The organism is Paenibacillus sp. JT22N7 (assembly GCF_059383875.1).
This window is the reverse complement of the sequence record NZ_JBXENY010000018.1, coordinates 1-54,938: the sequence shown is the minus strand read 5'-3', so window position 1 is coordinate 54,938 and position 54,938 is coordinate 1. Positions and strand designations below refer to the sequence as shown.

Sequence of the window (54,938 nt, the reverse complement as noted above, 5' to 3'; positions counted from 1 at the left end):
CTTCGGCTATCTGGGCGTGCGCATTGCTTGGAACAAGCGGGATGAGCTGACGGAAAAGCTGATTGAGCTGTGGAACCAGCGCAAAGCGGCCCCTGCTATCGATGAGACTAGCGGGTTCGAGGAGCATAAGATTTTGGATACGAGCGTTATTATTGATGGGCGGATCGCCGACATTTGCAAAACCGGCTTTATTGAGGGAACGCTGGTTATTCCTGAATTTGTGCTGGAGGAGCTGCAGCATATTGCCGATTCTTCGGACTTACTCAAGCGCAACCGCGGCCGCCGGGGGCTGGATATTTTGAACAAAATCCAGAAAGAGCTTGATGTGCGCGTGCTTATCTATGAAGGAGATTTCGAGGAAATCAGCGAGGTGGACAGCAAGCTGGTGAAGCTGGCCAAGGCGCTGCATGGCAAAGTGGTAACGAATGATTTTAACCTGAATAAGGTGTGCGAGCTGCAAGGCGTATCTGTACTCAACATTAACGATTTGGCGAATGCGGTGAAGCCAGTTGTGCTGCCGGGTGAAGAAATTATTGTGCAGGTCATTAAGGACGGCAAGGAGCATGGACAGGGTGTCGCTTATCTCGACGATGGCACGATGATCGTAGTAGAAGGCGGACGCGAATATATCGGCACAACGATGGAAGTGCTTGTAACGAGCGTGCTGCAAACATCTGCGGGACGGATGATTTTCGCCAAGCCGAAGCTGTTGGAAAAAGCACAGTAAAAAAGGTATGATAGAGGGGATACAATACCGGCACACAGATTTGAGGGGAATACGACATGGGGGCAAAATGGGGAGTTGTCGTCGTCGCGGCCGGACGCGGTTCGCGAATGGGGACAAAAGAAAGCAAGCAGTACCTGGAAATGCAGGGCAAGCCGATTGTTGTACATACGCTTGAGCTGTTTGCTTCGCTTGATAACCTTGCTGAAATTATCGTCGTTGTCGGCGCTGATGATGTGGGGCGCGTGGAAGAGCTGGTCAACCGCTTTGGCATTGCCAAGGTGAAGGCAGTTGTTGCAGGCGGCAGCGAAAGGCAGCATTCGGTGTATAGCGGCATTCAGGCGCTTTCACCTGCTATAGAGTGGGTCATGGTGCATGATGGCGTGCGGCCGCTTGTGACGGCAGCTGCGGTCGGCGCCTGCTGCTCTGTGGCGGAGCGTGAAGGCGCGGCTGTGCTGGCAGTACCAGTGAAGGATACGATTAAACAGGTGGGCGATAACGGCTTGATCGTATCGACGCCTGACCGCCGAAGCTTGTGGGCGATTCAAACGCCGCAGGCTTTTCGTCGTGAACTGCTTGTGCGTGCGCATGAGCAGGCCCATGCAGAGGGTTTTCTGGGGACGGACGACGCGATGGTTGTCGAGCGAATGGGCGCACCGGTTGCCGTTGCGGAAGGCGATTATACAAATATAAAAATTACGACGCCTGAGGACTTGCCATGGGCGGAGTTTTTGCTCGCAAAGCGGGAGAGAGGGGAACGCTGACTATGATTCGTGTAGGACAAGGCTTTGACGTTCATCAATTGGTAGAAGGAAGGCCGTGCATTATCGGCGGTGTAACCATTCCATATGAAAAAGGGCTGCTAGGGCATTCCGATGCCGACGTGCTGCTGCATGCGATTACCGATGCGATTTTGGGCGCATTGGCGCTGGGCGATATCGGGAAGCATTTTCCCGATACGGACCCTGAGTTCAAGGATGCGGACAGCTTGAAGCTGCTTGTACATATTTGGGGACTCGTCAAGGAGCGCGGCTATAAGCTGGGAAACATTGACTCGACCATTATTGCACAGCGTCCCAAGATGCTGCCCTTTATTCCGCAAATGGCGGAAATTATCGCAGGCGCCTTGGAGGCAGATGTGTCCCAGGTGAATGTGAAGGCAACGACGACGGAGCAGCTCGGCTTCACTGGACGTGGCGAAGGAATTGCGGCACAATCCGTTGTTTGCCTGATTAAAGATGTGATATAATCGCAATAATTTTTGAGCGCTGGGATGGGAAAAAGACTTCTTCACGCTATTGGTTTATCTAGGGTGTGTATGCAAACCAGAATCCGGATACTCATGCATAGGTAGCTTTGCCGCCAGAGGCTGGCGACAGCCGTTACGCTTGAAATATAGGAAAGTATATGATTTTGCCATACTTTCTCTCTATTTCTCGGAATGAAACGCGCCACGCCGCCAAATGACAGCGAAAGCCGTTTCACCTTGAGGACTGAGGTTGCGCTATTCTGGCTTTTGAGAGGATTTGAGGTCTTAAGCGGACAGGAAATCCGTTATGCCCTTGATTTTCCTGTCAAAATAACGATCGGGAGCACATTAGCGTCTTCTGAGTCCGCGTCCTGCCATAACCCGTGTTTCGGCTGTAATAGCGGCTGCTGTGTCCGCCTAATGCCTATGGCATGAAGCTGACTTTCGATACGCAGGCTCCTGTTCATGTTTGATGCTATAATCAATCAAGATTATTATGTGGCTTGCTTACGTTGGCATACATGTCCTAAAGTATTTTGCTAAAGATATAGCAAAAGCATTTTGTTCAAGGCAAGGCGAAGGTTATATTTAGGAAACGCAGCAGGTTTTTTTAAGGAAAGCTTAGTAATAGCTGATTTACTGCAAGGATGTAAGAAGTAGGGTGAAAAAGTCGTAGTGGAGAGAAAAGGGGTTGCTGGAGAAGCGATAGCGTTCGTTTAAAGCTTTCCGTAGGAAAGCAGCATCGTAAGCTTATGCTTTTACCCTTAAGTTTCAACGGCCTAGCCGGTTAATTCAAGGAAACTCAGGGGTAATGGCGATCGGAAGCAAGCTCTTTTCGCGCAGCGCAGACTCTTTTTCACCTTACTTATCTTACGAGTTTGGCAGTACTAAAAGCGCAAGGCTGCAAGCGACTAGGGAGGGGCGATTTACCAATGACACAAGAAATTCGCGTACGATACGCACCGTCGCCGACGGGGCATCTGCATATTGGCAATGCAAGAACGGCCTTATTTAATTATTTGTATGCCCGCAATTTGAGCGGAAAGTTTATTATCCGCATCGAGGATACGGATGTGAAGCGCAATATTGCCGGCGGAGAAGAAAGCCAGCTCACTTATTTGAGATGGCTCGGCATTGACTGGGATGAAAGCATCGACGTTGGCGGCGACTACGGTCCTTACCGTCAGACGGAGCGTCTTGATATTTACGAAAAATATTGGCAGGATTTGCTGGATCGCGGTCTGGCTTACCGCTGCTACTGCACCGAAGAGGAACTGGAGCGTGAGCGCGAGGAGCAGACAGCCCGGGGCGAAACGCCACGTTATTCCGGACTGCATCGCAATCTGACAGATGAGCAGCGCACGGCATTTGAGGCAGAAGGCCGCGTGCCAAGCATTCGTTTCCGCGTGCCGGAAGGCCGCACCTACAAATTTGACGATGTCGTAAAAGGTGAAATCAGCTTTGATACGGCGGAAACAGGCGATTTTGTCATTGTGAAAAAAGATGGCATCCCGACGTACAATTTTGCCGTTGCGCTGGATGACCACCTGATGAAAATTAGCCACGTGCTGCGGGGCGAAGACCATATTTCCAACACGCCGCGCCAATTGATGATTTATGAAGCATTTGGCTGGGAGCCGCCTCGCTTTGGTCATATGACGCTGATCGTTAACGAAACTCGCAAAAAGCTCAGCAAGCGCGATGAGTCGATTATCCAATTCATTGAGCAATACGATTCGCTAGGCTATTTGCCAGAGGCGATGTTCAACTTTATTACGCTGCTCGGCTGGTCGCCGGAAGGCGAGCAGGAGATTTTCACCCGTGAGCAATTGATTGAAGTATTCAATGCTGAGCGCCTCAGCAAAAGCCCGGCCGTATTCGATACGCAGAAGCTGAGCTGGATGAACAATGAATATTTGAAAAAAACAGATCTGGCGCGCGTCGTCGAGATGTGCCTGCCGCATTTGGTTAAAGCTGGCCGCGTATCTGAGCCATTGGATGAAGCTGGCCGCGCATGGGTGAGCAGTCTCGTGGCGTTGTACCAGGACAAGCTGCGTTATGCAGCGGAAATCGTACCGCATACCGAGATTTTCTTCCAAGAGGCTGCCCAAGATGAAGAAGAAGCGACAACTGTGCTTGCAGAAGAGCAGGTGCCTGTCGTGCTTGCGGCTTTCCTCGCACAAGTAGAAGCAACACCAGCCGAGGCATTTGATGAAGGTAGCGTGAAGGCTTCCATTAAAACAGTGCAAAAGGATACCGGCTTCAAAGGCAAACAGCTGTTTATGCCTATCCGTGCCGCGTTGACCGGACAGACGCATGGACCGGACTTGAACCAATCCATCGTGCTGCTTGGCCAAGCGAAAGTCATCGCGAGACTGAACGAGCGGTTGGGCCGCTAGGCTTGCTGCACGGGGAGAGGGCCGTGGCGCGAGTATTCGCGCTGGGCGTGCTCTTTTTCACCGTACGATTACGCCCGGACACAATGCCTCTTGTCACATAAGGGTGGATTGGGTATACTAGGGCTACTATTAGGAAGTTTACAATTAACAAGCTATGAACAGGAAAAGTACGTTTTGCTGGATTTGCAGAGAGGACAACCGTCATTGCATCCAGGCCGGGTTACCCGCGGCTATTGGACAATGTAGCTGCAAGTTGTCTAATTCGGCGGGCGGAAAATTGCACCTGGGAGCTTTGTTCCGAGCCAGAGGCCCGAACAGCTGTCATGGAACGAGAGAAGTTTCGTTCGCATGCTGCGTCGGCGGCGCTTGTGGGGTAGGCGGCAACGTAAGCCTGCGTTAAAGGCTTTGAGATGGATAGCAGCTGAGCTATCTGGCAGCCATAGGTTGAAGTGGGCGAAGGCAGACATGCCGAAGCTTGCTGCGAGCGGCGCAGATATGTTGTCAGGCTATTCAAGCAGAGTGGGACCGCGATTGAACACACGCCTCTGCAGCATGCAAATGCTGTGGGGGCTTTTTTATATGGATATGCGGCGGCCAGCTAGGCAGGACTAAGGAGCTGCGAGGAAATTAGCGGTACTTCATTTCGTCGCAGTCTCTAAGAGGGGCAGCGGCCTGCTGGCTTGAGAGGAGATAAGCTGATGTTTCGCCATATTCGTTCAGATATTGAAGCGGTATTTGAAAATGATCCGGCCGCCAGAAGTCGCTTTGAGGTCGTCTTCACTTATTCCGGCCTGCATGCGATTTGGGCGCATCGGGCGGCGCATTATTTTTTTCGTCACAAATGGTTTACGGTTGCGCGTATCATATCCCAATTCAGTCGTTTTATGACGGGCATTGAAATTCATCCAGGGGCCACGATCGGCGAGCGGCTGTTTATTGACCACGGTATGGGCATTGTCATCGGCGAAACATGCGAAATTGGCAATGATGTCGTCATTTATCAAGGGGTTACGCTTGGCGGTACGGGCAAGGAGAAGGGCAAGCGCCATCCGACCATCGGCAACAATGTCGTTATTGGCTCGGGCTCGAAGGTGCTGGGATCGTTCAAAATTGGCGATAATTCAAATGTAGGCTCGAATGCGGTTGTGCTGCGCGAGGTGCCGCCTAATTGTACCGTTGTAGGCAACCCCGGCAGAGTGGTGAAACGAAATGGCGAACGGGTGAAGGACAGACTGGAGCACAACCAGCTGCCTGACCCGGTTATCGAAATGCTGCGTGATATGCAAAAAGAAATTGATCGTTTGAAAACAGAGTTGAAAGAGCTCAGGGAGCCTGTAACTGGAGGGGATTTACGAAAATGACGCTACATCTGTATAATACATTGACCCGCACGAAGGAAGCTTTTGAATCGCAGGAGCCAGGGAAAGTTAAAATGTACGTATGCGGGCCGACGGTATACGATTATATTCACGTTGGAAATGCAAGGCCGTTTATTTTCTTCGATGTCGTTCGGCGGTATTTGGAGAGCACAGGCTATGAGGTGAATTATGTCGTCAACTTTACGGACGTGGATGATAAGATGATCCGCAAAGCGGAGGAGCTGGGATCTACGGTTCCAGAAGTGGCGGAGACATTTATCGCGGCATTCAATGCGGATCTCGAAGCGCTTGCCGTGCATAAGGCAACACTGAACCCACGCGTAACGGAGCATATTACGGAAATCGTCGATTTTATTCAAGGCCTGCTGGACAAGGACATTGCTTATGAGAGCGAAGGCGATATTTATTTCCGCACCGCGAGGTTCGAGGAATACGGCAAGCTGTCTCATCAAAATCTGGAGGAGCTGCAATTCGGCATCCGGATTGAAGTAGGCGATCGCAAGGAGAGTCCTAAGGATTTTGTGCTGTGGAAAGGCGCAAAGCCGGGCGAGATTTTCTGGGAAACGCCGTGGGGACCGGGCCGTCCAGGCTGGCATATCGAATGCTCGGCAATGGCGCGCAAGCATCTCGGGGACACGCTCGATATTCATGGCGGCGGACAGGACCTGCAGTTCCCGCATCATGAGTGCGAGGTCGCACAGTCGGAAGCATTGACGGGCAAACCGCTGGCGAATTATTGGATGCATAACGGCTATATTAACATTGATAATGTGAAAATTTCCAAATCGCTAGGCAATGGTATTGCGGTGCATGAGCTGGTGAAGCAGGTGAAGCCGCAAGCGATTCGTTATTTTATTTTGTCTGGACATTATCGCAGTCCGCTTAACTTCAACGAAGAAGCGCTAAAGCAAGCGGCAAACAGCGTGGAGCGCATCGCGAACAGCGTGTCCAATTTGCGCCATCGTCTGCAAGTGCTGGAGAGCGAGGGGCAGACGGGAGCTGCGGCGTTCGAGCTTGATGCTCGCTTGGCGGAAATTATGAGCGTGTTTGAGGCGAAAATGGAAGATGATTTCAATACGCCGGATGCGATTACCGCTGTCTTTGATCTGGTTGGCGAGGCGAATCAATATTTGAACCGCACAGATGTGGGCATCGAGGGCGTGCAGGCTTTCCTGGATGTGCTGGAGCAAATGGACGAGGTGCTTGGCCTAATCCCGCCACAATCTGCCGAAGCGGATCTGCTTGATGAGGAAATCGAACAGCTGATTGTCGAAAGAACGGAAGCGCGCCAGTCGAAAAATTGGGCTAGAGCGGACGAAATTCGCGATTTGCTGACAGAGAAAGGCATCGCTCTTGAGGATACGCCGCAAGGCATCCGTTGGCGCCGCCTATGAGTGAACCGCATAACAGCGAGGCGCTAGCGAACGATTTATTGTTTTACTCGCCTTCGAAAAAAACAAATCTGCTGAATCCCGTCGTGCTCGCCTATGTGGGCGACAGTGTGTTCGAGCTGCTGGTCCGCCAATACTTGGTGTCGCTCCCGAATCATAAGCCGCATCACCTGCACCGCGAAGCGACGGGCATCGTCTCGGCCAAGGCGCAGCGGCGGATTTTGCTGGAGCACTGGCAGCCGCTGCTGACGGAGGAAGAGGCAGATGTGGTGCGGCGCGGACGCAATACGAAGTCAGGTGCGCCGCCTAAAAATGCTGACCCCGCCGATTATCGTCAAGCAACCGCGCTTGAATGTCTCGTTGGGTATTTATATTATGAAGGCCGCATTCAGCGCTTGCATGAGTTATTCGCCTGTGCGATTGCAGCAAGAGAAGACGGAGAGGAACGGCTGGCACAGCCAGCCGCCCCTTCCACCGCAGCCAAGAAAACAAAGGAGGGCGAATAATGACTGAGACTACCCCGCAAGATGAAATTATTGCTGGCAAGCATCCCGTACTGGAGGCGCTTCGTTCCGGGCGTGAAATCAATAAAATTTGGATCGCCGAAGGCGCCCAGAAGAGCATGACACAGCCGATTACGGCAGAGGCGAAAAAAAGCGGAATTATCGTGCAATTTGTCGATAAAAGGAAGCTTGATGGCATGGCCGAGGGCGTTCAGCATCAAGGCGTTATTGCGCAGGCGGCTGCATTTCGCTACGCCGAGATTGAAGAAATATTAGAAGCAGCGCGCAGCCGCAATGAGACGCCTTTTATTTTGCTGCTGGATGAAATTGAGGACCCTCATAATTTGGGCTCAATTCTGCGGACCGCGGAATGCACCGGCGTTCATGGCGTTATTATTCCGAAGCGCCGCGCGGTTGGATTAACGGCTACCGTCTCCAAAACGTCGGCGGGAGCGGCGGAATATGTGCCGGTTGCCCGCGTGACAAACCTGGCGCAAACGATCGATCGGCTCAAGGAAGAAGGCATATGGATAGCAGGTACGGATGTCAGTGCCAAGCAGGAAATTTATTCGATGAAATTCGACATGCCGCTTGCTGTCGTCATCGGCAATGAAGGCAAAGGGATTGGCCGCCTCATCAAAGAAAAATGCGATTTTCTGGTGAAGCTTCCGATGCAGGGCCAGCTAAATTCGCTGAATGCCTCCGTTGCTGCGGGCGTGTTCATGTACGAAGTGGTTAGACAGCGCCGGAGCGTTTAAAGCATGAAACGGCGTGACGATATTTTGCTAGTGGATGGCTACAACATGATTGGGGCCTGGCCCGTGCTGGAAAAGCTGAAAGCCATCGATCTCGAGGAAGCAAGGGACAAGCTGCTTGATATGCTCGCGGATTATCAGGGGTTTACCGGCATGGCGGTCTATGTCATTTTCGATGCGCATCAGGTGCCTGGGCTTGGAGCGACCTTCAAGCACCACAAGCTGACAATTGTGTATACGAAGGAAAAGGAAACAGCGGATGAATGCATTGAGCGCATGGTAGTTGAGCTGTTTCAAAAAAGACGCCATTTGTATGTCGCTACTTCTGATCTCGTAGAACAGCATGTCGCTTTCGCCCATGGGGCGCTTCGCCTCTCGGCACGAGAGCTGTTAATTGAAATTGAGCAGAACCGCAAGCAAATTGAGCTTACGCTGAGGGAAGAAACGAAGAGCCGCCGCAATACGGTGGACAACAGTCTTAGCCTTGAAATTCGCATGCAGCTGGAAAGGCTTAGGCGAGGCAAGAAATAACAGTGCGCCCTAAGGCTGCGGTGAATTATTTCTGGATGTATCTGTAAAATTTTCGACACTTTGAATAGGTTTTGTTATCGATTCGGGGTCTAAATCGGTTGACGTTGTCAGGTTACATAATGTATACTGGCTCTATATTTGCTGGCTATGAATCTAGCGGCGTACGCCTTGCAGGCCGGAGGGATAGTTTGTGAGCATCGACCTCAAAGAATGGAGTACGCTCGAATATGACTGCAGTACGGACGAGGAAATCGTAGAAGCGGTTCGCAATGGCGACAGTCTGGCGCTCGAATATTTGATTAACAAATATAAGAATTTCGTTCGAGCTAAAGCACGCTCTTATTTTCTTATCGGTGCGGACCGGGAAGATATTGTGCAGGAAGGCATGATCGGACTGTATAAGTCTATTCGCGACTTTAAAGGGGACAAGCTCGCAAGCTTTAAAGCATTTGCAGAGCTGTGCATTACGCGGCAGATTATAACGGCGATTAAGACGGCCACCAGGCAGAAGCATATCCCGCTCAATTCCTATGTCTCGCTCGATAAGCCCATTTACGATGAAGACTCCGATCGTACTTTGCTTGATGTCATATGCGGGACCCGGGTATCAGATCCGGAAGAGTTGATCATTAACCAGGAAGAGTTTAGCGGTCTGGAAGACAAAATGTCCGAGATTTTGAGTGATCTTGAACGCAAGGTGCTCATGCTTTATTTGGATGGAAGGTCCTATCAGGAAATAGCAGTTGATCTGGATCGTCATGTGAAGTCTATTGATAATGCACTACAGCGCGTGAAGCGGAAGCTTGAACGTTATTTGGAAGTCCGGGACATAAGCGGGTAACAGTGTCATCATACTTATAGCTTAAGTGAGAATGCAGAAGCTGTCCTTTTCTCTGTAATTGTAGAAGAGGATGGCTTCATTTCCGTTTTAAATCGGAAAATGCTGCCTATACTTGTAGAAACAGGGCGGACCCGATGCCGCCTTGTTTCCAGCTTTTGTACAAGCTCGCATTCTATCTTTTACATTGACATCCAGTATGTCGTGTGATAAAGTGTTCGGGTAGGCCTAAATATGAGGTTTTTTTTCGTGTTGGCCTTCATTTCATCTTGAGGTACTGCATGTTTCAGGGTGAACAGGTATTTAGTAGCAGTTCGGGAGGTGTAATTCAATGCGGGTTATTATCACGTTGGCATGCACAAACTGCAAACAGAGAAACTATGCGAGCAGCAAGAACAAACGCAATCACCCCGACCGCATCGAGTTGAAGAAGTTTTGCAAGTTTTGTAACGAGCAGACTCCTCATCGCGAGACGAGATAGTCAAATGGAGGTGTGACCGTGGCATTTTTGGCTAAAGTGAAGCAAAGCTTCGGAACAACGTTTGGTTTCTTTGCTGACAGCTGGGCAGAACTGAAAAAGGTTCGTTGGCCAAACCGTAAAGAGTTGACAAGCTATTCTATCGTTGTCGTTTTGACGATTACGGCTGTGACGATTTACTTTTGGCTTCTTGACATCGGGATCTCGTCTCTAGTTGAACTGATTGTTTAAGAAGGGTCCAAAGGTGAATTGAAATGGAAAAAAGATGGTATGTCGTACACACTTACGCCGGTTATGAGAACAAAGTAAAAGCCAATTTGGAACGCCGTTTGGAATCGATGGGCATGGAAGACAAGATCTTCCGCGTACTAGTTCCGATGGAAGAAGAAGTGGTCGAGAAGGACGGCAAGAAAAAAACCGTTCAACGTAAAGTTTATCCAGGCTACGTTCTCGTAGAAATGGTTCAAACTGACGATTCTTGGTATGTTGTTCGCAATACGCCGGGTGTTACAGGATTCGTAGGATCGACAGGATCAGGCTCGAAGCCGATCGCTCTTATGCCAGACGAAGTCGAACAGATTTTGAAGCATATGGGTATGGAGGAACCGAAGCCGAAGATCGAATTCGATCTGAAGGAAACTGTACGGGTCAAGGAAGGTCCGTTCGCGGATTTCGTTGGTACAGTAGAAGAAATTTTGCTGGACAAAGCGAAGCTCAAGGTTCATGTCAACATGTTTGGCAGAGAAACGCCAGTTGAGTTGGATTATACTCAAGTGGAAAAGATCTAGTTCCGGTATTTCTGTAGAACGCCAGCTTGCTGGGGGGATGCAGAAGCACCAAACTCGTTAGTTGTATGTTGTGGATTACCAGGGTAAGGAGGTGTATAGTCATGGCTAAGAAAGTCATCAAGATGGTCAAACTGCAAGTTCCTGCAGGTAAAGCGAATCCAGCTCCACCTATCGGTCCGGCGCTCGGTCAAGCAGGCGTTAACATTATGGCGTTCTGTAAAGAGTTTAACGCTCGTACAGCAGATCAAGCAGGTTTGATTATTCCGGTTGTTATTTCCGTATTTGAGGATCGTTCATTCACATTCGAAACTAAAACTCCACCGGCAGCAGTATTGCTCCGCGTAGCAGCAGGTATCGAAAAAGGATCAGGCGAGCCGAACAAGAAGAAAGTAGCTACCGTTAATCGCGCTAAGGTCCGTGAAATCGCGGAACAAAAAATGCCCGACTTGAATGCAGCTTCCGTTGAAGCAGCAATGCTTATGATCGAAGGCACTGCACGCAGCATGGGCGTTACAATCGTTGACTAATTGCGTTTGATCCGTTAGGATAACAAACGAAGGGCTGACTGTTACAAGGATGCTCGGACTGTGAAGCTTAGGCTTCACTGTGGGAGGATTTTCCCTAGGAGGATTTTCCGCTATAACCACTTGAGGAGGATATTTACAATGGCTAAACATGGCAAGAAGTATGTAGAAGCTTCCAAGCTGATCGATAGCGAAGCGACTTACGAGTCGTTAGAAGCGATTGAGCTTGTGAAAAAAGCAGCAACAGCTAAATTCGACGAATCCGTTGAAGTTGCTGTACGTCTGGGTGTAGACCCTCGTAAACAAGACCAAGCAGTGCGCGGCGTCGTTGTACTTCCGCACGGTACTGGTAAAACTAAACGCGTCCTCGTATTCGCAAAAGGCGACAAAGCGAAGGAAGCAGAAGCTGCTGGCGCTGATTTTGTCGGCGACGCAGACATGATTAACAAAATCCAACAAGGCTGGTTCGATTTCGACGTTTGCGTAGCAACGCCGGATATGATGGCTGAAGTTGGTAAACTTGGTCGTATTCTCGGTGGTAAAGGCCTTATGCCTAACCCTAAAGCCGGCACAGTAACGTTTGACGTTTCTAAAGCCGTGCAAGAGATTAAAGCCGGTAAAATTGAATACCGTCTGGACAAAGCTGGTCAAATCCATGCTCCAATCGGTAAAGTATCCTTTGATGCTGATAAGCTTGATGCTAACCTTCGCGCTCTTGTAGAAGCTTTGGTTCGTGCTAAACCAGCTGCAGCTAAAGGTGTATACTTGAAAAACATCGCCGTTTCCTCGACAATGGGCCCTGGCGCTCGCGTCTCCGCTGCTAGCTACCGCTAATAGCAAGGAACGGAACTAAAATCGAACACGCATACCGTAGACAGTAGGTGCCGAAAGGCTTAATTTCCTACCGAGGTGTTATGATAAAGCGTTTGTGTGCGGCCTTGGGTCGTACTAACGAACCATCATGGCCTTCGCTACTTAATAGCGGAGGCTTTTCTCATGCATCGCGGCAAGAGATCTGACTCGTCAAATAACGGAATGTACAAATAATACAGGAGGTGTACAGTTTGGCAAACGCAAAAATCATCCAAGAGAAACAACAAGCGGTTGAAGTTATTACAGCAAAGCTTCGTGATAGCTCCAGCACTGTCGTTGCCGATTATCGCGGATTGAACGTTGCGCAAGTTACAGAACTTCGCAAACAACTGCGTGAGGCTGGCATCGAGTTTCAAGTTTTGAAAAACTCGCTAGTTCGCCGTGCTACTGAAGCAGCTGGTCTTTCTGAGTTGAATGAGATTCTAACTGGACCGACAGCTATTGCTTTCGGTAACGAAGATGCAGTTGCTCCAGCAAAAATTCTTAATGATTTCGCTAAAAAGAACGACGCTCTGAAACTTAAAGGCGGCGTTGTTGAAGGTAAAATCGTTGATATGGATCAAATCAAAGCGCTGGCGGAACTTCCGTCCCGCGATGGATTGCTTTCCATGCTCCTCAGCGTATTGCAAGCCCCAGTGCGCAACTTCGCGCTTGCGGTTAAAGCAGTTGGCGAGCAAAAAGAAGCTCAAGCTTAATTTTTTTCACACGTATCGAATCTGCTGCTCGTTTAAACTTGCAGCTTAAAAAAACTAAACCCACTTCTGGAGGTATAACCATGTCTAAAGATCAAATCTTGGAAGCCATTAAAGTTATGACCGTTCTTGAACTGAACGATCTTGTTAAAGCAATCGAAGAAGAATTCGGCGTTACTGCTGCTGCTCCTGTAGCTGCTGTTGGCGGCGGCGCAGCTGTTGAAGCTGAGCAAACTGAGTTCACTGTTATCCTTAACAACGCTGGTGCTTCCAAAATCAACGTTATCAAAGTCGTTCGCGAAATCACAGGTCTTGGCCTGAAAGAAGCGAAAGATCTGGTTGATAGCGCTCCTAAAGCAATCAAAGAAAACGTTGCTAAAGAAGAAGCAGAAGCAGTTAAAGCTAAGCTTGAAGAAGCTGGCGCAGCTGTAGAAGTTAAGTAATATCTCTTCTTTAGAAGATAGCGGGCCCCTTGAAACGCTACGTTTCAAGGGGTTCGTTCTATGTTTAAAATAAAAATATTTATAAGCTAGACATTTATAAATACTTTTATTTCACCCTCGAAACGGAAGCTTTGCCGCCAGAGGACGGCGACAGCCGTTTACGCTTGAATCTATGCAAGTATAAGGTTGGACCTTATCAGGTCAGGGGGGATTCGCATGTCAGACCATTACTATTCGCCAAGCCCTGGCGTGAAAAGTGACCGGCGCATTCACGAAGAAAAGCTGCGCGGTTTTGAATTGAAATTTATGACGGATGCTGGCGTTTTTTCAAAAACGGGTGTCGATTATGGCACGCGTGTGCTGCTGGATGCACTGGAGCTGAAGGGCGAACGCAGCGTATTGGATGTCGGGTGCGGATACGGGCCGATCGGTCTTACCATTGCTCGGCTTGCTCCGGAAAGCCATGTAACGATGATAGATGTAAATGAAAGAGCGGTAGAGCTATCCAAAGAAAACGCGCACAACAACGGCATAAAGAATATAACGGTTTATCAAAGCGACGTGTATGAAGCGGTTCGGCAGTCCACATTTGATATGATCGTCACTAATCCTCCTATACGGGCTGGGAAAGAGATTGTACATCGTATTTTTGAAGAAGGCTATGGGCTATTGGCTCCTGGCGGAACGATGTGGGTCGTCATTCAGAAAAAGCAGGGCGCCGCATCAGCGGAAGCGAAGCTTGAGACGTTGTTCAGTGAAGTAATCGAAGTGACGAAAGATAAGGGCTATCGAATTTACAAAGCTGTTAAATGAGTCATTTGATTCCTTGACTTGACTTTCTATATGTGGTAAGATTATAAAATGTCAGCATTAAATTGGGCTAAATCTCTTTAGTCAACTAAAATGTCAAGTGCGAATTTTTAGCGCAAAATGCATATAGAATGCGTAGTTGACGTATAATGTTTACATTTTGGGCAAAATTACTTGATATGGATTCTATACGCTTGCGCTGCGTATGGTTGGCTCGTGGAACATGCTCTTTTTTCGAACTATTCGATAAGGGCTTTTCTTTATTTGAATAAGTAAGCAGTTACGCAGTACGTTTCGTTGCTGTGAGACAGACATGAGGGGTGAGGTTAAGTTGGCAGGACAACTTGTTCAGTATGGTCGGCGCACGCGGAGAAGTTATGCCCGAATCAACGAGGTGCTGGAAGTCCCGAACCTGATTGAAATCCAACAAAAATCGTACGAAAAATTCTTGGAAACAGATTTAATTGAGTTATTCCAAGATATTTCGCCGATTCAGGACTTTACGGGCAATCTATCGCTTGAGTTTATCGACTACAGCTTGGGCGAACCGAAATATTCGGTCGATGAATCAAAAGAACGCGATGTGACGTATGCTGCTCCACTACGCGTGAAAGTGCGTCTCTTTAATAAAGAGACGGGCGAAGTGAAGGAACAGGAAGTTTTCATGGGTGACTTCCCGCTGATGACAGAGACCGGCACGTTTATCATTAACGGAGCGGAACGGGTTATTGTCAGCCAATTGGTGCGCTCCCCAAGTGTGTACTTCAGCACGAAGGTTGATAAAAACGGGAAGAAAAACTACACAGCGACCGTTATCCCGAATCGTGGAGCTTGGTTAGAGCTGGAGACGGATGCTAAAGATATTGTCTACGTTCGTATCGACCGCACTCGGAAAATTCCGGTTACGGTACTTTTGCGTTCGTTAGGCTTCGGCACTGACGCTGAAATATTGGAATTGCTCGGCCATGACGAGTATATTCGCAATACGCTTGATAAAGACAACACGGATTCTACCGAGAAAGCGCTGATCGAAATTTATGAGCGCCTTCGTCCAGGTGAGCCGCCTACGCTTGATAACGCGAAGAGCTTGCTCGTAGCACGCTTCTTTGATCCGAAACGCTATGATCTAGCAAATGTAGGACGTTACAAGATTAACAAAAAGCTTCATATCAAAAACCGTCTATTCAACCAGCGCTTGGCTGAAACGCTTGTTGATCCTTCGACAGGTGAAATCATTGCCGAAGCAGGTCAAATGATTGACCGCCGCTTGCTGGATGACATTTTGGAGAAGCTTGAAACGAATGTCGGCTTCAAAACGTATCACGTCGCCAATGGCGTACTTGATGCAGATAGTATTCCACTGCAAGCAATCAGTGTATTCTCGCCGCTTGACGAATCCAAAGTGATTAAGGTCATTGCGAACGGAATTATTGATAAAACAGTGAAGCACGTCACGCCGGCAGATATTATTGCTTCCATTAACTATTTCCTTAACCTGCTTCAAGGTGTAGGAAGCACGGATGACATTGACCACTTGGGCAACCGTCGTCTGCGTTCTGTAGGGGAGCTTCTGCAAAACCAATTCCGTATCGGTTTGTCCCGTATGGAAAGAGTTGTGCGTGAACGGATGTCGATTCAGGATGCTAACGCGATTACGCCGCAGGCGCTGATTAACATTCGTCCCGTTATAGCTTCGATTAAAGAGTTCTTTGGATCCTCACAGCTCTCGCAGTTTATGGACCAAACGAATCCGCTTGCTGAACTGACGCACAAACGTCGTCTGTCTGCACTCGGACCCGGCGGTTTGACGCGTGAGCGCGCGGGCTTTGAAGTCCGTGACGTCCATCACTCCCACTATGGGCGGATGTGTCCGATCGAGACGCCAGAGGGACCGAATATCGGTCTGATCAACTCCTTGTCCTCCTTTGCCCGCATTAACGAATATGGCTTCATTGAAGCTCCTTATCGTTGGGTAGATGCGAAGACAGGAATTGTAACGGAACAAATTTCGTATTTGACTGCAGATGAAGAAGACAACTATGTAATCGCGCAAGCGAATGCGAAGCTGACTCCAGAAGGAACATTCGAAGAGAGCAGCGTTATCGTTCGTTACAACAAGCAAGCTGACAACATCCTTACGATGCCAAGCGAGCGCGTTGACTACATGGACGTTTCTCCTAAACAGGTAGTATCGGTTGCGACGGCGCTTATTCCGTTCCTGGAAAACGATGACTCCAACCGTGCGCTAATGGGTTCCAACATGCAGCGGCAAGCCGTACCTCTCTTGATCCCGAAAGCACCGCTTGTCGGTACGGGTATGGAGCATAAGTCGGCTAAAGACTCCGGTGTATGTATTGTCTCCAAACATGATGGAATTATTGAACGAGTATCTGCCAATGAGATTTGGCTGCGCCGTGTAGAGCAAATTGACGGCAAGTCGGTAACTGGCGATCTCGTTAAGCATAAGCTTCATAAGTTTACGCGTTCCAACCAAGGAACATGCATTAACCAGCGTCCGCTTGTACACAAAGGCGACGTTATCCAAAAAGGCGATATTCTCGCTGATGGACCGTCAACTGAGCAAGGCGAATTGGCACTGGGCCGCAACGTGGTCGTTGCCTTTATGACATGGGAAGGCTACAACTATGAGGATGCTATCCTTCTTAGTGAGAAGCTTGTTAAAGAAGACGTATATACCTCGATCCACATTGAGGAATATGAGTCGGAAGCCCGTGATACGAAGCTTGGACCAGAAGAAATTACACGCGACATTCCGAATGTCGGCGAAGAAGCACTGAAAAATCTCGACGAGCGCGGTATTATCCGTGTTGGTGCAGAAATCAGTGCAGGCGATATTCTCGTTGGTAAAGTAACACCTAAAGGTGTAACAGAGCTGACAGCTGAAGAGCGTCTTCTTCATGCGATTTTCGGTGAAAAAGCTCGTGAAGTAAGAGACACTTCGCTTCGCGTACCGCATGGTACTGACGGAATCGTTGTGGACGTAAAAGTATTTACCCGCGAGAACGGCGATGAGCTGCCTCCTGGTGTAAATCAACTCGTTCGTGCTTATATCGCTCAAAAACGGAAAATTTCCGAGGGTGATAAAATGGCCGGACGTCACGGTAATAAAGGGGTTATTGCCCGCATTATGCCGGAAGAAGATATGCCGTTCCTGCCAGATGGCACACCAGTTGAAGTTGTTCTCAACCCACTGGGCGTACCTTCCCGTATGAACATCGGCCAAGCGCTGGAAGTTCACTTGGGTCTCGCTTGTAAACGTCTTGGCTTGCATGCTGCGACGCCTGTATTTGACGGCGCGCGGGAGAATGACGTTTTTGATGCCATGGAAGAAGCAGGCATGCAGCGTAATGGTAAGACTGTACTTTATGATGGTCGTACGGGTGAAAACTTCGAACGTGAAGTTACTGTTGGCGTCATGTACATGATCAAACTCGCGCACATGGTTGATGATAAAATCCATGCTCGTTCCACAGGTCCTTACTCGCTCGTTACGCAACAGCCATTGGGTGGTAAAGCTCAATTCGGCGGACAGCGTTTCGGTGAGATGGAAGTATGGGCGCTTGAAGCATATGGTGCTGCTTACACCTTGCAAGAAATTCTTACAGTCAAATCCGATGATGTTGTTGGTCGCGTGAAGACGTATGAGTCGATTGTTAAGGGCGAGAACGTACCAGAGCCGGGCGTACCAGAGTCATTCAAAGTATTGATCAAAGAACTTCAAAGTTTGGGTATGGACGTCAAAATCCTGACCGAAAATGAAGAAGAGATCGAGCTGAGAGAGTCGGATGACGATGATGACGCAGCAGGAGATAAGCTGAATCTTAATTTAGAAGGCGCTGAAGTAGGCGCTCTTGAATAAAAACCTAGCCCAGCTGCGTGTACGCTTCTAGCGAATACGCAGCCGCTAGTATGCATGAAATAGCCATACATGACGAAGGAGGGTTGCTCCTTGTTGGACGTGAACAACTTCGAGTATATGAAAATTGGGCTTGCCTCGCCTGAGAAAATTCGTTCCTGGTCCCGCGGAGAAGTTAAAAAGCCGGAAACGATCAACTATAGGACGTTAAAACCGGAGAAGGAAGGCCTCTTCTGCGAGAAAATATTTGGTCCTACCAAAGACTGGGAGTGTCACTGCGGCAAGTACAAACGCGTTCGCTATAAAGGCGTCGTCTGTGATCGCTGTGGCGTTGAAGTAACACGTGCGAAAGTTCGCCGTGAGCGTATGGGACATATTGAGCTTGCAGCTCCTGTATCCCATATCTGGTATTTCAAAGGGATTCCTAGCCGCATGGGCTTGGCATTGGATATGTCGCCTCGTTCGCTTGAGGAGATCATCTACTTTGCATCTTATGTTGTAACTGATCCTGGTGATACGCCGCTGGAGAAAAAGCAGCTGCTGTCCGAAAAGGAATACCGCAGCTACCGTGAGAAATATGGCTACGGCTTCCACGCTGGAATGGGTGCTGAAGCAGTCAAAAAACTGCTGCAGGACATTGAAGTGGAGAAAGAGCTGGAACAGCTTAAAGAAGAGCTTCGTACGGCTCAGGGCCAACGCCGTAACCGTGCCATCAAGCGTCTTGAAGTTATCGAAGCATTCCGCAATTCTGGCAATGAGCCGGAATGGATGATTCTCGATGTGCTTCCAGTTATCCCTCCTGAGCTTCGCCCGATGGTACAACTGGATGGCGGACGTTTTGCAACGTCTGACCTTAATGACCTGTACCGTCGTGTAATCAACCGTAACAACCGTCTAAAGCGCCTGCTTGATCTGGGTGCTCCTGACATTATCGTGCAAAATGAGAAACGTATGCTTCAAGAAGCAGTTGATGCGCTGATTGATAACGGCCGTCGTGGTCGTCCAGTGACTGGACCGGGTAACCGTCCGCTCAAATCGCTCAGCCATATGCTTAAAGGTAAGCAAGGACGTTTCCGTCAAAACTTGCTCGGTAAACGTGTCGATTACTCTGGTCGTTCCGTTATCGTAGTAGGACCGAACCTGAAGATGTTCCAATGCGGACTTCCGAAGGAAATGGCGCTTGAGCTGTTTAAGCCATTCGTTATGAAAGAACTCGTCAACAAAGGACTTGCGCACAACATTAAGAGCGCGAAGCGCAAAGTTGAGCGCGTAAGCCCTGAAGTATGGGATGTTCTTGAAGAAGTAATTAAGGAGCACCCGGTTCTTCTTAACCGTGCCCCGACCCTTCACAGACTCGGTATTCAAGCATTTGAGCCGATTTTGGTTGAAGGCCGCGCCATCAAGCTTCACCCGCTCGTATGTACCGCTTATAACGCGGATTTCGACGGTGACCAAATGGCTGTTCACGTACCTTTGTCTGCAGAAGCACAAGCGGAAGCTCGCTTGCTCATGCTTGCATCGGGCAACATTTTGAACCCTAAAGACGGCAAGCCAGTCGTTACGCCTTCCCAGGATATGGTTCTCGGCAGTTACTATCTGACGATGGACAACAAGGAAGCGCATGGTACGGGTTCGGTGTTTGCAACGGTGAATGAAGCGGTATCGGCGTACCAACGCGGTATTGTTTCGCTGCATGCACGGATCTTTATTCCGGTGAAAGTTTTGAAAAAGACTGTGTTCACCGAAAAACAACAGCAGTCGTTGATGTCAACGACGGTTGGTAAAGTTATTTTTAACGAAATTTTCCCGGAAGATTTCCCGTATATCAACGAGGCTACGAAAACGAACCTCTTGAACGGTACGCCGGATAAATATTTTGTATACGAAAAAGGCAGTGATTTGAAAAAAATCATTGAAGAATTGCCGATAGCAGGCGGTGTAGGTAAAGATTATCTCGGTAATATTATTGCTGAGTGCTTCAGAAACTACCATACGACGCTGACGGCTGTCATCCTTGACCGTATCAAGCAGCTCGGCTTCACTTACTCCACGCGTGCAGGTATTACGATCGCCGTATCGGACGTTATCGTGCCGCCGGAGAAAACAGAGCTTCTTAAAAAATCGGATGATCAGGTTGCTATCGTTATGAATCAGTACCGTCGTGGTCTGATTACGAACGAAGAGCGTTATGACCGGATTATTAGCATTTGGAGCAAATGTAAAGACGAGCTGACGGAAATTTTGATGAAGTCCATGGATCGTTACAACAACATTATGCTCATGGTTGATTCGAAGGCACGGGGTAACAAATCGCAAATCACCCAGCTGGGCGGTATGCGTGGTCTGATGGCCAACCCATCGGGCCGGATTATCGAGTTGCCAATCAAATCGAACTTCCGCGAAGGTCTGACGGTACTCGAGTACTTCATCTCGACGCATGGAGCGCGGAAAGGTCTCGCGGATACAGCTCTTCGTACAGCTGACTCCGGTTACCTGACTCGTAGGCTCGTTGACGTTGCACAAGACGTTATCGTTCGTGAAGAAGATTGCGGAACCGATAAAGGCTTCTCCGTGAGCAAAATTCAAGACGGTAAAGAGGTTATTGAGGATCTGTACGATCGTATTGAAGGCCGTTACGCTTTTGAGACGGTTCGTCATCCGAAGACTGGCGAAGTTATCGTCAGCCGCAATGATCTGATTGACTCGAACAGAGCCGATGCGATTATTGATGCGGGTATTGAAAAACTGCAAATCCGTTCCGTGCTTAGCTGCCGCGCTCGTCATGGCGTATGTAAAACTTGTTATGGCCGCAACCTGGCTACAGGCAAGCATGTTGAAATCGGTGAAGCAGTAGGTATCATTGCCGCTCAATCCATCGGTGAGCCAGGAACACAGCTCACGATGCGTACATTCCATACCGGCGGTGTTGCCGGGGACGATATTACGCAAGGTTTGCCGCGTATCCAGGAGCTTTTCGAGGCGCGTAATCCGAAAGGTCAAGCGATTATCACCGAGCTTGATGGTGTGGTCAAAGAAATTCGTGAAGCGAAGGATCGCCGTGAAATCGAAGTTCAAGGTGAAGCGGAATCCAAAACTTATGCGATCACTTACGGTTCGCGTATCCGTGTTGTAAAAGGGCAGCATCTGGAAGCCGGCGACGAGCTGACAGATGGTTCGATTGACCCTAAAGATATGCTTCGGATTAAAGGTATCCGCGGTGTTCAAAACTATATTTTGCAGGAAGTACAGCGCGTCTACCGGAACCAAGGGGTAGAAATCAATGACAAGCACATTGAAGTCATGGTTAAGCAAATGCTCCGCAAAATCCGTATCGTTGATGCGGGAGAAACGAAGCTTCTGCCAGGCGCATTCGTAGACATTCATGAATATGAATCTGCCAACCGCGAAGCAATCTTTGCTGATAAAGAGCCAGCAGTAGCCAAACCGGTATTGCTCGGTATTACGAAAGCATCTCTTGAGACGGATTCGTTCTTGTCGGCAGCTTCTTTCCAAGAAACGACTCGCGTCTTGACTGACGCTGCTATTAAAGGCAAAGTCGATCAATTGCTTGGTCTGAAGGAAAATGTTATTATCGGTAAGTTGATTCCAGCTGGTACGGGTATGCCGCGTTATCGCAATATCCGTCTGGTAGGACTTGAGGATGAGCAGGAAACTGTTGTAAACCAAGGCGAACTGGAATCAGAAGCAGTTACCGTTGACTAAAGCTTGAAGCATGCATGCGGCGGCGGCCTCCCCTAGTAATTGAGGGGAAGCTGTCTGCGTATGCGTACATCGAGGCTATAGCAGCTTTTCAGAAGAGGTAAAGACTAGCATTTGCGGTTTTTCTGATAAAGCTACTTGACACTCTAGGTGTACAGGTGATACTATATCGAAGTGTGCCTAATTGTGTGATCTTCTACCGCTAAAGGATAGGTGATTCCATGCAGTTTAAAGTTGGCGCGAAACAGACGACGAAGATGCTTGAGCAAGATAAAGCAGTCGAAGTCTACATTGCTCAAGATGCAGATCCGCGAATGAAAGAGAAAGTTATTCATTTGTGTGAGCGGTCGAGTATCCCGGTCAAATGGGTAGAAACGATGCAAGACCTTGGGAAAACCTGTGGAATTGATGTCGGAGCTGCTATGGCAGCGCTCGTAACCGATGATGAATAAAGGAAAAAAGCATTTTTGCTGGTGCAACTTCAACCTGATGATGGACTGGTAAGAATTTTTATTTGTTCTTTTATGAACCACCTGGATCTGTGGGCTTTAAAATTAGGTGTAATGTCTACCATATTAAATGACATGAATAACGGAAGGGGGTGGCAACATGCCAACAATTAACCAGCTAGTCCGTAAAGGACGCCAAGCTAAAGTCGTAAAATCGAAATCGCCAGCTTTGCAAAAAGGTTTCAACGCCTTGAAACGTGAAGCTACAAACATCAGTGCTCCGCAAAAACGCGGTGTGTGCACTCGTGTAGGTACAATGACTCCGAAAAAACCGAACTCTGCACTTCGTAAATACGCGCGTGTACGTTTGACTAACCGCGTAGAGGTTACAGCTTACATTCCGGGTATCGGACATAACCTTCAAGAGCACAGTGTCGTATTGATCCGTGGCGGACGGGTAAAAGACCTTCCGGGTGTACGTTATCATATCGTTCGCGGCGCTTTGGATACAGCGGGTGTTAACAACCGTAACCAAGCTCGTTCGAAATACGGTGCTAAACGTCCTAAAGTTAAGAAATAAAAATGGTTTTACCACTAATGAAATTATCATTCAAGAAAGGGGGACTTTCTCATGCCACGCAAAGGTCCTGTAACAAAACGCGATGTGCTTCCGGATCCGGTTTACAATAGCAAACTGGTAACGAGACTCATCAACCGCATTATGATCGACGGTAAACGCGGAACAGCTCAAACGCTGTTGTACGATGCCTTCAAACTGATCCAAGAACGCACGGGTAAAGATCCGATGGAAGTGTTCGAAGCAGCTTTGAAAAATATCATGCCAGTACTTGAGGTTAAAGCACGCCGTGTCGGCGGTGCCAACTATCAAGTGCCGATCGAAGTTAAACCTGAGCGCCGTACATCGCTTGGTCTCCGTTGGCTCGTGAACTACTCACGTAACCGCGGTGAGAAAACGATGGTAGAGCGTTTGGCTGCTGAAATTACTGATGCTTCCAATAACACTGGTGCATCCGTTAAGAAGCGCGAAGATACACACAAAATGGCAGAAGCAAACAGAGCGTTTGCTCACTACCGTTGGTAGGATTCGGCTAACGCTGAATCAACAAATAATCTCATTTAATGAGAGGAGATCAGTTCATGGCTAGAGAGTTCTCCTTGAAAAATACACGGAATATCGGGATTATGGCGCATATCGATGCGGGTAAAACCACTACAACTGAGCGTATCTTGTTCTACACAGGCCGTACTCACAAAATCGGAGAGGTGCATGAAGGCGCCGCTACGATGGACTGGATGGAACAAGAGCAAGAGCGCGGTATTACGATTACGTCTGCCGCGACGACTGCTCAATGGGATGGTCACCGCATCAATATCATCGATACCCCAGGACACGTTGACTTCACAGTAGAAGTTGAACGTTCCCTCCGCGTATTGGACGGGGCAGTTGGCGTTTTCAGTGCAAAAGAAGGCGTTGAGCCTCAGTCCGAAACCGTATGGCGTCAAGCAGACCGTTACGGTGTACCTCGGATCGCTTATATCAACAAAATGGACATTATCGGTGCAGACTTCTTGAACGTTATCAAGGATATGCGCGAGCGTCTACAAGCAAATGCTGTTGCGATTCAAATTCCGATTGGCGCTGAAAGTGATTTCGTAGGCGTTATCGATATCGTTGAACGCGTAGCTTACAAATACAAAGATGATCTCGGAAAAGACCCTGAGAAAATCGAAATTCCTGCTGAGTACGCCGACCAAGTCGAAGAACTCCGTACGGAATTGATCGAGAAAGTTGCCGAGCTGGACGAAGAATTAACAATGAAATATCTGGAAGGCGAAGAAATTACGATTCCAGAAATTAAAGCAGCGCTTCGTAAAGGCGTTTGTGAAGTTAAAATCTTCCCAGTTATCGTTGGCTCCTCGTACCGTAACAAAGGCGTTCAAATGATGTTGGATGCTGTTGTTGACTATCTTCCATCGCCACTTGATGTACCAGCTATTAAAGGTATGCTTGATGACGGTAGTGAGGAAATTCGTCAATCTTCGGATTCAGAACCGTTCTCGGCTCTGGCATTCAAAATCATGACGGATCCTTATGTAGGTAGATTGACGTTCTTCCGTGTGTATTCTGGCGTCCTGAAATCCGGTTCGTATGTTCTGAATGGTACAAAGAACAAACGTGAGCGTATTGGTCGGATTCTGCAAATGCATGCGAACAGCCGTCAAGAGATTTCCGAAGTTTACTCCGGAGATATCGCAGCTGCAGTTGGTTTGAAAGATACCATTACAGGTGACACGCTTTGTGATGAAAAACATCCGATTATTCTTGAGTCGATGAATTTCCCTGAGCCAGTTATCTCGGTTGCTATCGAACCAAAAACGAAAGCTGACCAAGACAAACTCGGTATCGCGATTTCCAAGCTTGCGGAAGAAGATCCTACATTCCGTGCGCATACGGATGAAGAAACAAACCAAACGATTATCTCTGGTATGGGTGAGCTTCACCTTGAGATTCTAGTTGACCGTATGCTTCGCGAATTTAAGGTTGAGACAAACGTTGGTAAGCCTCAAGTTGCTTATCGTGAGACGTTCCGTCAAGCTGCAAAAGTCGAAGGTAAATTCGTACGTCAATCCGGTGGTAAAGGTCAATATGGCCATTGCTGGGTTGAATTCGTTCCACAAGAGCCGGGTGAAGGCTTCGTGTTCGAAAACAAAGTTGTGGGTGGATCGATTCCTCGTGAATTTATCGCTCCAATCCAAGCTGGTATCGAAGAGTCGATGAAAAACGGCGTTATCGCTGGATTCCCGCTCGTTGATGTTAAAGCGATTGTTTTCGACGGATCTTATCATGATGTTGACTCCTCGGAGATGGCGTTTAAAATTGCAGGTTCGATGGCGCTTAAAGCTGCCAAAGAAAAATGTAAGCCAGTTCTGCTTGAGCCAATCATGAAAGTTGAAGTTACTGTTCCTGAAGAGTACATGGGCGATGTAATGGGTATGTTGAACTCCCGTCGTGGTCGCATTGAAGGTATGGATACTCGCGCAGGTGCGCAAATCATCCGTGCTAAGGTGCCTCTCTCCGAGATGTTCGGTTATTCCACAACACTTCGTTCTGGTACACAAGGACGCGGTGTATTCTCGATGGAGCTTTCTCACTATGAAGAAGTTCCTAAATCGATTGCTGAAGAGATTATTGCTAAAAACAAAGGCGAATAATATTTGCCTTTGTCTAGGTTAGTCTTTTTTACTCCGGTTGGCATTACAGCTTGCTAAGCAAGCAAGTGTTCAGCCACTATATAAAACCTTTTAAATATTGAGGAGGATTAAGTTCAATGGGAAAAGCTAAATTTGAACGTAACAAACCGCACGTTAATATCGGTACTATTGGTCACGTCGATCACGGTAAAACGACTCTGACTGCAGCAATCACTACTGTACTTTCCAAAAAATACGGCGGTGCTGCTATCGCTTTTGACCAAATCGATAAAGCTCCAGAAGAGCGCGAGCGTGGTATCACGATCTCGACAGCTCACGTTGAGTATGAGACGCCAGCTCGTCACTACGCTCACGTTGACTGCCCAGGTCACGCCGACTATGTAAAAAACATGATCACTGGTGCTGCACAAATGGACGGAGCAATCCTAGTAGTTTCCGCAGCTGATGGCCCTATGCCACAAACTCGTGAGCACATCTTGCTGTCCAAGCAAGTTGGCGTTCCTTACATCGTTGTATTCCTGAACAAATGCGACATGGTTGAAGACGAAGAGCTTCTTGAACTGGTTGAGATGGAAGTTCGCGACCTTCTTTCCGAGTATGAGTTCCCAGGCGACGACACTCCAATCATCCGTGGTGCAGCTCGTGAAGCTTTGCAAAACCCTGATGGTCCTTGGGCTGAAAAAATCATCGAGCTCTTCGAGCAAGTTGATACTTACATCCCAACTCCTGAGCGCGATGTTGCAAAACCTTTCCTTATGCCTGTCGAGGACGTATTCACAATCACTGGCCGTGGTACAGTAGCAACTGGCCGTGTTGAGCGTGGCGTTATCAAAGTAGGCGACGAGATCGAAATTATCGGTCTTGCTGAAGAGTCCCGCAAATCCGTAGTAACAGGCGTTGAAATGTTCCGTAAATTGCTTGACTCCGCTCAAGCAGGCGACAACGTTGGCGCATTGCTTCGTGGTGTAGACCGTAAAGATATTGAGCGTGGACAAGTATTGGCTAAACCGGGTTCGGTTAAACCACACACTAACTTCACTGCACAAATCTACGTTCTGACTAAAGAAGAGGGTGGCCGTCACAAGCCTTTCTTCACTGGATACCGTCCACAGTTCTACTTCCGTACAACTGACGTTACTGGTATCATCAACCTGCCAGAAGGTACTGAAATGGTTATGCCTGGCGACAACATCACAGTTACTGTTGAGCTTATCGCTCCAATCGCGGTTGAAGAGGGAACTCGTTTCTCCATCCGTGAAGGCGGCCGTACTGTAGGCGCTGGCGCTGTAGCAACTATCCAAAAATAATCGCGTGCGGCTTTAAGCCGCGCACGAATCAAACCTCTCACCTCGGTGAGAGGTTTTTTATTTTCCATGGACAAGTCATTGACGGGGCTGCTGCATCGCCTTTAATATGAGAGAAGATGTATACAGCTGCGATAGAGGGAAACCTTATGGGAACGTAAGACAGAAGCAGCTTATTATGTAGGGGAGGTTTTACAGAAGATGAGAAAAAATATGTGGGTAGGATTAATGCTGGTCCTCGTTTTGGTCATTTCGGCATGTGGGGGCAGCAAAGGAAACGGCAATACAGGGGAACAGGCTTCAACTGCACCAAGCAGTTCTGCTGAAGCAACGGACAGTGGGGCGAAAGAAAATTATAAAATTTCAATCTCGCAATATGTAGAGCATCCGTCGCTTGATGCAACAAGAGAAGGATTTATTGCTGCCTTGAAGGATGCGGGATTGGTTGAAGGACAGAATTTAACCATTGATTTTAATACAGCTCAAGCAGATCAAGCAAACAACCAAACGTTGGCTCAAAAGATCGCAGCTGATAAAAGTGATTTGGCGTTAGGTATTGCTACACCATCAGCACAAGCGCTTGTGAAAGAAGTGACTGATCGTCCTGTGCTGTTCGCAGCTGTTACTGATCCGATTGATTCGAAACTCGTTACAAATCTTGATGCGCCAGGTGGTCTTGTTTCAGGAGCGTCGGATACAAATCCAGCAGCAATTACAGAGCTTATGGACTTTGTAGCTGCTAATTTTTCGAAAGTGAAAAATGTTGGCCTTGTCATTAACGAAGGTGAGCCTAATGCAGTGGTTATGGCTAAAATTGCAGAAGAAGCGCTCGCTAAGCATGATATTAAGCTCGTTCGTGCAGCTGTGAGTAACACATCAGAAGTACAGCAGGCAGCTGCTTCCCTTGTGGGTAAAGTAGATGCACTGTATATTACATTGGATAATTCAGTAGTGAGCAGTCTGGATACATTGATTAAAGTAGCTAATGATAATGACCTTCCGTTTTTCGCAAGTGATCGTGATACGGTTGAGCGTGGTGCCTTTGCAACTATTGGCTTCAAATATTATGATCATGGATACCAAGTAGGCCAAATGGCTGTGGATATTTTGAAAAACGGCAAGAAGCCGGGCGAGATGAAAGTAACGGTGCCGGACAAGCTTGATCTTATTTTGAACATGAAGGCAGCTAAGGAACAAGGCATTACGGTAACCGATGAGATGAAAAATCAAGTCAAGGATGCTGCTTCCAACATTATTGAATAGTTCGCAACTTAACGGGATTTTTTAAAAAAAGTAACGTAACGGCTATTGTCGCCATTAGACGGCAGTAGCCGTTTACAATTGGCCCGTTTTTCATGAGGAGGTTTCCTATTGCTTAGTTTGTTGAAATCGATGCCTGGTGCAATTGAGCTTGGCTTAATTTATGCGTTGATGGCGCTGGGCGTCTACATTACGTATCGTATTTTAGATTTTCCCGATTTGACCGTGGAAGGCAGCTTCACTACAGGCGGCGGTATTGCAATGATTTTGATAACGAATGGCATGTCGCCTTGGGTGGCTACTATTGCTGCTTTTGGCGGTGGTGCGGCTGCGGGAGCCATTACCGGGCTTTTGCATACGAAAGGCAAAATAAATGGGCTTCTCTCCGGCATTATTATGATGATTGCCCTATATTCTATTAATCTGCGAATTATGGGCAAGCCGAATGTGTCGGTATATGGGATGGATACGATTTTTACGACTAGCAACGTACTTGTTATTGTCGTAATCGTGGTTATTGTGACCAAGCTGCTGCTGGATTTGTTTCTGCATACGGACTTAGGGCTAAGCTTGCGTGCAACAGGAGATAATGAGCGGATGATTCGGAGCTTTGGCTCCAACACGGATACGACTAAAATTATCGGTATCTCCCTCTCCAATGCACTTGTTGCTTTGTCTGGAGCCTTATTCGCACAGCAGTCAACTGCTGCTGATATTTCTATGGGGATCGGCGTTATCGTCGTCGGCTTGGCATCGGTTATTATTGGCGAGGCTATTTTCGGAGCCCGGAAGGTGTTTTGGGCCACGCTGGCGGTTGTTCTTGGTTCCATTGTGTATCGGATCATCATTACGATTGCCTATCGGGTTGAGTGGCTCAAAGCTTCCGATTTAAAGCTGATTACAGCGGTAATCGTTATTGTTGCCCTTGTCGTTCCGACCATTCAGAAATCGTTTAAGCAGAAAAAAATGGCACGCAAACGCTCGGCGGAGCTGCTGACTGATCCTGTACAACGCGGAGGTGGCCAGTAATGCTGAACATTTCAAAAGTGTCCAAGCTGTTTAATCCAGGAACTGTTGATGAAAAGACAGCTTTGATTAATATTAATCTGCATCTGATGCCGGGCGATTTTGTAACGGTCATTGGAAGCAATGGAGCAGGGAAATCTACTTTAATGAACATTATCTCGGGTGTCATGCGTCCAGATGCCGGCGATGTTGAAATAGCTGGGGATAAAATGACACTGCTGCCCGAATTTAAACGCAGCAAATGGATCGGGAGAGTCTTTCAAGATCCTATGGCGGGTACAGCGCCGCGCATGACGATCGAGGAAAACCTGGCTATGGCCTATAAAAGAGGCAAGCCGCGTACACTATTGATAGGTGTGACGCCGGCCAAGCGCGCTTTTTTCAAGGAGCAGCTTTCTAGGCTCGGCATTGGGCTTGAGAATCGCTTGGGCGCGAAGGTTGGTCTTTTGTCCGGTGGAGAGCGGCAAGCGCTTAGCCTGTTGATGGCGACCTTTACGAAGCCGCAGATATTGCTGCTTGATGAGCACACGGCGGCGCTTGATCCTTCGCGTGCAGAGCTGATTACAGCGCTCACGGATTCGCTTGTACACGAGATGAAGCTGACGACGCTGATGGTGACGCATAATATGGAGCAGGCGATCCGTCTGGGCAACCGTCTTATTATGATGGACAAGGGTCGGATCATTCTCGATGTTAATGAACACCGCAAAAAGGATCTCACGGTAGCGCAGCTGCTTAACGAGTTTGAGCAAATTAGCGGAAAGAAGCTAGCTGACGACCGGATTGTGCTAGGTTAATAAGTATAGAGTAAAGTGGATTGAGTAGAGTAGTAGTAACGCATTGTCCATAAAGCAAAGAAGATCGCTTTTCTGCCGGGTCATGGGTGAAAGCTTGCCGATGTACGGAGAGAAGAGCGATCTTCTGCTGTTTTAGCGGTTTGCAGCCGTTAGTTGAAGGTATTCAGGTGAGTTTCTTCTATTATATATAGAAGACACAGCAATCGTTTTGTTTATGAAGCGGGCAATGTGTCGAAGCTAATAACCTAAAAGGCGCTATATTCTTGCCTAAAAGGATGAAAGACCGCTAATTTAATTGAAAATAGCATGAAAGCAAAGTTCTGCTTGCATTTGCCTATTCATTTCGTTATAATAATGTCTGTTGGTCTGTGACGTTGCGATGATGTGAGAGGTTGCCGACACACCCGGCCCCTTTGCCATGGGGCATGTGCCGGGTTTTCTCATGGAGTATGTCCGATAATAAATTGGGCGATAGAAGGAGGGACTTATATGGCAAAGCAAAAGATTCGTATTCGCTTGAAAGCGTACGATCACAGGATTCTTGATCAATCCGCAGAGAAAATTGTGGAAACTGCAAAACGTTCCGGAGCGAGTGTTTCCGGGCCGATTCCGCTTCCAACGGAAAAGCAAATCATCACCATTCTCCGTGCGGTGCACAAGTACAAGGATTCGAGGGAGCAATTCGAAATGCGTACACATAAACGCTTGATCGACATTGTTAACCCTACGCCGCAAACGGTTGATGCGTTGATGCGCCTGGATTTACCATCCGGTGTAGATATCGAAATCAAACTGTAAAAGCAACACCAGTATATGTGATATAGAAGGGAAATGAGGTGTCAACATGAAAGGTATCTTAGGTAAAAAACTTGGAATGACTCAAGTGTTTACTGCTGAAGGTAATGTAATTCCGGTTACTGTTATCGAAGCTGGACCATGTGTCGTTTTGCAGAAGAAAGACCAGGAAACTGATGGTTACGAAGCTGTTCAACTCGGTTTTGCCGACAAGAAAGAAAGCAGAACTATTAAGCCGGAAATTGGCCACGCTAAAAAAGCGGGAGCTACTCCTAAGCGCTACGTTCGTGAAATTCGCGGCATCCAATTGGGTGACTACGAAGTTGGTCAAGTGGTTAAAGCTGACCTTTTCGCAGAAGGCGAATTCGTTGACGTAACAGGTATTTCTAAAGGTAAAGGCTTTGCCGGCGTTATTAAACGTTGGGGACAAAGCACGGGTCCTATGTCTCACGGTTCCCGTTACCACCGCGGTCCAGGTTCCATGGGTTCGATTCAAGCGAACCGCGTACCGAAAGGCAAACGCCTTCCAGGTCACATGGGTACTGACGCTATCACGATTCAAAAGCTTGAAGTTATTCGCGTAGACGCTGAGCGTAACGTGTTGCTAGTTAAAGGTTCTGTACCAGGCCCTAAAAACGGTTTTGTGAAAGTTAAACTTACCGTTAAGAAATAAATTCTTAGAAGAAAGGAGGAACAATAAATGCCTAAAGTATCATTATACAATGTGAGCGGTTCGCAAGTAGGCGAGGTTGAATTGGCAGATAGCGTTTTCGGTATCGAGCCTAACAAACACGTTCTACACAGCGCTGTTACGCTTCAGCAAGCTGCTGAGCGTGCAGGTACTCACAAAACTAAAGGACGCTCTGAAGTACGTGGTGGCGGTCGTAAACCTTGGAAACAAAAAGGAACTGGCCGTGCTCGTCAAGGTAGCATTCGCTCCCCGCAATGGGTTGGCGGCGGTACAGTATTTGGACCGACTCCACGCTCTTACGGTTTCAAGCTTCCTAAGAAAGTTCGCCGTTTGGCAATCAAATCGGCTCTATCTTCGAAGGTGATCGCTAACGAAATTATCGTTCTTGATCAATTGTCGTTCTCGACTCCTAAGACGAAAGAATTCGTAGCGATTCTGAACAATCTGAAAGTGGCTCGTAAAGCGCTTGTTGTTTTGCCTAGCTATGATGACAATGTAGCATTGTCTGCTCGTAACATCCCAGGTGTGAAATTCGTCGCAGCTGACGGCATTAATGTTCTGGATGTACTTGTATATGACAAGCTCATCATCACTAAAGATGCTGTAGAGAAAGTACAGGAGGTGTTTGCGTAATGAAAAACCCTCGCGATATTATTAAACGTCCTGTTATTACAGAACGTACTAGCGAATACATGGTTTCCAAACGTTACGTGTTCGAAGTTGATCTTCGCTCTAACAAAACAGAAATCAAAAACGCTATTGAGCAAATTTTCAAAGTTAAGGTTACTAGCGTTAACACAATGCGTGTTGCTGGCAAACCTAAGCGCTATGGTAAATATAGCGGTTATAGATCCGAATGGAAAAAAGCAATCGTTCAACTGAGCGATGATAGCAAAGAACTTGAGTTCTTTGAAACGTCTGTTTAGAAAAGGAGGAAATTCAAGTGCCAATTAAAAAGTATAAACCGACCTCTCCTGCACGTCGTGGTATGTCGGTCTCGACTTTCGAAGAGATCACAACAGACACACCGGAGAAATCGTTGCTAGCACCACTTTTCAAAAAAGCTGGTCGTAACAACCAAGGTAAAATTACGGTTCGTCATCAAGGCGGCGGACACAAACGTAAATATCGGATTATCGACTTCAAGCGTCTTAAGGATGGAATTGCTGGTAAAGTGGCAACGATCGAATACGATCCGAACCGTACTTCCAACATCGCTCTAATCCACTACGCTGACGGTGAGAAAGCCTACATTATCGCTCCTAAAGGTCTTAAAGTTGGAGATCAAGTAATGTCCGGCCCTACTGCTGATATCAAAGTAGGTAACACTCTTCCACTTGGTAACATTCCTGTTGGTTCGGTTATCCACAACATTGAATTGCAACCAGGCAAAGGCGGACAATTGGTTCGTGCTGCTGGTACAGAAGCTCAGCTTCTTGGTAAAGAAGAAGTTTACGTATCGATCCGTCTTTCTTCCGGTGAGGTTCGTCGCATTCTGAAAACTTGTCGTGCAACAATCGGTTCTGTTGGTAACGAAGATCACGAACTCGTGAAAATCGGTAAAGCCGGCCGTTCCCGTTGGATGAACAGACGTCCAGAAGTCCGCGGCGTAGTAATGAACCCTAACGATCACCCACACGGTGGTGGTGAAGGTCGCGCTCCGATCGGTCGTAAATCGCCAATGTCTCCTTGGGGCAAACCAACACTTGGTTACAAAACCCGCAAGAAGAAAAAAGCTTCGAGCCAATATATTATTCGTCGTCGTACGAAGTAATAACTGCTTAATAGAAGCTGCGTGACCTTGAGTCACGCTATGTTTCCGCGAAGGGAGGACTCCAAATGGGTCGCAGTTTGAAAAAAGGGCCGTTTATTGACGGTTACCTGCTCAAAAAAGTCGAGGATTTGAATGAAGCAAACAAAAAAGTCGTGGTCAAAACTTGGTCCCGTCGCTCGACAATTTTCCCACAATTCATTGGTCACACTTTCGGCGTTTATGACGGTCGCAAGCACGTGCCAGTATACGTAACGGAAGATATGGTTGGACACAAGCTTGGTGAGTTTGCACCAACTCGTACGTACAAAGGTCATGATGACGATAAGAAGACGGGCAGAAGATAATTTGCCTATAAGATCTTTATCGATTGAAAGGAGGTTCACACATGTCTGAAGCTAAAGCGCATTTGAGATTCGTACGTATTGCTCCTCGTAAAGCTCAACTCGTTGCGGATTTGATTCGTGGCAAGAAGGTTGGCGAAGCAATCGCGATTCTGCGTCACACGCCTAAATCTGCTTCCCCGATTTTGGAGAAGCTGCTGAACTCTGCTATTGCTAACGCTGAGCATAACTATCAATTGGACGTTAACAAGCTGGTTATTTCCCAGGCTTTCGTTAACCAAGGTCCAACTATGAAACGTTTCCGCCCACGTGCAATGGGACGTGCAAGCAAAATCAACAAAAGAACCAGCCACATCACTTTGGTGGTATCTGAGAAATAAGGAGGGATAACGTGTGGGTCAAAAGGTAAATCCGGTCGGTCTTCGTGTTGGGATTATCCGTGATTGGGAATCCAAATGGTACGCAGGCAAAGACTTCGGCGATCTTCTGATTGAAGACGTAAAAATTCGTGAATACCTGAAGAACAAACTTAAGGATGCGGCAGTATCCCACATCGAAATCGAGCGCGCGGCTAACCGTGTTAACGTGACGATTCAAACTGCGAAGCCGGGTATGGTTATCGGTAAAGGCGGTTCTGAAGTGGAGAACCTGCGCACGGAGCTTGGCAAGATCACTAAAGGCAAAAAAGTTCACATTAATATTTCTGAAATTAAACAAGCAGATATGGATGCTATTCTTGTAGCAGAAAGTATCGCACAACAGCTGGAGCGTCGTGTTTCTTTCCGTCGTGCTTTGAAACAAGCGATCCAACGTTCGATGCGTGCTGGCGCTAAAGGGATCAAAACCGCTGTTAGCGGACGTCTCGGTGGTGCTGAAATTGCTCGTTCAGAAGGCTATAGCGAAGGTACAGTTCCACTTCATACCCTTCGTGCTGATATCGATTATGGTACAGCTGAAGCGCATACGACTTATGGTCGTATCGGTGTAAAAGTTTGGATCTACCGTGGCGAAGTCCTTCCGGTTAAGAAGAAAGCTCCCCAGGAAGGAGGCAACTAATCATGTTGGTACCTAAACGTGTCAAACACCGCAAGCAACAACGCGGACATATGAAAGGTCGCGCTAAAGGCGGTACTGAAGTTTCTTTCGGAGAATACGGTCTTCAAGCGCTTGAGCCGTCATGGATTACGAACCGTCAAATCGAATCGGCTCGTATTGCTATGACTCGTTACATCAAACGTGGTGGTAAAGTATGGATCAAGATTTTCCCTGCTAAGCCAATCACTCAAAAGCCTCTCGAGGTTCGTATGGGTAGCGGTAAAGGTAACGTTGAGAAATGGGTTGCTGTAGTTAAGCCAGGCAAAATTATGTTTGAGCTTGCTGGAGTACCTGAAGAGGTTGCTCGCGAAGCAATGCGTCTTGCGTCACACAAACTGCCTGTTAAAACGAAGTTCGTGAAACGCGAAGAAGTAGGTGGTGAAGCAAATGAAGGCTAGTGAATTTCGTAACCTAACCTCTGCTGAGATCGAACAAAAGGTAAATGGTTTTAAAGAGGAGCTATTCAACCTTCGTTTCCAATTGGCTACTGGCCAACTGGACAATCCGACACGGATTCGTGACGTACGGAGAGAAATTGCTCGTGCTAAAACCATCTTGCGTGAAAGAGAACTCGGAATCAGCAGCTAAATAGTAGTCCTTAACTAAGGAAAAATTGCCAAGGTTTAAGGAAGGAGGAAGAACATGAGCGAACGTAATGCCCGCAAAGTGTTAGTCGGTAAAGTGGTGAGTGACAAAATGGATAAAACAGTTGTTGTTGCTATTGAAACATATAAAAAACACAATCTGTACCATAAACGCATTAAATCCACGAAAAAGTTCAAAGCCCATGATGAGAACAACGAAGCTAAAATCGGCGATGTTGTAAAAATTATGGAAACTCGTCCGCTTTCGAAAGACAAACGCTTCAGACTCGTGGAGATTGTTGAAGTAGCGATTGTCCTTTAAGTTTGAAAATGTAATCTAGTTTTGTCCGAAAGGAGGACGTTGACATGATTCAACCATTTTCCCGTTTGCGTGTCGCTGATAACTCAGGTGCAAAAGAACTGATGTGTATCCGTGTACTTGGTGGAACTGGTCGTCGCGTAGCGGCTATCGGCGATTTGATCGTTTGTTCCGTTAAACAAGCAACACCAGGCGGCGTTGTCAAAAAAGGTGATGTTGTTAAAGCAGTTATCGTTCGTACAAAGCGTACGGTTCGTCGTAAAGACGGTTCCTACATCGCGTTTGACGAAAATGCAGCTGTAATCGTTAAGGAAGACAAGAGCCCACGTGGTACTCGTATTTTTGGACCAGTTGCCCGTGAGCTTCGCGATAAAGATTTCATGAAAATCGTATCGCTTGCACCAGAAGTTATCTAATAAAAGTCCCCAAGGGATTGCAATAGCTTGATCATCAAGCATGCAGGAGGTGTAACTCATGCCAAGATTGAAAAAAATTCTTGAATCGCATAACAATAAATTGCACGTTAAAAAAGATGATACGGTCATCGTCATTTCCGGTAAGGATAAAGGCAAAAAAGGCCGTGTAATCGCTGCATATCCGCGTGAAAACCGCGTACTTGTAGAAGGCGTCAATATGGTTAAAAAGCATACTCGTCCATCGCAGGCTAACCCGCAGGGCGGTATCATCGAGCAAGAAGCGCCGATTCACGTATCGAACGTGATGCACATTGATCCGAAGAGCGGTAAAGTAACTCGCATTGGATACAAAGTGCTTGATAACGGCAAAAAAGTTCGGATCGCAAAACGTTCCGGCGAAGTAATCGACTAACGTTACTGTAGGAAGGAGGACCATGAATCATGGCTGCAAGAATGAAGGATCGTTTTCTTAACGAGATCACTCCTGCTCTGATGCAGAAGTTTAACTATACAACAGTTATGCAAGTGCCTAAAATCGAGAAAGTCGTCATCAATATGGGTGTCGGCGAAGCGGTTGCTAACTCGAAAGTGCTTGATGTTGCTGTTGATGAGCTTCGTCAAATCGCCGGTCAAAAACCGGTTGTAACACGCGCGAAGAAGTCCATTGCCGGCTTCAAACTTCGTGAGAACATGCCAATCGGGGTTAAAGTAACACTGCGCGGCGAGCGTATGTATTATTTCCTAGATAAGCTGTTCAACATCTCCCTCCCACGTGTACGTGACTTCCGTGGCGTATCAGCGAAAGCATTCGATGGTCGCGGTAACTACACACTGGGTTTGAAAGAGCAATTGATCTTCCCGGAGATTGAATACGATAAAGTTGATAAAGTTCGTGGTATGGATATCGTCATCGTGACGACGGCAAAAACGGACGAAGAATCTCGCGAATTGCTCACCCAATTGGGTATGCCGTTTGCGAAGTAATCCACTTTTAGGAGGTGTAATACCCAGTGGCAAAAACTTCGATGAAAGTGAAGCAACAACGTACACCGAAATTTAAAGTGCGTGCGTACACGCGCTGTGAACGTTGTGGCCGTCCGCATTCTGTTTTGCAAAAGTTTAAAATTTGCCGGATTTGTTTCCGTGAGTTAGCATACAAAGGCCAGATCCCTGGCGTTAAGAAAGCAAGCTGGTAATAAGCCTAGTTCGGGAAGGAGGTTAACACAAATGGTTATGTCTGATCCGATTGCAGATATGCTGACACGCATTCGCAACGCGAACGTTGTTCGTCATGAAACCGTTGAAATGCCCGCTTCGAAAGTGAAGAAGGAAATCGCTGAAATTCTGAAGCGTGAAGGTTTCATCCGCGATGCTGAATATATCGAGGATAACAAGCAAGGGATTATCCGTATTTTCTTGAAATACGGCCCGAGCCAAGAGCGCGTAATCACTGGTCTGAAACGTATTTCTAAACCAGGTCTTCGCGTTTATACAAAATCTAATGAGATCCCTCGTGTACTGGGCGGTCTGGGAATTGCTATTATTTCCACGTCCAAAGGGATTATGACTGATAAAGAAGCACGTCAAGGCAAAGCTGGCGGCGAAGTCGTCTGCTACGTTTGGTAATTAACAAGTCACAAAGATTGGAGGTGTAACGATGTCCCGTATTGGTCGCAAACCAATCCAAGTGCCTAACGGCGTAACAATCAACTTGGAAAACACAGTTATTACTGTTAAAGGACCTAAAGGAACGCTTTCCCGTGAATTTCACAAAGATATGAAAGTCAATGTGAGTGAAACTGAAATCGTCATTGAACGTCCTTCTGACAATAAATTGCATCGCTCTTTGCACGGTACTACTCGCAGCATCATCGCTAACATGGTGAGCGGAGTTACTGACGGATTCTCGAAAAATCTTGAACTCGTTGGCGTAGGTTATCGTGCAAGCAAAAATGGTGAGAAAATCGTTCTTAACGTTGGTTACTCTCACCCAGTGGAAATCGCTCCTGAAGGCGGAATCGAATTCGACGTTCCTGCGAACACGAAAATTACTGTTCGCGGAATCGATAAAGAACTCGTTGGCGCATTTGCTGCCAAAATCCGTTCCGTACGTGAGCCTGAGCCGTATAAAGGTAAAGGTATCAAGTACGAAGGCGAGCGCATTATCCGCAAAGAAGGTAAAGCTGGTAAGAAGAAATAAGCAGTCTGACATGGCTGCTTAACATAGCGGTATGAGGAATTGGAAAGGAGTGAACCTTGAATGATTACGAAAGGCGATAAAAACAAGGCACGTCTGAAAAGACACTTGCGTGTTCGTAAAAAAATCAATGGAACGGTTGCACGCCCACGTCTGTCTGTGTTTCGTTCCGCTAAGCATATGTATGCTCAATTGATCGACGATGTACAAGGAGTAACACTTGCTGCTGCTTCTACTCAAGACAAAGAGCTGACTGAAGCTATCGGCAACGGCGGCAGCGTTGAAGCTGCTCGCAAAGTCGGCGAATTGCTTGCAAAACGCGCTCAAGCGAAAGGTGTAAACCAAGTAGTATTTGATCGTGGTGGTTACTTGTATCACGGAAGAATTCAGGCGCTTGCTGATGCAGCTCGCGAAGCTGGTCTGGAATTCTAATCGACTTTACTTATAAGGAGGTTAAACGACTTGCGTATAGATCCGAATACGTTAGAACTTACTGAAAAAGTTGTCAACATCAACCGTGTTGCCAAAGTTGTTAAAGGCGGACGCCGCTTCAGCTTTAGTGCATTGGTAGTAGTAGGCGACGGCAACGGCTATGTTGGCGCAGGAATCGGTAAAGCAGGCGAAGTACCTGATGCAATCCGCAAAGGTATCGAAGATGCTAAGAAAAACCTGATTCATGTACCAATCGTTGGTACAACAATTCCTCACCTTGTGCTAGGACATTTCGGCGCTGGAGAAGTTCTCCTGAAGCCGGCATCCGAAGGTACAGGTGTTATCGCTGGTGGCCCAGTTCGTGCAGTTCTTGAACTTGCTGGCGTTGGCGATATTTTGACGAAATCCCTCGGTTCTTCGAACTCCATGAACATGGTTAACGCAACGCTCGAAGGTCTTTCACGTTTGAAACGTGCTGAAGATGTTGCGAAGCTTCGTGGTAAAACTGTCGAAGAGCTGTTAGGTTAAGGAGGGGCATACGATGGCAAAATTGCAAATCACCCTCGTTCGCAGTTTGATCGGCCGTAACGAGAAACAGCGTGCTACTGTAGCATCGCTGGGACTTCGTAAAATCCGTCAAACCGTTGAATTGAACGATACTGTAGCTATTCGCGGCATGGTTAAACATGTTAGCCACTTGGTTAAAGTCGAAGAAGTATAAGATAGTCATTCCTACAAAGAAATAAACAAGGAGGTGCAAGAACGATGAAATTGCATGAACTCGCACCAGCACCAGGTTCCAAGCAAACACCAAAACGTAAAGGTCGCGGTATTGGTACCGGTAACGGTAAAACAGCTGGACGTGGTCACAAAGGTCAAAATGCTCGCTCCGGCGGCGGTGTTCGTCCTGGTTTCGAGGGTGGTCAAAACCCATTGTACCGTCGTGTACCGAAACGCGGATTTAACAACCGTTTCCGTAAAGAGTATGCCATAATCAACATTGAAGAGCTGAACAGCTTTGCAGCAGGCACCGAAGTCACTCCAGAAGTTCTTCTTGAGCAAGGGATTGTTAAAAATCCACTAGCAGGCATTAAGATTTTGGGTAACGGTGAAATCAACGTCCAACTGACTGTAAAAGCAAGCAAGTTCTCTCAATCTGCGGTAGAGAAAATCCAGGCTGCCGGCGGTAAAACCGAGGTGATCTAATTGTTCAAAACCGTGTCCAACATTTGGAAAGTAGCGGATTTGCGCTCGCGCATTCTATTTACGCTTTTCATCCTGCTCATTTACCGGATTGGTTCTTTCATTCCGGTACCGGGCATCAATAAAGAAGTGTTCAAACAAGTTGATCGCGCAGGTGCAGATTTGTTCGGCTTGCTTAACACGTTTTCTGGTGGAGCGCTTTTCAAATTCTCTATCTTTGCAATTGGGATTATGCCATATATCACGGCTTCGATTATCGTGCAGCTGTTATCGATGGATGTTATTCCTAAATTTGCAGAGTGGGCGAAGGAAGGCGAGAACGGCAAACGTAAGCTCGCGCAAATTACTCGTTACGGCACGGTTATTCTTGGTTTGGTTCAAGGTTTTGCAACAGCAATCGGCTTCAACCGCCAATATGGCAATGAGATGATTCCTGGAGCGACCTTCGTTGATTATTTGGTTGTTGCTATCATCTTGACTGCAGGTACTGCTTTCTTGATGTGGCTTGGCGAGCAAATTACTGAGCGTGGTATTGGTAACGGTATTTCGATCCTGATTTTCGCAGGTATCGCTGCTGGTATCCCAGGCCACATCCGTACAATTTGGCAAGATCAATTTATTGGTCAAGAAGCTGCTTTGTTCTGGAATATTGGTAAAATGGTTCTGATCCTTATTGCGATCATTGCCATTATCGTCGGTGTTATCTTTGTTCAGCAAGGGATTCGTAAAATTCCGGTTCAATACGCTAAACGCGTAGTGGGCAGAAAAATGTACGGTGGACAATCGACTCATATCCCGATGAAAGTAAACGGAGCAGGCGTTATTCCGGTTATTTTTGCGGTATCGCTTCTGATGTTCCCAGTTACGATTGCTCAGTTCTGGAATGGATCGGCATGGGCAAACTGGATTATCAATAATATGTATTATGACAAACCGCTTGGTATGGTCTTGTATGTACTGTTGATTATCGGTTTCACTTTCTTCTATACCTTCGTTCAAATAAATCCGGTACAAATGGCGGATCAAATGAAAAAGAACGGTGGTTACATTCCAGGTATTCGCCCGGGTAAACCAACTTCTTCTTATCTGACTCGCGTTATGTCACGTATTACATTGACGGGCGCGCTTTTCCTAGCGGTTATCTCGATTTTGCCAGTGCTCTTCGGAACGCTTGCAGGATTGCCGCGTACGGTGCAACTTGGAGGAACTTCGCTTCTGATCGTTATCGGCGTTGCGCTTGATACGATGAAGCAAATCGAAACCCAGTTGATCAAACGCCATTACAAAGGGTTTATCAATAAATAACAATAGGTTCTGTTCGGGCTTCCGTGACGTCGCTTGCGATGGTACGGACCCGCATGAGCCTATTGTGTTTAAAGCGAGGAACACGAATGAACATTTTATTCATGGGCCCTCCGGGAGCCGGTAAAGGAACGCAAGCTGAACGAATCGTTTCCGAGTTTGGTATACCACACATCTCGACAGGCGATGCATTCCGCCTTGCTATGAAAGAAGGCACTGCGCTCGGTCTCAAAGCGAAAGAGTATGTCGATAAAGGACTGCTTGTACCCGATGAGATTACGAACGGTATCGTAAAAGAACGTCTTGCACTAGACGATTGTAATAAAGGGTTTTTGCTGGACGGTTTTCCTCGGACATTGCAACAAGCCGAAGCGCTTGATGGCATGCTCAAGGAACTTGACCGAGGCATTCACCATGTCGTTAATTTAAAGGTTGATCGTGGATTTCTCTTGGCACGCCTAACTGGAAGACGCATTTGCAAAACATGCGGAACGACGTATCACATTCTGTTCAATCCGCCGAAGCAAGAAGGCGTCTGTGATAAAGACGGCGGCGAATTGTATCAGCGTTCGGATGATACGGAGGAGAAGGTTGGAACGCGTCTGGATGAATACATTTCCAAAACTGCTCCACTTCTTGACTATTACAGTGATAAAGGTCTTCTTCGCGAAGTCGATGGCGAGAAGGAAATTGATGCGGTAACGGCCGACATTACTTCCATCTTGCGAGGTTCATTGTAATGATTATACGCAAATCCGAATCGGAGCTGCGCTATATGAGAGAAGCAGGCAGAATTGTTGCGGATGCCCATCGGTTGATGGCGAGGTCGGTGAAGCCGGGTATTACTACCATAGAGCTTGATCAACTAGCTGAAGACTACATTCGCAGTCAAGGAGCCGTGCCTTCTTTTAAAGGTTACAATGGTTTTCCCGCCAGCATTTGCGCTTCTGTAAATGACGAGCTGGTACATGGTTTTCCAGGACCTCGGAAGTTGAACGAAGGCGATATTATTAGTATCGATATCGGAGCGCAGTACAATGGCTATCATGGCGACTCTGCCTGGACCTACCCGGTCGGCGCAGTAACGCCTGAAGTACAAAGGCTGCTGGATGTAGCGGAGCAGTCGCTTTATGCGGCCGTGAATCTCATCCGTCCGAATGAGAAGCTATTTACAATATCCCATGCTGTTCAACAAGTTGTCGAAGCGGCTGGCTTCTCAGTTGTACGCGAATTTGTTGGTCATGGAATTGGAGCGAAGCTTCATGAGGAGCCGCAAATTCCGAACTATGGTATGCCAGGTCGCGGACCGAAGCTTGAGCCAGGAATGGTGCTTTGCATCGAACCTATGGTGAACATCGGTGAACGATATGTCCGCACGCTTGAAGACAATTGGACGGTCGTAACGGAAGACGGCTCAATGTGTGCCCATTTTGAGCATACGGTTGCCGTAACGGAGAATGGTTTTGAAATTTTGACGCTTTCGAAGCCACAGGCGGACTGAGCCAGAGATGGATAAGTTTCCGCAGGTAGGCCAAATTGTCAAAGTGCTTCGGGGCAAGGATGAAGACAGCTATGCGGTGGTCATATCCGTCATTGACGAACGTTTCGTTATGATTGTAGATGGCGATAAGCGGCGCTTCGACTCGCCAAAGAAGAAGAACGTTCTGCATCTCGAGTTACAGCCTGTGATAAGCAGCGAAGTAGTAAACAGCTTGCTCGAATCAGGCAGGGTGACCAATACCAAGTTACGTTATGTTATACAGAAGTTTGCACATGCGAAAGGAGAATGACGGTTGGCTAAGGAAGACATCATTGAGGTCGAAGGTACGGTGATTGAACCGTTGCCGAATGCCACATTCAAGGTGGAGCTGGAGAACGGTCATCAAATTCTCGCACATGTTTCCGGTAAGCTCAGAATGCACTTTATTCGTATTCTGACAGGAGACAAGGTGGTTATACAGTTATCGCCTTATGATTTAACAAAAGGGCGCATCACCTATCGTAAGTAGGCCGCATTGCGGTTTGCGAGCGAAAGATTCGGGAGGTAATCACAATGAAGGTTAGACCTTCGGTTAAGCCGATTTGCGAAAAATGCAAAGTCATTCGTCGCAAAGGCAACGTTATGGTGATTTGTGAAAATCCGAAACACAAACAAAAACAAGGATAGAAGGAGGGATAACGGCCTATGGCACGTATAGCTGGTGTAGACTTGCCGCGTGATAAGCGCGTCGAAATCGCTCTGACATACATTTTCGGTATTGGCAAAGTGACTTCACAAAAAATCTTGAGCACAACTGGCGTTAACGCGGACACTCGTGTTCGTGATTTGACGGAAGATGAGCTTGCGAAAATTCGTGAAGCAATTGACAAAACAGTTAAAGTGGAAGGCGACTTGCGTCGTGAAATTTCGCTTAACATCAAACGTCTGATTGAAATCGGATGTTACCGTGGTGTTCGTCACCGTCGTGGATTGCCTGTTCGTGGACAACGCACGAAAACAAATGCGCGTACGCGTAAAGGTCCTCGTCGGACTGTAGCTAACAAAAAGAAATAAGAAGAGGTGAAATAGGATAATGGCAAAACCGAAAAAAGTCGTTCGTACAAAACGTCGTGATCGGAAAAATATTGAGTCTGGCGTCGCTCACATTCGCTCGACATTCAATAACACGATTGTTACAATTACGGACCCTCACGGCAATGCAATCTCTTGGGCAAGCTCCGGTAACATGGGTTTCAGAGGTTCGCGTAAAAGCACACCTTTCGCAGCTCAAATGGCAGCTGAAACTGCAGCTAAAGCAGCAATGGAACATGGCATGAAAACCGTTGAGGTTATGGTTAAAGGTCCAGGCGCTGGTCGTGAAGCAGCTATTCGTTCGCTTCAAGCAGCAGGTCTAGAAGTTAACCTGATTAAAGACGTTACTCCAGTGCCTCATAACGGATGCCGTCCACCAAAACGTCGTCGCGTATAGTTGGATCCACTGTGGTATCAAATGACAGCAACTTGTGAATAATGGTTGTGAAGGTTTGGCATACTACGAGATTTGACTTAAGATACGGTATGGTAACGGAGCGACGTTTGAAGGAGGGTACTATTAGTGATTGAGATCGAAAAGCCGAAAATCGAGACCGTGGATTTGAACGAGGATGGGACTTACGGACGGTTCATTGTTGAGCCGCTCGAGCGTGGCTATGGCACGACGCTTGGAAATTCGCTTCGCCGAATTTTGTTGTCGTCTTTGCCAGGTGCAGCTGTTACTTCCGTTCAGATCGACGGAGTGCTTCACGAGTTCTCTACAGTTCCAGGAGTGATGGAAGACGTAACTGAAATCATTCTGAACCTGAAGGGCCTCTCGTTGAAAATCCACTCCGATGAAGAGAAGGTTTTGGAAATCGACGCTGAAGGCGAAGGAATCGTTACGGCGGGCGATATTCGTGCTGACAGCGATGTCGAGATTTTGAACCCTGATCTTCACATCGCCACCTTGGCCTCCGGCGCGCGGCTCCATATGCGTGTTTTTGCTAATCGGGGACGCGGATATGTGCAAGCGGACCGTAACAAAAGGGAAGATCAACCGATTGGAGTTATCCCGGTTGATTCGATTTACACGCCAATTACACGTGTAAATTACAGTGTGGAGAATACTCGTGTTGGTCAAGTGACTAACTATGATAAACTTACGCTGGAAGTTTGGACTGATGGCAGTATTCGTCCGGAAGAGGCTGTAAGCCTCGGCGCTAAAATCTTGACTGAGCATTTGGATCTGTTCGTTGGCTTGACTGACGAAGCGAAAGATGCCGAGATTATGGTGGAGAAGGAAGAAGACAAAAAAGAGAAAGTTCTGGAGATGACTATCGAAGAACTGGATCTTTCCGTACGTTCATACAACTGCTTGAAGCGTGCAGGAATCAACACTGTTCAAGAGCTGATTACGAAATCCGAAGAGGACATGATGAAGGTTCGCAACTTGGGCCGCAAGTCGCTTGAGGAAGTTCAAGAGAAGCTGGAAGAACTGGGTCTTGGCCTGCGCATGGAAGAGTAGCATCAATTAGTCTAGACTACAGGCAAGGGAGGGAAAATCAAGATGGCATATCAAAAACTAGGCCGTAACGCTAGCGCGCGGAAAGCATTGTTCCGTGACCTCGTTACTGACCTTTTCCTTTATGAGCGTATTCAAACAACGGAAGCAAAAGCGAAAGAGGTTCGTTCGATCGCTGAAAAGCTGATCACGAAAGCGAAGCAAGGCGACTTGCACGCGCGTCGTCAAGTAGCAGCTTACGTGCGTCGTGAAACAATCGATGGAGAGCAAGATGCAATCCAAAAATTGTTCTCGGAGCTGGGCCCCCGTTACTCGGAGCGTCCGGGCGGATACACGCGGATTTTGAAACTAGGACCTCGCCGTGGCGACGCTGCGCCAATGGTATATTTGGAACTGGTAGACCGCGCGTAACATGAGAAAGGGTGGACCCTCGAGGCCACCTTTTTTTATTTGCTGGCTTTTGTGAGAGCAGGAGATGCAGCAAAGGCATAAGGGAGCTAGAAGCTGGAGAGCTTTTGAAGGTTTGGGTAAACTCTCTGTTGAGAGTTTGGGATAGAAGCCTTTAAAGGTTAGGGTAGAAGCCCTCTCGAGGGTCTGGGAGGAATTCCACATGCGAAATATTGCAGTGAAGGTCAGCTATGATGGGGCGCAGTTTAATGGCTTCCAATCTCAGCTGGAGCCGCATCTTAGAACGGTGCAGCAGGAGATTGAGAAAGCGTTAAAGGCGCTCACGGGTGAGGAGATTCATATCATTGGCTCGGGCAGGACTGATGCAGGCGTTCATGCTATGGGCCAGGTATTCAATTTTCATACGGAATCCGTCATACCGTCGGAGCGATGGGCAATTGCGCTGAATACGAGGCTGCCGAAGGATATCGTTATTTTGGAGGCGCGCGAGGTGCCGGAGCATTTTCATTCCCGGCGCTCGGCCAAACGAAAGACGTATCGTTATTCGATAGATCGTGGCAAGTTCCCGGATGTATTCACCCGCGAGTATTGCTTTCATTATCCGATGCGCTTAGACGCAGAGGCTATGGCGAAGGCACTGCCCTATATAATAGGCGAGCATGATTTTACTTCTTTTACATCTATTCATTCGACGAAGCCGCATCATATAAGAACGATTTATGAGGCGTATTTTGAACAGCAGGGCAGCAAGCTTCATATGTACGTGACCGGCAACGGTTTTTTGTACAATATGGTGCGGGTTATTATGGGAACACTGCTGTGGGTAGGGCAAGGCAAGCTGCAGCCGGAAGATATGAAGCGCATATTAGAGGGCAAAAGCAGGTCTTTGGCTGGCCCAACTGCAATGCCTCATGGCCTTACGCTGGTCGAAGTTGAATATCCCGATGAACTAAGAAGTTAATCGTACAAACTGCTTGCTTTAGGCCACTTTTTATAGTAATATATAACTTGTGCTTTCTTAGTGGCTATCCCACAGCCCCGACTGAGATCGTCACAAACTTGGCAGCAATAACTGTTATAAATCGAACGGAAACGTTCTTTGATAAAATTAAATTTTAAACGTAAGCGAATGAAGGAGGATCTCCATGCGTACCACCTATATGGCTAAGCCAAATGAAGTTGAACGTAAATGGTACATCATTGATGCGGAAGGTAAAACCCTCGGTCGTCTGGCAAGCGAAGCAGCTAGCTTGATCCGTGGCAAACACAAGCCGCAATTTACACCTCACGTTGACACAGGCGATTTCGTTATCGTAATCAACGCTGAAAAAATCGTTCTGACAGGTAAAAAACTGACAGACAAAATGTACTACCGTCACTCGATGTACTCTGGTGGTTTGAAAGTTACACCAGCTAACGTTATGATCGACAAAAAGCCTGATCGCGTTATCGAATTGGCTGTTCACGGCATGTTGCCAAAAACACGTCAAGGTAACAAAATGAAGCTTAGACTTAAAGCATACGCTGGTTCGGTACATCCGCACCAAGCACAAAATCCTGAAGTTTACGAACTTCGCGGGTAATTAAAGGGGAGGACAGTTTCATGGCTCAAGTGCAATACTATGGAACGGGTCGTCGTAAACACTCTGTTGCACGTGTACGTCTCGTGCCAGGTGAAGGACGAATCATCATTAACAAACGTGATATCAACGAATACTTCGGTTTGGAAACATTGAAACTTATCGTTAAACAACCGCTTAACCTGACAGAAACGCTTACGCAATATGATGTATTGGTTATTGCTAACGGCGGCGGTATGTCCGGCCAAGCTGGTGCTATCCGTCATGGTATCTCCCGCGCTCTACTGAAAGTAGACGCTGAATACCGTCCAGCTCTGAAACGCGCTGGATTCCTGACTCGTGACCCACGTATGAAAGAGCGTAAAAAATACGGTCTTAAAGCGGCTCGTCGCGCGCCACAATTCTCGAAACGTTAATATGTTGTTCAACAGCCCCTGGCCTTCTGGCCGGGGGTTTTTTGTTGTTTATTGAAGTTTGTGACGGAGGGTGCCGAGAAGCTGAAATAAATGGAACGGTTAGGAACCGAATCCTTGGAGTCATTTTTCTGAAAAATAGTCCATAAAAAGCACTGAAAAAACCAACCCGGATATTTGCTGGCAGGCAGGCTTAAGAAAATACAGGAAATGTAGACGGGACAAGCGGAGAAAGTGTGCTTGGAGCCCGTTTTTTTGCATAATAAACAAACTTTAATTCATTTTGGAGTAAACTAGATATTGAAGATTGTGAGTGGTCGACGTATAATTAGACTTAAATACAGATCAATATACTTGGTATTGATGCGGAGGAGTAAAACGATGAATCTTTTTGAGAAGGAAGCCCTTATTGCCAAGCAGGCGGTTGAGCTGGAAAATGCAACGCCAGAGGAAATTATTGCTTTTGCTGTAGCAACATTCCCTAATCTTACTTTTGCTTGCAGCTTCGGTGCAGAGGATGTTGTGCTCGTTGATATGCTGCAGAAGGTTAGCCCAACAACGGACATTTTCTACTTGGACACTGATTTCCACTTTAAAGAAACGTATGAAACTCGCGATCGCATGATCGAGCGTTATCCAGGAATTCCGTTCGTAGAAGTAAAGCCGAAAATTACGCCGGAGCAGCAAGCTGCCCAATATGGCGAAGAGCTATGGAAAACCGATGCTAACCAATGCTGCGATATTCGGAAGGTAGAGCCGCTTACGCGGATTTTGTCCCAATACGAAGCATGGATTACAGGTATCCGTCGTGATCAGGCGCCAACACGGGCTAACGCGAAAAAAATCGAGTATGATACAAAATTTGGATTGGTGAAGTTTAACCCGATTGCACATTGGACAACTGAAGATGTATGGAACTATATCCGTGAAAATGATGTCATCTACAACCCGCTTCATGATCAAAACTATCCGAGCATTGGTTGCGAACATTGCACACGTCAAGTTAAACCGGGTGAAGATCCGCGTGCTGGACGCTGGGCAGGACAAGAAAAAACAGAGTGCGGCTTGCATAAATAAACCGCTTTATTTCGAACACAGCTTCTTCTGTCAAAAATGCGGCAACATGGCGACGACCAAAACATGTCCGCATGACAAATCCGAGCATTTGACGTTTTCGGGCACAAAAGTACGCGCGCTGCTGCGTGACACTGTGAATGTGCTGAGACACACTCATAAATAACCATCTCGTCCCATAAGATGATAATGAGCGCCGGCCAAGCTGGAGCTGATTATTATTTGATGGAGGACGGGGTGGTTTTTTTGCGCCGATGGGGACGACGCTTGGTCGTTTGGATAACGCTAAAGGGAGCGCTGCGGTTGACTGCTGCTGTGCTGGCTATTGCACTCGTATGGACGCTGCTTACTTACGGAGATGAACGGACGGCGCGGACATGGAAAACTTGGGCAACGCCTTTGTCCGGTAAGACGATCGCGCTTGATGCTGGGCATGGTGGAGTAGACGGCGGGGCAGTCAGCAAGCAGGGAGTCGTTGAGAAAGATTTGAATATGGCGATTGCGCTTTATTTGCGCGATTATTTGCAGCAGGCGGGGGCCATTGTCGTGATGACCCGCGAAGGGGATTATGATCTGGCAGCTCCAGATACGAAAGCCTATAGCAGGCGGAAAACAGAGGATTTGCATAAGCGTGTAAATGTCATAAAGGAAAGTCAGCCTAACTTGGTTGTCAGCATTCATATGAACAGTATTCCGTCGGCAAAGTGGTCGGGGGCGCAAACCTTTTACAATCCGGCTAATCATCAGGACAGCAAGTTGCTTGCTGCTGCTATTCAAAACGAGATCAAACGCAATTTGGAAAATACGAGCCGTGTCGCCGCAACGGAAAATACCGTCTATTTGCTCAAAGCGATTACAGATGTGCCTACCGCTTTAATTGAAGTTGGCTTTCTGTCTAATCCAGGGGAAGCAACCAGGCTCGCCGATTCGGATTACCAGCGCAAGGTCGCTGCTTCCATTTATCAAGGGATGCTGCGATATGCTGCTGGAGAGAAAATGACGCTTTCCGCAGAGGATAAGCCATAAGTCGAAATCGTTCCGACATGTTACAGCCATGAATGTTGCTGCTTAACTATGCTATAATCATTATTAATAAGCAGTAATTGCATACATAAAGGTGGGACGTATCCTAATGTTAACACGTGAGCAAGCTTTGGAAGCCGTTGAAGCAGTAACGGCGCTATATACGGCGGGCGAGGTAGCCGTCCGCGATGTGATGGTGAAGGACCGTCAAGTTTCACTGACGGTGCTGGTTGCCAGCGAGGAGGCGAAGCCCTCGCTGGAAGCCGCGCTACGCGAAGCGTTAGCGCGGCTGGGCGCCGAAACCGTGCACTGCCGGTTTCGTGCGCTAGAGCCTGCAGCTGCGGCGGAGGCTTCCGCGCAGCGCGGGGCGCCAAGCGGCGGCGGCGAAGCCTCCGCTGCCGCAGGCGCAGGCGCCGCCGGCCCCGTGCAAGGCCACGGGGCCGGGCTGGCGAGCCCGCTGCTGGATGCCCGCAGCGGGGTGCAGTTCATTGCCGTCGCCAGCGGCAAGGGCGGCGTCGGCAAATCCACAGTGACCGTGAACCTCGCGGTCGCTCTCGCTCGCAGGGGCAAGCGTGTCGGCATTATTGACGCCGACATTTACGGCTTCAGCGTGCCCGATATGATGGGCATTGAAGAGCGCCCGCAGGTCGTGAACGAGCGGGTCATCCCGATTGAGAAGTTTGGGGTGAAGGTGATGTCGATGGGCTTTTTTGTCGAGGACAACAGCCCGATCGTATGGCGCGGCCCGATGCTGGGCAAGATGCTGCGCAACTTTTTTGACGAAATCGAATGGGGCGAGCTTGATTACTTGCTGCTCGACTTGCCCCCGGGAACAGGCGATGTGGCGCTGGACGTCCATCAGATCATTCCGCAAAGCAAAGAAATTATCGTCACGACGCCTCACGCTACAGCGGCATTCGTTGCTGCCCGCGCAGGGGCCATGGCCATCAAAACCGAGCACGAAATCATCGGTATCGTTGAAAACATGGCGTATTACAAATGCAGCAAATGCGGCGAGCGGGAATACATTTTTGGCCGAGGCGGCGGCGGAAGGCTAGCCGAGTCGCTTCATGCCGAGCTGCTGTCCCAAATTCCGCTTGGTGCGCCGGATAATCATCCATCAGAGCCGGACTTCTCGCCATCCGTATACAAGGCAGAGAGCGAGACAGGACTGCTTTATTTGGAGCTTGCAGACAAAGTGCTTCAAAAATGCGAATAGCACGCTCTTCTACGACTGAATAGCTCTCACTTTTTCAACTGAATAGTTAAAATAAAAAGCCCCATGCCAACGAATGAGGATCAGCCAAGCAACTGGCTTACCTACATTCACAGCGGGGGCTTTTTTTTGTCCAAATATAAGAAAGTATAGGTTAGCCGTACTGTTCTTCTATTTCTCGTAATGAAACACGCCGTGCCGCCAAAAGGACGACGACAGCCGTTTCACCATTCACCTTGATCACAAACTACATCGTATTATCCTGCTGTCCATCTCCTGAGCCTGAATCCTGGCCACTGTCTTCACCGGAATCTTGTTGATCCCCACTATCCCCACCAGAGCCTTGCTTCTCCACCTTTTCGTTAGGCTTCGGTTTCAGCTCTTCCTGTACAGCTTTCTTCATCAGATCGAGAACTTCAAGCCGGAAAAGCGGATTTTGCATCGACTCCTGCATAATCGACATGACTTGTTTTTTATACTGCGTGCTTTGCAGTACCTCCAAAATCATCTTGTCCATCTCCGGATTTTTCATCACCTTAATTAACTGCTCCTGATACGACGGATCTTTAAGCAGCTGCTGGTGAATTTCCTTGTTCTGCTTATTGACGGCTTTGGCAAACTCCCCAGCGAAACGCACGTCGGTCATTAGCGTCTTGATCACCTTGTCATATTCAGGGGCGACAAGCACATCTTTTACCGCCAGACGGACCTGCTCCTGATCCTGAACGGACAAAAGCTTGGACGTGTTCCCGTTATAGCCCGACATTTGCTGGGCCGATTCCTGGAGCGCTTTTTGAGCATCCTCCGTTTTGAGTATATCAATGACCATCGATTTCATGTCTTTGTACGTGACTTGTTGGCTGCTTCCCGATGATTCTGATCCACAACTGGCCAAGACAAAAGACGTTGCAATGAGAAGCATAATTACCGTCATACGAATGCGCATGATTCGTGTTCTCCCTTCGTGGCAGCATTCCTGTATTGATGGGAGTAGTATGTGTCAAAGTTCCTTTGATTATCATGGGGAAAGGTTAGCTTTTTAATGTGAACGTGGTAAAATAAAGGATGTTGGACAGGGTGTGCTTGAAAAATTTAGGGGGATGTCAAACGTGAATATCAGAAAATGGTTTTTTCTCTTTTGGAGCTGTATGGCAGTAGGCGGCTTGGCTACGGCGATATGCGGAATAACGATGCAGTGGACGGATCCGGAATTCGGCTTTATGGGGCTGGATGCCTCGGGATTTAATTTTGCAATGATGGCGCTTGTTGGCCTTATGTTTGGAGCATTCAGCCAGATGGGCTTTTTCGCTTATTTGACTTTAAATTATATCGCGCTTAGCGTATTTCGCAAAAGCTATCTCTGGAACACGCTGCAAGGCTACTCCACCGTGTTTGCGGCATTTGCCTTAGGCTATTTATTGTTTGAGCAGCGGACGAATAACTGGTTCTTCTGGCTTATGCCGCTTCTGCTTATGGTGTTCTCTCTGGCGGTTTCTTATGTAAAGGTGAAGCAGACGAAGGCGGTAGCTTTTGTGCCGACCGCGTTTCTTATGTTTACCGTTACTTTCATTGAAGCTTATCCTGCTCTAAAAGGGGAAACCAACACCGCAGCCATCATCTTTATGATTGTGCCGCTATTCGTATGTAATGCGTACCAAATATTGATGCTGCCGCGGATTTTGAAAAGCGAAGCGACCGAATCTGCATCATCTGCAAAGCCGGTCGCTTAATGTAAGTGCGATTTTCAACCTTTCACGGCTTAATGTTTGACGAGTGCGTTCAATTGGCTTGTACCGGTGGAGGACATAGTGGATTTGTCTTGTACGGCTTTGCCCTCGGTTTCCGTCTGAGTAATCAGCTCCGTTACCGTTACGAAGTCATAGCCCTTGGAGCGCAGCTGGTCGATAATAACAGGCAGGGCCTCATGAGTTTGCTTCACAGAATCGCTGGCATGCATCAATATAATATCGCCAGGATGAGCGCGGCTCACGACTCGGCTAATGATTTTATCCGTCCCGATGTTCATCCAGTCGAGCGAGTCGGTATCCCATTGAATAACCTTATAGTTCATTTCACTCGCAATGCGCAGTACCCGTTTGTCAAAATCGCCATTCGGCATCCGAATCAAATTAGGCTGTTTGCCGGTCGTATCGGAAATAATCGAATGAGCGGTAGAAATTTGCGTGCGGATTTCGTCGTCGCTCAGCTTGCTGTAATAATCATGCTTGTGACCGTGGCTTCCAATTTCATAACCGGCGTCGGTTATTTTCTTCACGATATCGGAATGCGATTGAATCCAAGGCGACGATAGAAAAAAGGTAGCTTGCGTAATGCCTTTGTCTTTAAGCACTTTCAAAATCGGCTCCGCACGTTTTTCACCCCAGCTAATATCAAACGTAAGGGCCACGACTTTCTTTTCTGTCGGTACACTGTAGATGGCAGCGGGCTGCTGTGGTGAAAACACCGTAATATTGTCTCGCTCCGCGTAAATGACGCCTACCGAAAATACGAGGGCTAGTACAATTAGACTGTAGTGCTTGATTTTACGACCGTTCATCACATAAAAAAAGTTCATTTGGACGGGCTCTCCTCTCTAATGGAAGCTTGTTCTAGTACAATCTATGCTCATAGCGCCAAGTTATTCATGCTTGTTCAATTGAAGATGGGCAGAGGAGGACAATACTTGTTTAAGCCTCGGGAAATTCTCGATCACTTTCGCTCGATGAGCGGCTATATTGCATTTGGATTTGTTCTATTTTTTGCCGGAATGGTTGTAGGGGGAAGTAATACGACGATTAGCGATATGCTGGATCAACAGCTGGAGGCCATTGCTCAACTGGCTCAGCAGCTTGATCAATCGGCTAATCCGACGATGAGCTATATTTTGTTCATTTTTTTCAACAATGCCATTAAATCTATCTTCATTATGTATCTCGGAGCATTCCTTGGATTAGTACCGTTATTCTTCCTCGTCTTTAATGGGATGATTATTGGTTATTTGCTTAACCGAACAGCTGAGCTGCACGGGGCGGGCACTGTAATGGAAATGATTTTTAAAGGCTTGCTGCCGCACGGCATTATTGAAATTCCGGCCATCATTATTGCTGGTGCATATGGGATGCGGTTCGGCGTCCTGGTTTTAAAACTAATGAAATCCACCGTAAGCCCGAATGGCCAAGTGGAAAAGAGCGGATTCGAAATTTTATTTTTCATGAAAAAAACGATTCCAGTCGCCGTTGTGCTTACGATTTCTCTGCTAGTGGCTTCTTTAATTGAAAGTATCATTACACCTTGGCTTCTGAAGATGTAATAAAATTCCTATTATTTGTGCATAACAATAAAGCGGCGTTATTACGTGCGAAGCGTAGACGCCGCTTTATTGTTTCATCAAGCTGCATGAGGCAGAGCAAGGACGAGCCTATTCGCTATACAGGCGAACGATCGTCACCACTTGAGGAGGGCGCAAACCACTATGCTAGGAATTCTATTCAACGATAAAGAATGCAAAGAACTCGACTACGTCCTGCGCAAGGAACTCGATGAAATGCTGCTTGATCTCAATGACTCCCGTCTGGATGGAGAAATCAAGCAGTCGATTACCCGCCGTTACAAAACGATTTTCCGCATGTATGCCCGTTTGGCATCCCCAAAAGAGCTTTCCCGCTACGCTTTAAACGTCCGTACATATAAGTAATTTAAGGCCTCTAACAGGCCTGAATTTGGGCCTGAAAAATAATCGAAAATAAATTGAAAAAAACACTTGCAATCGTATAGGCGCCCGTGATATATTATATGAGTCGCCGCTGAGACATACGGCAGACACGAACGAAACGCAAGCAAGAGAAATTGTTCTTTGAAAACTGAACAACGAGTGAAACTGCCGCATTAACTTAGTTAATGTAAAGCGATACAAAAAAAGTAATGAGCAAGTCAAACAACACCTAAATGGAGAGTTTGATCCTGGCTCAGGACGAACGCTGGCGGCGTGCCTAAT

General features: G+C 47.5%; 70 protein-coding genes, 1 pseudogene and 1 other annotated feature (1 of these 72 running past the window's edge). Of the genes and pseudogenes, 69 read left to right on the top strand and 2 right to left on the bottom strand.

Annotated features, from left to right (window positions below; genetic code table 11):
* From AC50Y5_RS31855 to AC50Y5_RS31530, 66 genes and pseudogenes are all read left to right on the top strand, one after another.
* Nucleotides 1-727, top strand: partial view of a PIN/TRAM domain-containing protein gene (locus AC50Y5_RS31855; RefSeq protein ID WP_056035730.1) — the 3' portion only. The gene continues 371 nt to the left of window position 1, outside the view; only the last 727 of its 1,098 coding nucleotides appear in the window; the start codon falls outside the window, past its left edge; it ends in the stop codon at nt 725-727.
* A 56-nt stretch (nt 728-783) separates the two neighbouring features.
* Nucleotides 784-1,488, top strand: coding sequence for a 2-C-methyl-D-erythritol 4-phosphate cytidylyltransferase (gene ispD / locus AC50Y5_RS31850; protein WP_056035734.1), 705 nt, complete (start codon nt 784-786; stop codon nt 1,486-1,488).
* Nucleotides 1,489-1,490: 2 nt separating this feature from the next.
* Nucleotides 1,491-1,973: a 2-C-methyl-D-erythritol 2,4-cyclodiphosphate synthase gene (ispF, locus tag AC50Y5_RS31845; protein WP_056035738.1), complete on the top strand. Its 483-nt coding sequence runs from the start codon at nt 1,491-1,493 to the stop codon at nt 1,971-1,973.
* Nucleotides 1,974-2,905: 932 nt separating this feature from the next.
* On the top strand, nt 2,906-4,372 hold the full coding sequence (gene gltX / locus AC50Y5_RS31840) for a glutamate--tRNA ligase (RefSeq protein ID WP_494865580.1): 1,467 nt from the start codon (nt 2,906-2,908) through the stop codon (nt 4,370-4,372).
* 698 nt (nt 4,373-5,070) lie between these two features.
* Nucleotides 5,071-5,733 carry a serine O-acetyltransferase gene (gene cysE / locus AC50Y5_RS31835; RefSeq protein WP_056035746.1) on the top strand — a complete coding sequence of 221 codons (663 nt, stop codon included), beginning with the start codon at nt 5,071-5,073 and terminating at the stop codon, nt 5,731-5,733.
* Complete coding sequence (cysS, locus tag AC50Y5_RS31830; protein WP_494865578.1) at nt 5,730-7,145, top strand: cysteine--tRNA ligase; 1,416 nt, start codon at nt 5,730-5,732, stop codon at nt 7,143-7,145. Before cysE ends, cysS begins: the two co-directional genes overlap by 4 nt.
* Nucleotides 7,142-7,648 (top strand): Mini-ribonuclease 3, encoded by a 507-nt coding sequence (locus tag AC50Y5_RS31825; RefSeq protein WP_494865576.1) that lies wholly within the window; start codon nt 7,142-7,144, stop codon nt 7,646-7,648. The genes cysS and AC50Y5_RS31825 overlap by 4 nt, the downstream gene beginning before the upstream one ends.
* Nucleotides 7,648-8,403 (top strand): 23S rRNA (guanosine(2251)-2'-O)-methyltransferase RlmB, encoded by a 756-nt coding sequence (gene rlmB / locus AC50Y5_RS31820; protein ID WP_056035755.1) that lies wholly within the window; start codon nt 7,648-7,650, stop codon nt 8,401-8,403. Before AC50Y5_RS31825 ends, rlmB begins: the two co-directional genes overlap by 1 nt.
* 3 nt (nt 8,404-8,406) lie before the next feature.
* Nucleotides 8,407-8,931 (top strand): NYN domain-containing protein, encoded by a 525-nt coding sequence (locus AC50Y5_RS31815; protein WP_056035757.1) that lies wholly within the window; start codon nt 8,407-8,409, stop codon nt 8,929-8,931.
* A 190-nt stretch (nt 8,932-9,121) separates the two neighbouring features.
* Entirely contained in the window at nt 9,122-9,772 is a 651-nt protein-coding gene (gene sigH / locus AC50Y5_RS31810) for an RNA polymerase sporulation sigma factor SigH (protein WP_056035760.1), read from the top strand.
* A 328-nt stretch (nt 9,773-10,100) separates the two neighbouring features.
* On the top strand, nt 10,101-10,250 hold the full coding sequence (gene rpmG / locus AC50Y5_RS31805) for a 50S ribosomal protein L33 (protein ID WP_015847242.1): 150 nt from the start codon (nt 10,101-10,103) through the stop codon (nt 10,248-10,250).
* An 18-nt stretch (nt 10,251-10,268) separates the two neighbouring features.
* Nucleotides 10,269-10,478: a preprotein translocase subunit SecE gene (gene secE, locus AC50Y5_RS31800; protein WP_046234208.1), complete on the top strand. Its 210-nt coding sequence runs from the start codon at nt 10,269-10,271 to the stop codon at nt 10,476-10,478.
* Nucleotides 10,479-10,501: 23 nt separating this feature from the next.
* A complete protein-coding gene (gene nusG, locus AC50Y5_RS31795) occupies nt 10,502-11,035 on the top strand; it encodes a transcription termination/antitermination protein NusG (RefSeq protein WP_046234209.1) in 534 nt (177 codons plus the stop codon).
* Between the two features lie 101 nt (nt 11,036-11,136).
* Entirely contained in the window at nt 11,137-11,562 is a 426-nt protein-coding gene (gene rplK / locus AC50Y5_RS31790; protein ID WP_046234210.1) for a 50S ribosomal protein L11, read from the top strand.
* Nucleotides 11,563-11,700: 138 nt separating this feature from the next.
* Entirely contained in the window at nt 11,701-12,393 is a 693-nt protein-coding gene (gene rplA / locus AC50Y5_RS31785; protein WP_056035763.1) for a 50S ribosomal protein L1, read from the top strand.
* A gap of 16 nt (nt 12,394-12,409) precedes the next feature.
* Nucleotides 12,410-12,563: a sequence feature (ribosomal protein L10 leader region), on the top strand.
* Between the two features lie 60 nt (nt 12,564-12,623).
* Entirely contained in the window at nt 12,624-13,127 is a 504-nt protein-coding gene (rplJ, locus tag AC50Y5_RS31780; RefSeq protein ID WP_056035766.1) for a 50S ribosomal protein L10, read from the top strand.
* Nucleotides 13,128-13,207: 80 nt separating this feature from the next.
* Nucleotides 13,208-13,567, top strand: coding sequence for a 50S ribosomal protein L7/L12 (gene rplL, locus AC50Y5_RS31775; protein WP_046234213.1), 360 nt, complete (start codon nt 13,208-13,210; stop codon nt 13,565-13,567).
* Nucleotides 13,568-13,783: 216 nt separating this feature from the next.
* Nucleotides 13,784-14,380: a class I SAM-dependent methyltransferase gene (locus AC50Y5_RS31770; RefSeq protein WP_056035770.1), complete on the top strand. Its 597-nt coding sequence runs from the start codon at nt 13,784-13,786 to the stop codon at nt 14,378-14,380.
* Between the two features lie 310 nt (nt 14,381-14,690).
* Nucleotides 14,691-18,257 carry a DNA-directed RNA polymerase subunit beta gene (gene rpoB, locus AC50Y5_RS31765; RefSeq protein WP_056035773.1) on the top strand — a complete coding sequence of 1,189 codons (3,567 nt, stop codon included), beginning with the start codon at nt 14,691-14,693 and terminating at the stop codon, nt 18,255-18,257.
* 90 nt (nt 18,258-18,347) lie between these two features.
* Nucleotides 18,348-21,977 (top strand): DNA-directed RNA polymerase subunit beta', encoded by a 3,630-nt coding sequence (gene rpoC / locus AC50Y5_RS31760; protein ID WP_046234216.1) that lies wholly within the window; start codon nt 18,348-18,350, stop codon nt 21,975-21,977.
* Between the two features lie 218 nt (nt 21,978-22,195).
* On the top strand, nt 22,196-22,426 hold the full coding sequence (locus AC50Y5_RS31755) for a ribosomal L7Ae/L30e/S12e/Gadd45 family protein (protein WP_056035776.1): 231 nt from the start codon (nt 22,196-22,198) through the stop codon (nt 22,424-22,426).
* Between the two features lie 157 nt (nt 22,427-22,583).
* Nucleotides 22,584-23,003: a 30S ribosomal protein S12 gene (gene rpsL, locus AC50Y5_RS31750; RefSeq protein ID WP_046234218.1), complete on the top strand. Its 420-nt coding sequence runs from the start codon at nt 22,584-22,586 to the stop codon at nt 23,001-23,003.
* A 51-nt stretch (nt 23,004-23,054) separates the two neighbouring features.
* A complete protein-coding gene (rpsG, locus tag AC50Y5_RS31745; protein WP_046234219.1) occupies nt 23,055-23,525 on the top strand; it encodes a 30S ribosomal protein S7 in 471 nt (156 codons plus the stop codon).
* Between the two features lie 56 nt (nt 23,526-23,581).
* Nucleotides 23,582-25,657: an elongation factor G gene (gene fusA / locus AC50Y5_RS31740; RefSeq protein WP_056035778.1), complete on the top strand. Its 2,076-nt coding sequence runs from the start codon at nt 23,582-23,584 to the stop codon at nt 25,655-25,657.
* 116 nt (nt 25,658-25,773) lie between these two features.
* Entirely contained in the window at nt 25,774-26,964 is a 1,191-nt protein-coding gene (tuf, locus tag AC50Y5_RS31735) for an elongation factor Tu (protein WP_056035781.1), read from the top strand.
* 198 nt (nt 26,965-27,162) lie between these two features.
* Nucleotides 27,163-28,224, top strand: a complete 1,062-nt coding sequence (locus AC50Y5_RS31730; protein ID WP_056035783.1) for an ABC transporter substrate-binding protein — start codon at nt 27,163-27,165, stop codon at nt 28,222-28,224.
* A gap of 108 nt (nt 28,225-28,332) precedes the next feature.
* Nucleotides 28,333-29,250, top strand: coding sequence for an ABC transporter permease (locus AC50Y5_RS31725; RefSeq protein ID WP_056035785.1), 918 nt, complete (start codon nt 28,333-28,335; stop codon nt 29,248-29,250).
* Nucleotides 29,250-30,044, top strand: coding sequence for an ABC transporter ATP-binding protein (locus AC50Y5_RS31720; protein WP_056035789.1), 795 nt, complete (start codon nt 29,250-29,252; stop codon nt 30,042-30,044). The genes AC50Y5_RS31725 and AC50Y5_RS31720 overlap by 1 nt, the downstream gene beginning before the upstream one ends.
* A gap of 489 nt (nt 30,045-30,533) precedes the next feature.
* Nucleotides 30,534-30,842, top strand: a complete 309-nt coding sequence (gene rpsJ / locus AC50Y5_RS31715) for a 30S ribosomal protein S10 (RefSeq protein ID WP_046234225.1) — start codon at nt 30,534-30,536, stop codon at nt 30,840-30,842.
* A gap of 46 nt (nt 30,843-30,888) precedes the next feature.
* The gene (gene rplC / locus AC50Y5_RS31710) at nt 30,889-31,512 is read left to right on the top strand and encodes a 50S ribosomal protein L3 (RefSeq protein ID WP_056035792.1); all 624 of its coding nucleotides are present in this window, start codon (nt 30,889-30,891) and stop codon (nt 31,510-31,512) included.
* Between the two features lie 27 nt (nt 31,513-31,539).
* Nucleotides 31,540-32,163: a 50S ribosomal protein L4 gene (rplD, locus tag AC50Y5_RS31705; protein WP_056035794.1), complete on the top strand. Its 624-nt coding sequence runs from the start codon at nt 31,540-31,542 to the stop codon at nt 32,161-32,163.
* A complete protein-coding gene (rplW, locus tag AC50Y5_RS31700) occupies nt 32,163-32,456 on the top strand; it encodes a 50S ribosomal protein L23 (RefSeq protein ID WP_046234228.1) in 294 nt (97 codons plus the stop codon). Before rplD ends, rplW begins: the two co-directional genes overlap by 1 nt.
* A gap of 17 nt (nt 32,457-32,473) precedes the next feature.
* On the top strand, nt 32,474-33,304 hold the full coding sequence (gene rplB / locus AC50Y5_RS31695; protein WP_056035796.1) for a 50S ribosomal protein L2: 831 nt from the start codon (nt 32,474-32,476) through the stop codon (nt 33,302-33,304).
* Nucleotides 33,305-33,369: 65 nt separating this feature from the next.
* Nucleotides 33,370-33,648 (top strand): 30S ribosomal protein S19, encoded by a 279-nt coding sequence (gene rpsS / locus AC50Y5_RS31690; RefSeq protein ID WP_046234230.1) that lies wholly within the window; start codon nt 33,370-33,372, stop codon nt 33,646-33,648.
* A 41-nt stretch (nt 33,649-33,689) separates the two neighbouring features.
* The gene (rplV, locus tag AC50Y5_RS31685; RefSeq protein WP_046234231.1) at nt 33,690-34,025 is read left to right on the top strand and encodes a 50S ribosomal protein L22; all 336 of its coding nucleotides are present in this window, start codon (nt 33,690-33,692) and stop codon (nt 34,023-34,025) included.
* Between the two features lie 13 nt (nt 34,026-34,038).
* On the top strand, nt 34,039-34,701 hold the full coding sequence (gene rpsC / locus AC50Y5_RS31680) for a 30S ribosomal protein S3 (RefSeq protein WP_046234232.1): 663 nt from the start codon (nt 34,039-34,041) through the stop codon (nt 34,699-34,701).
* Nucleotides 34,702-34,703: 2 nt separating this feature from the next.
* Nucleotides 34,704-35,138, top strand: coding sequence for a 50S ribosomal protein L16 (rplP, locus tag AC50Y5_RS31675; protein ID WP_046234233.1), 435 nt, complete (start codon nt 34,704-34,706; stop codon nt 35,136-35,138).
* Nucleotides 35,128-35,328, top strand: a complete 201-nt coding sequence (rpmC, locus tag AC50Y5_RS31670) for a 50S ribosomal protein L29 (protein ID WP_046234234.1) — start codon at nt 35,128-35,130, stop codon at nt 35,326-35,328. Before rplP ends, rpmC begins: the two co-directional genes overlap by 11 nt.
* Nucleotides 35,329-35,382: 54 nt before the next feature.
* Nucleotides 35,383-35,646 carry a 30S ribosomal protein S17 gene (gene rpsQ / locus AC50Y5_RS31665; protein WP_056035800.1) on the top strand — a complete coding sequence of 88 codons (264 nt, stop codon included), beginning with the start codon at nt 35,383-35,385 and terminating at the stop codon, nt 35,644-35,646.
* A 44-nt stretch (nt 35,647-35,690) separates the two neighbouring features.
* Nucleotides 35,691-36,059 carry a 50S ribosomal protein L14 gene (gene rplN, locus AC50Y5_RS31660; protein WP_046234236.1) on the top strand — a complete coding sequence of 123 codons (369 nt, stop codon included), beginning with the start codon at nt 35,691-35,693 and terminating at the stop codon, nt 36,057-36,059.
* Nucleotides 36,060-36,117: 58 nt separating this feature from the next.
* A complete protein-coding gene (gene rplX / locus AC50Y5_RS31655; RefSeq protein ID WP_074905002.1) occupies nt 36,118-36,471 on the top strand; it encodes a 50S ribosomal protein L24 in 354 nt (117 codons plus the stop codon).
* Nucleotides 36,472-36,500: 29 nt separating this feature from the next.
* A complete protein-coding gene (gene rplE / locus AC50Y5_RS31650) occupies nt 36,501-37,043 on the top strand; it encodes a 50S ribosomal protein L5 (RefSeq protein ID WP_494865559.1) in 543 nt (180 codons plus the stop codon).
* Nucleotides 37,044-37,069: 26 nt separating this feature from the next.
* Nucleotides 37,070-37,255 carry a type Z 30S ribosomal protein S14 gene (locus tag AC50Y5_RS31645; RefSeq protein WP_013312154.1) on the top strand — a complete coding sequence of 62 codons (186 nt, stop codon included), beginning with the start codon at nt 37,070-37,072 and terminating at the stop codon, nt 37,253-37,255.
* A gap of 31 nt (nt 37,256-37,286) precedes the next feature.
* Nucleotides 37,287-37,685, top strand: coding sequence for a 30S ribosomal protein S8 (gene rpsH / locus AC50Y5_RS31640; protein WP_046234238.1), 399 nt, complete (start codon nt 37,287-37,289; stop codon nt 37,683-37,685).
* Nucleotides 37,686-37,716: 31 nt separating this feature from the next.
* Complete coding sequence (gene rplF / locus AC50Y5_RS31635; protein WP_046234239.1) at nt 37,717-38,259, top strand: 50S ribosomal protein L6; 543 nt, start codon at nt 37,717-37,719, stop codon at nt 38,257-38,259.
* A gap of 60 nt (nt 38,260-38,319) precedes the next feature.
* Nucleotides 38,320-38,688 (top strand): 50S ribosomal protein L18, encoded by a 369-nt coding sequence (rplR, locus tag AC50Y5_RS31630; RefSeq protein WP_046234240.1) that lies wholly within the window; start codon nt 38,320-38,322, stop codon nt 38,686-38,688.
* Nucleotides 38,689-38,718: 30 nt separating this feature from the next.
* Nucleotides 38,719-39,216 carry a 30S ribosomal protein S5 gene (gene rpsE / locus AC50Y5_RS31625; protein ID WP_046234241.1) on the top strand — a complete coding sequence of 166 codons (498 nt, stop codon included), beginning with the start codon at nt 38,719-38,721 and terminating at the stop codon, nt 39,214-39,216.
* 13 nt (nt 39,217-39,229) lie between these two features.
* Nucleotides 39,230-39,409 (top strand): 50S ribosomal protein L30, encoded by a 180-nt coding sequence (gene rpmD / locus AC50Y5_RS31620; protein ID WP_046234242.1) that lies wholly within the window; start codon nt 39,230-39,232, stop codon nt 39,407-39,409.
* 44 nt (nt 39,410-39,453) lie between these two features.
* Nucleotides 39,454-39,894, top strand: a complete 441-nt coding sequence (rplO, locus tag AC50Y5_RS31615; protein ID WP_046234243.1) for a 50S ribosomal protein L15 — start codon at nt 39,454-39,456, stop codon at nt 39,892-39,894.
* The gene (gene secY, locus AC50Y5_RS31610; protein WP_056035803.1) at nt 39,895-41,196 is read left to right on the top strand and encodes a preprotein translocase subunit SecY; all 1,302 of its coding nucleotides are present in this window, start codon (nt 39,895-39,897) and stop codon (nt 41,194-41,196) included.
* Nucleotides 41,197-41,282: 86 nt separating this feature from the next.
* Nucleotides 41,283-41,933, top strand: coding sequence for an adenylate kinase (locus tag AC50Y5_RS31605; protein WP_056035806.1), 651 nt, complete (start codon nt 41,283-41,285; stop codon nt 41,931-41,933).
* Nucleotides 41,933-42,694, top strand: coding sequence for a type I methionyl aminopeptidase (gene map, locus AC50Y5_RS31600; RefSeq protein WP_494865556.1), 762 nt, complete (start codon nt 41,933-41,935; stop codon nt 42,692-42,694). Before AC50Y5_RS31605 ends, map begins: the two co-directional genes overlap by 1 nt.
* 7 nt (nt 42,695-42,701) lie before the next feature.
* Nucleotides 42,702-42,983, top strand: coding sequence for a KOW domain-containing RNA-binding protein (locus tag AC50Y5_RS31595; RefSeq protein WP_056035813.1), 282 nt, complete (start codon nt 42,702-42,704; stop codon nt 42,981-42,983).
* A gap of 3 nt (nt 42,984-42,986) precedes the next feature.
* Nucleotides 42,987-43,202 (top strand): translation initiation factor IF-1, encoded by a 216-nt coding sequence (gene infA / locus AC50Y5_RS31590; RefSeq protein ID WP_046234248.1) that lies wholly within the window; start codon nt 42,987-42,989, stop codon nt 43,200-43,202.
* A 44-nt stretch (nt 43,203-43,246) separates the two neighbouring features.
* A complete protein-coding gene (rpmJ, locus tag AC50Y5_RS31585; RefSeq protein ID WP_003333770.1) occupies nt 43,247-43,360 on the top strand; it encodes a 50S ribosomal protein L36 in 114 nt (37 codons plus the stop codon).
* Nucleotides 43,361-43,378: 18 nt separating this feature from the next.
* Nucleotides 43,379-43,747, top strand: coding sequence for a 30S ribosomal protein S13 (gene rpsM, locus AC50Y5_RS31580; protein ID WP_046234249.1), 369 nt, complete (start codon nt 43,379-43,381; stop codon nt 43,745-43,747).
* Nucleotides 43,748-43,766: 19 nt separating this feature from the next.
* Entirely contained in the window at nt 43,767-44,162 is a 396-nt protein-coding gene (rpsK, locus tag AC50Y5_RS31575) for a 30S ribosomal protein S11 (protein ID WP_046234250.1), read from the top strand.
* 126 nt (nt 44,163-44,288) lie between these two features.
* On the top strand, nt 44,289-45,233 hold the full coding sequence (locus AC50Y5_RS31570) for a DNA-directed RNA polymerase subunit alpha (RefSeq protein ID WP_046234251.1): 945 nt from the start codon (nt 44,289-44,291) through the stop codon (nt 45,231-45,233).
* Between the two features lie 42 nt (nt 45,234-45,275).
* Entirely contained in the window at nt 45,276-45,641 is a 366-nt protein-coding gene (rplQ, locus tag AC50Y5_RS31565; RefSeq protein ID WP_046234252.1) for a 50S ribosomal protein L17, read from the top strand.
* Nucleotides 45,642-45,840: 199 nt separating this feature from the next.
* A complete protein-coding gene (gene truA / locus AC50Y5_RS31560; protein WP_494865553.1) occupies nt 45,841-46,599 on the top strand; it encodes a tRNA pseudouridine(38-40) synthase TruA in 759 nt (252 codons plus the stop codon).
* Nucleotides 46,600-46,783: 184 nt separating this feature from the next.
* Nucleotides 46,784-47,221 (top strand): 50S ribosomal protein L13, encoded by a 438-nt coding sequence (gene rplM, locus AC50Y5_RS31555; protein ID WP_046234254.1) that lies wholly within the window; start codon nt 46,784-46,786, stop codon nt 47,219-47,221.
* 20 nt (nt 47,222-47,241) lie between these two features.
* Nucleotides 47,242-47,634 carry a 30S ribosomal protein S9 gene (gene rpsI, locus AC50Y5_RS31550; RefSeq protein ID WP_046234255.1) on the top strand — a complete coding sequence of 131 codons (393 nt, stop codon included), beginning with the start codon at nt 47,242-47,244 and terminating at the stop codon, nt 47,632-47,634.
* A gap of 378 nt (nt 47,635-48,012) precedes the next feature.
* Nucleotides 48,013-48,708 carry a phosphoadenylyl-sulfate reductase gene (locus AC50Y5_RS31545; protein WP_056035820.1) on the top strand — a complete coding sequence of 232 codons (696 nt, stop codon included), beginning with the start codon at nt 48,013-48,015 and terminating at the stop codon, nt 48,706-48,708.
* 1 nt (nt 48,709) lies between these two features.
* Nucleotides 48,710-48,838, top strand: a pseudogene (sat, locus tag AC50Y5_RS31540) (sulfate adenylyltransferase); the annotation flags it as partial.
* A 113-nt stretch (nt 48,839-48,951) separates the two neighbouring features.
* On the top strand, nt 48,952-49,731 hold the full coding sequence (cwlD, locus tag AC50Y5_RS31535; RefSeq protein ID WP_056035848.1) for an N-acetylmuramoyl-L-alanine amidase CwlD: 780 nt from the start codon (nt 48,952-48,954) through the stop codon (nt 49,729-49,731).
* A gap of 106 nt (nt 49,732-49,837) precedes the next feature.
* The gene (locus AC50Y5_RS31530; protein WP_494865551.1) at nt 49,838-50,947 is read left to right on the top strand and encodes an Mrp/NBP35 family ATP-binding protein; all 1,110 of its coding nucleotides are present in this window, start codon (nt 49,838-49,840) and stop codon (nt 50,945-50,947) included.
* A gap of 244 nt (nt 50,948-51,191) precedes the next feature.
* Here AC50Y5_RS31530 and gerD read toward each other — a convergent pair whose 3' ends face one another.
* On the bottom strand, nt 51,192-51,890 hold the full coding sequence (gene gerD / locus AC50Y5_RS31525) for a spore germination lipoprotein GerD (RefSeq protein WP_056035833.1): 699 nt from the start codon (nt 51,888-51,890) through the stop codon (nt 51,192-51,194).
* A gap of 163 nt (nt 51,891-52,053) precedes the next feature.
* Here gerD and AC50Y5_RS31520 point away from each other — a divergent pair, with 163 nt between their 5' ends.
* Nucleotides 52,054-52,674, top strand: a complete 621-nt coding sequence (locus tag AC50Y5_RS31520) for a KinB-signaling pathway activation protein (protein WP_056035834.1) — start codon at nt 52,054-52,056, stop codon at nt 52,672-52,674.
* Nucleotides 52,675-52,703: 29 nt separating this feature from the next.
* On the opposite strand, the gene pdaB is transcribed toward AC50Y5_RS31520, so the two are convergent.
* Nucleotides 52,704-53,519 carry a polysaccharide deacetylase family sporulation protein PdaB gene (gene pdaB, locus AC50Y5_RS31515; RefSeq protein WP_056035838.1) on the bottom strand — a complete coding sequence of 272 codons (816 nt, stop codon included), beginning with the start codon at nt 53,517-53,519 and terminating at the stop codon, nt 52,704-52,706.
* Nucleotides 53,520-53,627: 108 nt separating this feature from the next.
* Here pdaB and AC50Y5_RS31510 point away from each other — a divergent pair, with 108 nt between their 5' ends.
* Together AC50Y5_RS31510 and AC50Y5_RS31505 are read left to right on the top strand one after the other, a co-directional pair.
* Entirely contained in the window at nt 53,628-54,254 is a 627-nt protein-coding gene (locus AC50Y5_RS31510) for a stage II sporulation protein M (RefSeq protein WP_056035841.1), read from the top strand.
* Nucleotides 54,255-54,416: 162 nt separating this feature from the next.
* Nucleotides 54,417-54,638 (top strand): hypothetical protein, encoded by a 222-nt coding sequence (locus AC50Y5_RS31505; RefSeq protein WP_046234262.1) that lies wholly within the window; start codon nt 54,417-54,419, stop codon nt 54,636-54,638.
* The last annotated feature ends 300 nt before the right edge of the window (nt 54,639-54,938 follow it).

Bases quoted from the DNA above. Each gene is read 5' to 3' on its own strand.
- ispD (WP_056035734.1), top strand. From the start codon at position 784: ATGGGGGCAAAATGGGGAGTTGTCGTCGTCGCGGCCGGACGCGGTTCG.
- ispF (WP_056035738.1), top strand. From the start codon at position 1,491: ATGATTCGTGTAGGACAAGGCTTTGACGTTCATCAATTGGTAGAAGGA.
- gltX (WP_494865580.1), top strand. From the start codon at position 2,906: ATGACACAAGAAATTCGCGTACGATACGCACCGTCGCCGACGGGGCAT.
- cysE (WP_056035746.1), top strand. From the start codon at position 5,071: ATGTTTCGCCATATTCGTTCAGATATTGAAGCGGTATTTGAAAATGAT.
- cysS (WP_494865578.1), top strand. From the start codon at position 5,730: ATGACGCTACATCTGTATAATACATTGACCCGCACGAAGGAAGCTTTT.
- AC50Y5_RS31825 (WP_494865576.1), top strand. From the start codon at position 7,142: ATGAGTGAACCGCATAACAGCGAGGCGCTAGCGAACGATTTATTGTTT.
- rlmB (WP_056035755.1), top strand. From the start codon at position 7,648: ATGACTGAGACTACCCCGCAAGATGAAATTATTGCTGGCAAGCATCCC.
- AC50Y5_RS31815 (WP_056035757.1), top strand. From the start codon at position 8,407: ATGAAACGGCGTGACGATATTTTGCTAGTGGATGGCTACAACATGATT.
- rpmG (WP_015847242.1), top strand. From the start codon at position 10,101: ATGCGGGTTATTATCACGTTGGCATGCACAAACTGCAAACAGAGAAAC.
- nusG (WP_046234209.1), top strand. From the start codon at position 10,502: ATGGAAAAAAGATGGTATGTCGTACACACTTACGCCGGTTATGAGAAC.
- rplK (WP_046234210.1), top strand. From the start codon at position 11,137: ATGGCTAAGAAAGTCATCAAGATGGTCAAACTGCAAGTTCCTGCAGGT.
- rplA (WP_056035763.1), top strand. From the start codon at position 11,701: ATGGCTAAACATGGCAAGAAGTATGTAGAAGCTTCCAAGCTGATCGAT.
- rplL (WP_046234213.1), top strand. From the start codon at position 13,208: ATGTCTAAAGATCAAATCTTGGAAGCCATTAAAGTTATGACCGTTCTT.
- AC50Y5_RS31770 (WP_056035770.1), top strand. From the start codon at position 13,784: ATGTCAGACCATTACTATTCGCCAAGCCCTGGCGTGAAAAGTGACCGG.
- rpoB (WP_056035773.1), top strand. From the start codon at position 14,691: ATGAGGGGTGAGGTTAAGTTGGCAGGACAACTTGTTCAGTATGGTCGG.
- AC50Y5_RS31755 (WP_056035776.1), top strand. From the start codon at position 22,196: ATGCAGTTTAAAGTTGGCGCGAAACAGACGACGAAGATGCTTGAGCAA.
- rpsL (WP_046234218.1), top strand. From the start codon at position 22,584: ATGCCAACAATTAACCAGCTAGTCCGTAAAGGACGCCAAGCTAAAGTC.
- rpsG (WP_046234219.1), top strand. From the start codon at position 23,055: ATGCCACGCAAAGGTCCTGTAACAAAACGCGATGTGCTTCCGGATCCG.
- fusA (WP_056035778.1), top strand. From the start codon at position 23,582: ATGGCTAGAGAGTTCTCCTTGAAAAATACACGGAATATCGGGATTATG.
- tuf (WP_056035781.1), top strand. From the start codon at position 25,774: ATGGGAAAAGCTAAATTTGAACGTAACAAACCGCACGTTAATATCGGT.
- AC50Y5_RS31730 (WP_056035783.1), top strand. From the start codon at position 27,163: ATGAGAAAAAATATGTGGGTAGGATTAATGCTGGTCCTCGTTTTGGTC.
- AC50Y5_RS31720 (WP_056035789.1), top strand. From the start codon at position 29,250: ATGCTGAACATTTCAAAAGTGTCCAAGCTGTTTAATCCAGGAACTGTT.
- rpsJ (WP_046234225.1), top strand. From the start codon at position 30,534: ATGGCAAAGCAAAAGATTCGTATTCGCTTGAAAGCGTACGATCACAGG.
- rplC (WP_056035792.1), top strand. From the start codon at position 30,889: ATGAAAGGTATCTTAGGTAAAAAACTTGGAATGACTCAAGTGTTTACT.
- rplD (WP_056035794.1), top strand. From the start codon at position 31,540: ATGCCTAAAGTATCATTATACAATGTGAGCGGTTCGCAAGTAGGCGAG.
- rplW (WP_046234228.1), top strand. From the start codon at position 32,163: ATGAAAAACCCTCGCGATATTATTAAACGTCCTGTTATTACAGAACGT.
- rpsS (WP_046234230.1), top strand. From the start codon at position 33,370: ATGGGTCGCAGTTTGAAAAAAGGGCCGTTTATTGACGGTTACCTGCTC.
- rplV (WP_046234231.1), top strand. From the start codon at position 33,690: ATGTCTGAAGCTAAAGCGCATTTGAGATTCGTACGTATTGCTCCTCGT.
- rplP (WP_046234233.1), top strand. From the start codon at position 34,704: ATGTTGGTACCTAAACGTGTCAAACACCGCAAGCAACAACGCGGACAT.
- rpmC (WP_046234234.1), top strand. From the start codon at position 35,128: ATGAAGGCTAGTGAATTTCGTAACCTAACCTCTGCTGAGATCGAACAA.
- rpsQ (WP_056035800.1), top strand. From the start codon at position 35,383: ATGAGCGAACGTAATGCCCGCAAAGTGTTAGTCGGTAAAGTGGTGAGT.
- rplN (WP_046234236.1), top strand. From the start codon at position 35,691: ATGATTCAACCATTTTCCCGTTTGCGTGTCGCTGATAACTCAGGTGCA.
- rplX (WP_074905002.1), top strand. From the start codon at position 36,118: ATGCCAAGATTGAAAAAAATTCTTGAATCGCATAACAATAAATTGCAC.
- rplE (WP_494865559.1), top strand. From the start codon at position 36,501: ATGGCTGCAAGAATGAAGGATCGTTTTCTTAACGAGATCACTCCTGCT.
- rpsH (WP_046234238.1), top strand. From the start codon at position 37,287: ATGGTTATGTCTGATCCGATTGCAGATATGCTGACACGCATTCGCAAC.
- rplF (WP_046234239.1), top strand. From the start codon at position 37,717: ATGTCCCGTATTGGTCGCAAACCAATCCAAGTGCCTAACGGCGTAACA.
- rplR (WP_046234240.1), top strand. From the start codon at position 38,320: ATGATTACGAAAGGCGATAAAAACAAGGCACGTCTGAAAAGACACTTG.
- rpmD (WP_046234242.1), top strand. From the start codon at position 39,230: ATGGCAAAATTGCAAATCACCCTCGTTCGCAGTTTGATCGGCCGTAAC.
- rplO (WP_046234243.1), top strand. From the start codon at position 39,454: ATGAAATTGCATGAACTCGCACCAGCACCAGGTTCCAAGCAAACACCA.
- AC50Y5_RS31605 (WP_056035806.1), top strand. From the start codon at position 41,283: ATGAACATTTTATTCATGGGCCCTCCGGGAGCCGGTAAAGGAACGCAA.
- map (WP_494865556.1), top strand. From the start codon at position 41,933: ATGATTATACGCAAATCCGAATCGGAGCTGCGCTATATGAGAGAAGCA.
- AC50Y5_RS31595 (WP_056035813.1), top strand. From the start codon at position 42,702: ATGGATAAGTTTCCGCAGGTAGGCCAAATTGTCAAAGTGCTTCGGGGC.
- rpmJ (WP_003333770.1), top strand. From the start codon at position 43,247: ATGAAGGTTAGACCTTCGGTTAAGCCGATTTGCGAAAAATGCAAAGTC.
- rpsM (WP_046234249.1), top strand. From the start codon at position 43,379: ATGGCACGTATAGCTGGTGTAGACTTGCCGCGTGATAAGCGCGTCGAA.
- rpsK (WP_046234250.1), top strand. From the start codon at position 43,767: ATGGCAAAACCGAAAAAAGTCGTTCGTACAAAACGTCGTGATCGGAAA.
- rplQ (WP_046234252.1), top strand. From the start codon at position 45,276: ATGGCATATCAAAAACTAGGCCGTAACGCTAGCGCGCGGAAAGCATTG.
- truA (WP_494865553.1), top strand. From the start codon at position 45,841: ATGCGAAATATTGCAGTGAAGGTCAGCTATGATGGGGCGCAGTTTAAT.
- rplM (WP_046234254.1), top strand. From the start codon at position 46,784: ATGCGTACCACCTATATGGCTAAGCCAAATGAAGTTGAACGTAAATGG.
- rpsI (WP_046234255.1), top strand. From the start codon at position 47,242: ATGGCTCAAGTGCAATACTATGGAACGGGTCGTCGTAAACACTCTGTT.
- AC50Y5_RS31545 (WP_056035820.1), top strand. From the start codon at position 48,013: ATGAATCTTTTTGAGAAGGAAGCCCTTATTGCCAAGCAGGCGGTTGAG.
- AC50Y5_RS31530 (WP_494865551.1), top strand. From the start codon at position 49,838: ATGTTAACACGTGAGCAAGCTTTGGAAGCCGTTGAAGCAGTAACGGCG.
- gerD (WP_056035833.1), bottom strand. From the start codon at position 51,890: ATGCGCATTCGTATGACGGTAATTATGCTTCTCATTGCAACGTCTTTT.
- pdaB (WP_056035838.1), bottom strand. From the start codon at position 53,519: ATGAACTTTTTTTATGTGATGAACGGTCGTAAAATCAAGCACTACAGT.
- AC50Y5_RS31505 (WP_046234262.1), top strand. From the start codon at position 54,417: ATGCTAGGAATTCTATTCAACGATAAAGAATGCAAAGAACTCGACTAC.